At 65.9% G+C, this 57,671-nt stretch carries 51 protein-coding genes and 1 riboswitch (2 of these 52 cut by a window edge); of the genes, 29 read left to right on the forward strand and 22 right to left on the reverse strand.

Annotated elements, in window-relative coordinates:
* The 5 genes from J7J50_RS05375 to J7J50_RS05395 all read left to right on the forward strand — a co-directional run.
* Positions 1-413: the 3' portion of a hypothetical protein gene (locus tag J7J50_RS05375; protein ID WP_215056449.1), read on the forward strand. Its footprint begins 211 nt before the window's first position; 413 of the gene's 624 nt are visible here — the last part of the coding sequence; its start codon lies beyond the left edge, outside the window; the stop codon is at positions 411-413.
* Positions 414-505: 92 nt separating this feature from the next.
* Positions 506-1,714 (forward strand): hypothetical protein, encoded by a 1,209-nt coding sequence (locus J7J50_RS05380; protein WP_215056450.1) that lies wholly within the window; start codon positions 506-508, stop codon positions 1,712-1,714.
* A 339-nt stretch (positions 1,715-2,053) separates the two neighbouring features.
* Positions 2,054-3,394, forward strand: coding sequence for a hypothetical protein (locus J7J50_RS05385; protein WP_251044205.1), 1,341 nt, complete (start codon positions 2,054-2,056; stop codon positions 3,392-3,394).
* A gap of 283 nt (positions 3,395-3,677) precedes the next feature.
* Positions 3,678-4,055: a hypothetical protein gene (locus J7J50_RS05390; protein ID WP_215097467.1), complete on the forward strand. Its 378-nt coding sequence runs from the start codon at positions 3,678-3,680 to the stop codon at positions 4,053-4,055.
* A gap of 256 nt (positions 4,056-4,311) precedes the next feature.
* Positions 4,312-4,971, forward strand: coding sequence for a hypothetical protein (locus J7J50_RS05395; RefSeq protein WP_215056451.1), 660 nt, complete (start codon positions 4,312-4,314; stop codon positions 4,969-4,971).
* Between the two features lie 233 nt (positions 4,972-5,204).
* On the opposite strand, the gene J7J50_RS05400 is transcribed toward J7J50_RS05395, so the two are convergent.
* From J7J50_RS05400 to yhbY, 4 genes are all read right to left on the reverse strand, one after another.
* A complete protein-coding gene (locus J7J50_RS05400; protein WP_215056452.1) occupies positions 5,205-5,798 on the reverse strand; it encodes a hypothetical protein in 594 nt (197 codons plus the stop codon).
* A gap of 156 nt (positions 5,799-5,954) precedes the next feature.
* Positions 5,955-6,524, reverse strand: a complete 570-nt coding sequence (locus tag J7J50_RS05405; protein WP_215056453.1) for a D-Ala-D-Ala carboxypeptidase family metallohydrolase — start codon at positions 6,522-6,524, stop codon at positions 5,955-5,957.
* A 32-nt stretch (positions 6,525-6,556) separates the two neighbouring features.
* Positions 6,557-6,931, reverse strand: coding sequence for an Mth938-like domain-containing protein (locus J7J50_RS05410; RefSeq protein WP_215056454.1), 375 nt, complete (start codon positions 6,929-6,931; stop codon positions 6,557-6,559).
* A gap of 124 nt (positions 6,932-7,055) precedes the next feature.
* Positions 7,056-7,361, reverse strand: coding sequence for a ribosome assembly RNA-binding protein YhbY (gene yhbY, locus J7J50_RS05415; protein WP_057942191.1), 306 nt, complete (start codon positions 7,359-7,361; stop codon positions 7,056-7,058).
* Positions 7,362-7,439: 78 nt separating this feature from the next.
* Between yhbY and rlmE the strand changes: the two genes are divergently transcribed.
* The 18 genes from rlmE (at position 7,440) to J7J50_RS05505 (ending at position 31,558) form a co-directional block, all read left to right on the forward strand.
* Positions 7,440-8,087, forward strand: coding sequence for a 23S rRNA (uridine(2552)-2'-O)-methyltransferase RlmE (gene rlmE, locus J7J50_RS05420; protein ID WP_057942192.1), 648 nt, complete (start codon positions 7,440-7,442; stop codon positions 8,085-8,087).
* Positions 8,088-8,249: 162 nt separating this feature from the next.
* Positions 8,250-10,145, forward strand: coding sequence for an ATP-dependent zinc metalloprotease FtsH (ftsH, locus tag J7J50_RS05425; protein WP_215056455.1), 1,896 nt, complete (start codon positions 8,250-8,252; stop codon positions 10,143-10,145).
* Positions 10,146-10,404: 259 nt separating this feature from the next.
* Positions 10,405-11,304, forward strand: a complete 900-nt coding sequence (gene folP / locus J7J50_RS05430; protein ID WP_215056456.1) for a dihydropteroate synthase — start codon at positions 10,405-10,407, stop codon at positions 11,302-11,304.
* A gap of 1,176 nt (positions 11,305-12,480) precedes the next feature.
* On the forward strand, positions 12,481-13,470 hold the full coding sequence (gene miaA, locus J7J50_RS05435; RefSeq protein WP_215056457.1) for a tRNA (adenosine(37)-N6)-dimethylallyltransferase MiaA: 990 nt from the start codon (positions 12,481-12,483) through the stop codon (positions 13,468-13,470).
* A 192-nt stretch (positions 13,471-13,662) separates the two neighbouring features.
* Positions 13,663-13,935 (forward strand): RNA chaperone Hfq, encoded by a 273-nt coding sequence (gene hfq / locus J7J50_RS05440; RefSeq protein ID WP_057942196.1) that lies wholly within the window; start codon positions 13,663-13,665, stop codon positions 13,933-13,935.
* A 98-nt stretch (positions 13,936-14,033) separates the two neighbouring features.
* Positions 14,034-15,332, forward strand: a complete 1,299-nt coding sequence (gene hflX, locus J7J50_RS05445) for a ribosome rescue GTPase HflX (protein WP_215056458.1) — start codon at positions 14,034-14,036, stop codon at positions 15,330-15,332.
* A 141-nt stretch (positions 15,333-15,473) separates the two neighbouring features.
* Positions 15,474-16,589, forward strand: coding sequence for an FtsH protease activity modulator HflK (hflK, locus tag J7J50_RS05450; protein ID WP_215056459.1), 1,116 nt, complete (start codon positions 15,474-15,476; stop codon positions 16,587-16,589).
* Positions 16,586-17,452 carry a protease modulator HflC gene (locus J7J50_RS05455; RefSeq protein WP_215056460.1) on the forward strand — a complete coding sequence of 289 codons (867 nt, stop codon included), beginning with the start codon at positions 16,586-16,588 and terminating at the stop codon, positions 17,450-17,452. The genes hflK and J7J50_RS05455 overlap by 4 nt, the downstream gene beginning before the upstream one ends.
* Positions 17,453-17,461: 9 nt before the next feature.
* Positions 17,462-17,650 (forward strand): DUF2065 family protein, encoded by a 189-nt coding sequence (locus J7J50_RS05460; RefSeq protein ID WP_215056578.1) that lies wholly within the window; start codon positions 17,462-17,464, stop codon positions 17,648-17,650.
* A 555-nt stretch (positions 17,651-18,205) separates the two neighbouring features.
* Complete coding sequence (locus J7J50_RS05465; protein WP_215056461.1) at positions 18,206-19,906, forward strand: hypothetical protein; 1,701 nt, start codon at positions 18,206-18,208, stop codon at positions 19,904-19,906.
* Between the two features lie 805 nt (positions 19,907-20,711).
* A complete protein-coding gene (locus J7J50_RS05470; protein WP_215056462.1) occupies positions 20,712-22,004 on the forward strand; it encodes an adenylosuccinate synthase in 1,293 nt (430 codons plus the stop codon).
* A gap of 261 nt (positions 22,005-22,265) precedes the next feature.
* Complete coding sequence (locus tag J7J50_RS05475; RefSeq protein ID WP_215056463.1) at positions 22,266-23,108, forward strand: NAD(P)H-dependent oxidoreductase; 843 nt, start codon at positions 22,266-22,268, stop codon at positions 23,106-23,108.
* A 70-nt stretch (positions 23,109-23,178) separates the two neighbouring features.
* The gene (locus tag J7J50_RS25260) at positions 23,179-24,126 is read left to right on the forward strand and encodes a glycoside hydrolase family 75 protein (RefSeq protein WP_215056464.1); all 948 of its coding nucleotides are present in this window, start codon (positions 23,179-23,181) and stop codon (positions 24,124-24,126) included.
* A gap of 499 nt (positions 24,127-24,625) precedes the next feature.
* Entirely contained in the window at positions 24,626-26,533 is a 1,908-nt protein-coding gene (locus J7J50_RS05485; protein WP_215056465.1) for a DUF11 domain-containing protein, read from the forward strand.
* Positions 26,534-26,613: 80 nt separating this feature from the next.
* A complete protein-coding gene (locus J7J50_RS05490) occupies positions 26,614-27,309 on the forward strand; it encodes a tetratricopeptide repeat protein (RefSeq protein WP_215056466.1) in 696 nt (231 codons plus the stop codon).
* 344 nt (positions 27,310-27,653) lie between these two features.
* Positions 27,654-28,313, forward strand: a complete 660-nt coding sequence (locus J7J50_RS05495) for an ankyrin repeat domain-containing protein (protein ID WP_215056467.1) — start codon at positions 27,654-27,656, stop codon at positions 28,311-28,313.
* A 67-nt stretch (positions 28,314-28,380) separates the two neighbouring features.
* Positions 28,381-29,601: an XVIPCD domain-containing protein gene (locus J7J50_RS05500; RefSeq protein ID WP_215056468.1), complete on the forward strand. Its 1,221-nt coding sequence runs from the start codon at positions 28,381-28,383 to the stop codon at positions 29,599-29,601.
* Positions 29,602-29,746: 145 nt separating this feature from the next.
* A complete protein-coding gene (locus tag J7J50_RS05505; RefSeq protein WP_215056469.1) occupies positions 29,747-31,558 on the forward strand; it encodes an ankyrin repeat domain-containing protein in 1,812 nt (603 codons plus the stop codon).
* A 66-nt stretch (positions 31,559-31,624) separates the two neighbouring features.
* Here J7J50_RS05505 and J7J50_RS05510 read toward each other — a convergent pair whose 3' ends face one another.
* Positions 31,625-32,089: a carboxymuconolactone decarboxylase family protein gene (locus J7J50_RS05510; protein WP_215056470.1), complete on the reverse strand. Its 465-nt coding sequence runs from the start codon at positions 32,087-32,089 to the stop codon at positions 31,625-31,627.
* 881 nt (positions 32,090-32,970) lie between these two features.
* Between J7J50_RS05510 and J7J50_RS05515 the strand changes: the two genes are divergently transcribed.
* Both J7J50_RS05515 and J7J50_RS05520 read left to right on the forward strand, forming a co-directional pair.
* Positions 32,971-33,774: a MipA/OmpV family protein gene (locus J7J50_RS05515; RefSeq protein ID WP_215056471.1), complete on the forward strand. Its 804-nt coding sequence runs from the start codon at positions 32,971-32,973 to the stop codon at positions 33,772-33,774.
* Between the two features lie 222 nt (positions 33,775-33,996).
* Positions 33,997-34,734 carry a siderophore-interacting protein gene (locus J7J50_RS05520; RefSeq protein WP_215056472.1) on the forward strand — a complete coding sequence of 246 codons (738 nt, stop codon included), beginning with the start codon at positions 33,997-33,999 and terminating at the stop codon, positions 34,732-34,734.
* Positions 34,735-34,788: 54 nt separating this feature from the next.
* Here the strand turns inward: J7J50_RS05520 and J7J50_RS05525 are convergent, their stop codons facing one another.
* The gene (locus tag J7J50_RS05525) at positions 34,789-36,162 is read right to left on the reverse strand and encodes a DUF2252 family protein (RefSeq protein WP_215056473.1); all 1,374 of its coding nucleotides are present in this window, start codon (positions 36,160-36,162) and stop codon (positions 34,789-34,791) included.
* 185 nt (positions 36,163-36,347) lie between these two features.
* Between J7J50_RS05525 and J7J50_RS05530 the strand changes: the two genes are divergently transcribed.
* Positions 36,348-37,364 (forward strand): M28 family peptidase, encoded by a 1,017-nt coding sequence (locus J7J50_RS05530; RefSeq protein WP_215056474.1) that lies wholly within the window; start codon positions 36,348-36,350, stop codon positions 37,362-37,364.
* A gap of 42 nt (positions 37,365-37,406) precedes the next feature.
* Here the strand turns inward: J7J50_RS05530 and J7J50_RS05535 are convergent, their stop codons facing one another.
* Complete coding sequence (locus tag J7J50_RS05535) at positions 37,407-37,958, reverse strand: hypothetical protein (RefSeq protein WP_215056475.1); 552 nt, start codon at positions 37,956-37,958, stop codon at positions 37,407-37,409.
* 493 nt (positions 37,959-38,451) lie between these two features.
* Here J7J50_RS05535 and J7J50_RS05540 point away from each other — a divergent pair, with 493 nt between their 5' ends.
* Positions 38,452-39,339, forward strand: coding sequence for a methyltransferase domain-containing protein (locus J7J50_RS05540; RefSeq protein WP_215056476.1), 888 nt, complete (start codon positions 38,452-38,454; stop codon positions 39,337-39,339).
* Between the two features lie 557 nt (positions 39,340-39,896).
* Here J7J50_RS05540 and J7J50_RS05545 read toward each other — a convergent pair.
* The 14 genes from J7J50_RS05545 to gcvP all read right to left on the reverse strand — a co-directional run bounded on the left by J7J50_RS05545 (position 39,897) and on the right by gcvP (position 53,524).
* Positions 39,897-40,313 (reverse strand): hypothetical protein, encoded by a 417-nt coding sequence (locus J7J50_RS05545; protein WP_215056477.1) that lies wholly within the window; start codon positions 40,311-40,313, stop codon positions 39,897-39,899.
* Between the two features lie 221 nt (positions 40,314-40,534).
* A complete protein-coding gene (locus J7J50_RS05550) occupies positions 40,535-41,305 on the reverse strand; it encodes a LytTR family DNA-binding domain-containing protein (protein WP_215056579.1) in 771 nt (256 codons plus the stop codon).
* A 19-nt stretch (positions 41,306-41,324) separates the two neighbouring features.
* On the reverse strand, positions 41,325-42,584 hold the full coding sequence (locus J7J50_RS05555; RefSeq protein ID WP_343222436.1) for a histidine kinase: 1,260 nt from the start codon (positions 42,582-42,584) through the stop codon (positions 41,325-41,327).
* A gap of 365 nt (positions 42,585-42,949) precedes the next feature.
* On the reverse strand, positions 42,950-43,498 hold the full coding sequence (locus J7J50_RS05560) for a hypothetical protein (RefSeq protein WP_215056478.1): 549 nt from the start codon (positions 43,496-43,498) through the stop codon (positions 42,950-42,952).
* Positions 43,498-43,806, reverse strand: a complete 309-nt coding sequence (locus J7J50_RS05565; RefSeq protein ID WP_215056479.1) for a hypothetical protein — start codon at positions 43,804-43,806, stop codon at positions 43,498-43,500. The genes J7J50_RS05560 and J7J50_RS05565 overlap by 1 nt, the downstream gene beginning before the upstream one ends.
* 729 nt (positions 43,807-44,535) lie before the next feature.
* Entirely contained in the window at positions 44,536-45,114 is a 579-nt protein-coding gene (locus J7J50_RS05575; protein WP_215056481.1) for a DUF4189 domain-containing protein, read from the reverse strand.
* A gap of 9 nt (positions 45,115-45,123) precedes the next feature.
* Positions 45,124-45,648: a DUF4189 domain-containing protein gene (locus J7J50_RS05580; RefSeq protein ID WP_215056482.1), complete on the reverse strand. Its 525-nt coding sequence runs from the start codon at positions 45,646-45,648 to the stop codon at positions 45,124-45,126.
* A 722-nt stretch (positions 45,649-46,370) separates the two neighbouring features.
* Positions 46,371-46,862, reverse strand: a complete 492-nt coding sequence (locus tag J7J50_RS05590) for a DUF4189 domain-containing protein (RefSeq protein WP_215056483.1) — start codon at positions 46,860-46,862, stop codon at positions 46,371-46,373.
* A 47-nt stretch (positions 46,863-46,909) separates the two neighbouring features.
* Entirely contained in the window at positions 46,910-47,401 is a 492-nt protein-coding gene (locus J7J50_RS05595; protein ID WP_215056484.1) for a DUF4189 domain-containing protein, read from the reverse strand.
* A 10-nt stretch (positions 47,402-47,411) separates the two neighbouring features.
* Positions 47,412-48,605, reverse strand: a complete 1,194-nt coding sequence (locus J7J50_RS05600) for a type IV secretion system protein (protein WP_215056485.1) — start codon at positions 48,603-48,605, stop codon at positions 47,412-47,414.
* A 46-nt stretch (positions 48,606-48,651) separates the two neighbouring features.
* A complete protein-coding gene (locus tag J7J50_RS05605) occupies positions 48,652-49,650 on the reverse strand; it encodes a hypothetical protein (protein ID WP_215056486.1) in 999 nt (332 codons plus the stop codon).
* 404 nt (positions 49,651-50,054) lie between these two features.
* Positions 50,055-50,276, reverse strand: coding sequence for a diguanylate cyclase (locus J7J50_RS24700; RefSeq protein ID WP_343222437.1), 222 nt, complete (start codon positions 50,274-50,276; stop codon positions 50,055-50,057).
* The gene (locus J7J50_RS24705; RefSeq protein WP_251044209.1) at positions 50,273-50,542 is read right to left on the reverse strand and encodes a hypothetical protein; all 270 of its coding nucleotides are present in this window, start codon (positions 50,540-50,542) and stop codon (positions 50,273-50,275) included. Before J7J50_RS24705 ends, J7J50_RS24700 begins: the two co-directional genes overlap by 4 nt.
* Positions 50,543-50,662: 120 nt before the next feature.
* Positions 50,663-53,524 (reverse strand): aminomethyl-transferring glycine dehydrogenase, encoded by a 2,862-nt coding sequence (gcvP, locus tag J7J50_RS05615; protein WP_215056487.1) that lies wholly within the window; start codon positions 53,522-53,524, stop codon positions 50,663-50,665.
* 205 nt (positions 53,525-53,729) lie between these two features.
* Positions 53,730-53,827, reverse strand: a riboswitch (glycine riboswitch).
* 321 nt (positions 53,828-54,148) lie between these two features.
* On the opposite strand from gcvP, the gene J7J50_RS05620 reads away from it, so the two are divergent.
* Entirely contained in the window at positions 54,149-54,604 is a 456-nt protein-coding gene (locus J7J50_RS05620; RefSeq protein WP_215056488.1) for a VOC family protein, read from the forward strand.
* A gap of 50 nt (positions 54,605-54,654) precedes the next feature.
* The gene (locus tag J7J50_RS05625) at positions 54,655-55,869 is read left to right on the forward strand and encodes a multidrug effflux MFS transporter (RefSeq protein ID WP_285222287.1); all 1,215 of its coding nucleotides are present in this window, start codon (positions 54,655-54,657) and stop codon (positions 55,867-55,869) included.
* 195 nt (positions 55,870-56,064) lie between these two features.
* Here J7J50_RS05625 and J7J50_RS05630 read toward each other — a convergent pair whose 3' ends face one another.
* Positions 56,065-57,671, reverse strand: the 3' portion of a protein-coding gene (locus J7J50_RS05630) for a phospholipase C, phosphocholine-specific (protein ID WP_215056490.1). It continues 496 nt past the right edge of the window; only the last 1,607 of its 2,103 coding nucleotides appear in the window; its start codon lies beyond the right edge, outside the window — the gene reads right to left on this strand; its stop codon occupies positions 56,065-56,067.

The following is a 57,671-nucleotide window of genomic DNA, read 5'->3' on the forward strand; positions in this document are numbered from 1 at the left end:
TCGTATTCGGGGTGACCGGGATCTACAGCCTGGACATTCGCGCGGTCGCGGCCATCGTTTTTGGCGTTGTCTGCGTCCTGGTCGCACCGGCCTTTTTGATGTCGAAAGAGGACGTCAGGCTGCGCTCGGATCTGGATGCCGGCATCAAACTGATCGTATCCGGCCGCATCGACCGCATGGGCTCCGAAGAGGGCGACGGCCCCGGTTTCGTTACCGTGCTGAGCGGCGAAACGCCACCGCGGAAGCTCGAGTTTTTCGTGGAAAAGCGTTTGTACCAGTTGGTCAAGCCGGAAGACATCGTGCGTATTGCCTACGTTCCGCTCAGCAAGACGATCCTTCAGCTGAAGGCCGGGCATTGCAGCTACTGCCGGCGCCCGGACCCGACCAAGGGCGCGGCGAATACGGCGGCGTGAGGGGCGCGGCACCGCGTGTCCCGCCCGGACGGCGCGTTAGGATGGAATCTGTCGAAGCTCGCGCGGCTGGCGAAACAGTCTGAAGGATCAGCATGTCGGCACCGCCGGAACAAACGCAGACCCAGCCGCTGAGCCAGGACGAGATCGCTCGCCTGGATGCGCTCAAGTCCGATGGCGCGCTTTCGGGGATAGCGTTCTTCGTGATCACGCTCTTAGTGGTGATGGTGACGTGGGAGCGTTACGGCGTTTTCTGGACGGTGATGGCGTTGCTGGCCGGCCTGGCGATGACCGCGCTGACGGTGCTGGTCAGCTACAGCACGAGTACGAGCCTGCAGGCCGATATCGACGGCGGCATCAAGCGGCTGGTCGCGGCGAAGGTGGTGAAAGTCGTTCATGGCGGCGAGCAGTCGCGCTATCGCATCGAACTGCTGACGCAGGAAACGCCGCCGTGCAAGCTCGAATTCACCCTGCCGGAACGTGAGTTCTTCGAGGTCGAGTACGGCGAGCAAGTCCAGGTCGCCTATGCGCCGGCCAGCAAGACCGTCATCAACGTCGTCGCGGTGGGCTACGAATACACGCTCGGTGCGGAGGATGCGGCCTGGCAGGCCGCAGTGGAGCAAAACGACTCGGCGCAGGCGCGTCTGGAACTGCGCAGGACGCAGCGCGATGCGGCGCGAAAGCTGCGGCAGGCGACGGCGTCCGCGCAACCGGCGGGCGATACCCCTGACGATGTCTGCGAACTTCGCCCGCAAGCAACTGTGAGCATGGACAGCACGCCGCAGCGGGCAGCGCCGCGCATTACCGAGCCGCTCAGCGCGCGCGACCGGGACCGGCTGGCTCCGACGCGAATGGGTGGTTGCCGAATCGTCGCTTTCCTGGGCGTTCTGGGATTGGTTTTCGCGGCGATATGGGCGCTGGCCGGAATGGGCGGCATCGGCGCTGGAGCGAGCGCAGCGACCGCCGCCATTACGGTCGTCGTTCTCGGCTGGGTCGGTTTCATGCTGGCGAATGAAGACGACAAGTTGCAGTCGGATCTCGATGAAGGAATCAAGGTGAGCGTCCGCGGCCGCATCAGCCATATGCGCACCGAGAGTTCCGAAGGCGGCAGCCCCTACAGCTTCATCACGGTGACGACCGATGAATCGCCGCCGCAGACGATCATGTTCGTGGTGGAGAGCCGCTTGTACCATGCGCTGCTGCCGGAAGATGCGGTGCGCATCGTCTACGTCCCGGTGAGCAAGACGATTCTGCATCTGCAAACCGACACCTACCGTTATTCCTTGCGCCAGAAATCGGACTGAGCGCGATCCACGGCGACCCGGGCGCGATGGCGCCGATGTCTGTGCGGTCGTCGGTGGCGATGTCCTGAAATCGCGCCGGCTCAGCGACCCCGATGCCGGACGTTTTGGCGCGATACCTCGAAGACAGGGACGGCCCGCTGCCGCAGATCGAACTCGCCTTCGTCGAGGGCGACTGCGTGGTCACAGCGCTCGGTATCTGTTCGGCGCCTGCCACGCCAGTGACATCTGCAATAGCACGAAACGAACCAATAGCACTGGTGAGCGCCTGGCCGTCGCAACTAGCATCGACATGAAGCCGTGCGGCGTTCGCCGTGCGCCGGTCCACTCGATGAGGCGTGCATGAAGTCAGCGATATGGGCGGGTGTGTTGAGCATGACGCTGTCGTTCGCCCCGTCCACTGCGATTGCCGCCGAAAGCGCGACGAAAACGCCGGACGAATCCGCGATTCCCCCCGAGCGCGCCGTCCAGGTGTTCGCGCTGGCGCGCACATTGTGCGAACGCGACGCCGGCGAGCTGTGGGGCGCATCGTTGTGCGCGCCGATCATGCTGGTGGATCCGAAAACCCGCGCCATCCTCGCCAGCCAGGCGGATGCCGACGGCGCCTTGAAGGTCAGCGGCGCGGTCTTCATCGGCAGCCTGCCGGCCAAGGACAACGCCGCCAATACCGCGACGCACTGGTCGGGCACGCACTGGACTCAGCTGGTCTGGCCGTTGCCCGAGGATGCGGCGCGGCGCTCGGTACTGATCGCGCACGAACTGTTCCACCGCTTGCATCCGCAGTTGCGCATCGCTGCCGTGGAAGGCGGCGACAATACGCATCTGGATACGTTCGAAGGCCGTTACGCGTTGCAACTGGAATGGCGCGCGCTGGCCGCCGCGTTGCTGGCCGATGATAAGCAGGCCCAGCGTCTGGCCATCGACGATGCGCTGGCGTTCCGCGCCGATCGTTATCGGCGTTTCCCCAAGGCCGCGAACGACGAGGCCGCGCTGGAACTCAACGAAGGCCTGGCCGAATACACCGGCGTGATGGTCGGCGAGGCCACGCCGGAACGGCGTCTGCAGGCCGCGCTGCACGATCTGCGCGTGCATGTCGGCGATCCGAGCTTCGTGCGTTCCTTCGCTTACGCCACCGGTCCGGCTTATGGACTGTTGCTGGACCGCCGCGCGCCGGGTTGGCGCGAACGGCTCGCGACGCCTGCGAGTCTGTATTCGCTGCTGTCCGCCACTGCGGGCGCCGACGAGAATGCGGGCACGCAGACCTTGGGCCAGCGTGCCGCGCGTTACGACGGCGCAGCCTTGCGCGAGAGCGAGCAAGTACGCGAACTCGCACGTCAGCGCGCGTTCGCGGACAACCTGCGTCGCTTTGTCGACGGCCCGGTACTGCGCGTGCCATTGCAGCATATGAATATCCAGTTCGATCCGCGCAATCTGCAAGCCTTGGGCGAGCACGGAACGGTCTATCCGGGTCTGCGCATCAGCGACGACTGGGGCACGCTGGAGGTCAGCGAAGGCGCCTTGATGAAACCCGATTGGCGCACGCTGGTTCTCGTGGCGCCGTCGAAGAAGACCCGCGGCAGCGAGGTATCGGGAGCCGGTTGGAAGCTGCGGCTCAAGTCCGGTTGGGGGTTGGCGGCCGGCGAGCGTCCAGGCGATCGGGTGTTGCAGCAAGTCGCGAAATAAGCGATGTCACGGTGCAGGACTTCAGTCTGCGCAACGCATCAGCCCGGTCCTGGTTTGATGAACGCGGTTTCCGGTGCAACGAATTCAGGCGCGGCGATGAGCGGCGACAGGAAGGCGACAGGTGGCGGCTGGATGCACGCAGTTCCGATGCAAGTGTGGAACGAGTCATGACAGGGCGCTGAGATTCGTTTTCCCCGTAAAACGCCGGCTTTGCGCATGGTCGCGGCTTGTCGGCGAAGCGACTGCGCGATCTGATGCGAATGCCGTCGTTGCCAGGGCCGCATTGCGCAAGAAAACCGGGCTTATATCGCAGATCGAAATAATCGTCGGCCGAATCGATCGAATGCATGCCGTATTCGAATACTTGTTCGGTAAATCGCGTGCTAGTGTCCGCGCCGCGGTGCGACTGTGGCTGCTGCGAGCGATGTTCTCGCGCGGCGTGCGCCTGTACCGATGCGGAATGGAACCGCAATGGAGTACGAGCGGGCCAAGGGATCGGCGCATCGACATCACCGGACGAAACCCAACCCTGCCGTTGCGCGACTTCGACGTCGCGCAAGCCGGGCTGCGTTTTTTCAGCAGTTATGTACGCATCGCGATGACGGTATCGCGTCGGTGCACACGGGTTTGTGCGCATCGCGCGAGTCGCGCATGCAAGTAAAAGCGGCGCGCGTACCTAGGGTGATTACTAGGTTCGAAATCGCACTGAACATCGATAAAAGGCTGGAAAAAACCGATGAAAGGTCGATGAAAAAATTCTGATTCGTTGCGACTGATTCGATACAAGTTACGCGCGCAACAAATGATCGTATTCGCGTCGCTTGCGCGCATTGCAGCGCAGTCGCGATGAATGTGATCGGCGCATCGCGCGAATGCGCAAACGGCGCGCAGAACTCGGAAATAAAGCTCGATGGCGCTTGACCGTCGCCCGCATGCAAGTACAGCTTCGATGCATGCGGCACGCAAAGTTTCGTTTCGCCGCCCCGCACACTTCCCCCGCCGCAAGAAGAACGCACATGCTGACCCTGAACCAAGAAGGATGGAGTCTCCCGCTCGGAGATCTCGAACCGATCACCACCTGGAACGCCCGCGCCGACACCAGTCGGCCGCTGAGCGAATTCGAACGCAGCCAGCTTGTCGCCAGGAGCGGCGGCTATTGGATGGTGCTGACGGCGCTGCTGCTCGCCGCCGCCGCCGCGGGCTCGCTGGTGTTGCCGTTCGGCTTCGGCGGCGAAGTGGCCTTCGTGGCCGCCGGCCTGGTGTTCATGCTTTCGCTGAATTTTCCGATTGCGGAAAACCGCGGGCGTTATGCGCGCGACGATATCGAGCTTGGAACCAAGGTGCTCGCCAGCGGCCGCGTCGCATCCATGCGCGTCGCCGGCGGAAAGCTGCGGCCGTACTGCATCCTCACCTTGATCAGCGACAAAGCGTCCGCGAGCACGATCGAGTTCAAGGTGCCGCGCAGTGCATATACCGCGCTGCAGAAAGATCGTCGGGTCAGCGTCTGGTACGTGCCGGCCAGCGGCATCGTGATGGAACTGGGCACGGCGTCTTATCGCTATCGCCTGGGCGACTGAGGTTTTGTCGAGCGATGTGCTCGTAGGGCTGTTAAAGGCTCTGCTTCATAGCGAGCATCCACATTTTTTGCTCGTCATTCCCGCGAACGCGGGAATCCAGCGACTTTCGTGCGAGAACGTTTGAAGTCACTGGATTCCCGCGTTCGCGGGAATGACGGGCAAAAAACGATCTTCGTTGAGTCCACGCACGATCCGCACTCATTGAGCCGCACAGAATGGCTTCAACCCGGTTGCTATTTTCCGGACGAGGCATCTGGCGACGACGAAATGATCCTGCCGTGTCCATCGAGGATGATGTACTCGTAGTTGCCGTTGATCAGATTGAACAGCACGGCTTGGCGCGGCGTGTAGGCGATACGGACGCGGTCGCCTTGCGCGATCGCGTGATAGCACGCCGACGGAACCCGGAAGCTCATGGGTGACTTCGTATCGGGAGCGCTATCGGAGTCGGGATCGACCGCGATGTCGACACTGTAATGAGTCCGCCCGGAATCGCTGTCCTCGCTCGTCCACAGCGCATGCACATAACCGTCGCGCCAGAGCTTGATGCCGCCGGCCAGATCCGCGCGCAGCGCCTGCTGATCGTGATAGATCGACAACGTCATCAGCAACCCGATCAGAAACAGCACGCCGAAGCCGAACAGCGATCCGTAGCCGTGCAGCTCCGGCCAGGCAATCACTATCCCCAGGCCCACCGCGACCGTGGCCAGACCGCCGATCAACGACAACCGGGGCGGCATCGCGGAGACTTGCGAACGCAGATGGTTCAGCTCGCGCGAATCCAGCGGCGCGCTGTCGGTCTCGTCGTGAGTGAGGCGGGTGGTCATGCAAAACCCCTGCTGGGAATCCTCGGCCTTCCGGTGCGTTTCGCGTTTATAGCGCCGGCAGATCGTTCGCGCCACTTTCGCATCGGTCGGCGTGGAAGCCATGCGCTGCCGTTTGAAGGCGTTCGCGATCTTGCGGACGGCGCAGCTCGCGTCGGGCTAGGGGCGCGCGATGCAAAGCGACGTGCGCCGGGTGTAGTCGTGTCCCCAACTGCGGAATCCGGCGGTGTCGATGTGCAGATGGCGGCGATCGTAAAAGCCCAGGCCGAAGCTGCGCGCCGCGCCTTCGCGACGCCAGAACGCGCATAACGACTGGATGTCCGCGTCGCTGGCGAGGTCGAAATCGTATGCGCCGCCGCTCATATGCCGGCTGCGTGAGCTGCCGCCTTCGCAGCGATTCAATCGCGGCTCGCGGTAGGCGGAAGTGAGCTCGGCGCCGTCGAGCAAACCGGCACGGCGCAGATCGCCGATCAAGCGCAAGGTGCGGACGGTATCGGGCCAAGCCGATTTTGGCGGCAATGCGAATTCGGCCGCGCGGCACCACCGCCAGCGTCGCCCGGAGCGCAGCAACTCGCTCATCGGTATCAGGCCGGCGACGCCTTGGGCGCGCAGGTACGCCCGATATTCGTCAACATCGGTGCGCTGGCCGGCGAGCCAGTGTTGATAACGCTCGGCCGGCGAGGGCGCTTGGCAAGCGGCGATCGAGATCGCTAACAGCGCAAACAGCAATCGAGCGCGCCGTATCGGATCGGCGCCGCGACTCACGCCGCGAGCACGAACCCCGCGACCACGCGCCGGCCTTCGCCGGCCAGCACGTTGAAGGTGCGCGCGGCGGCGGCGTTGGTCATCGATTCCAGGCCGACGCCGCGGCGCAGGCAGGCGGCCAGGGTCGCGGCCGGCGGAAACGCCTGGGCGGCGCCGCAGCCGAGCACGATCAGCTCCGGCTCCAGCGCGAACAAGGGTTCCAGGTCTTCGATCGTCAGTGAGCGCACATCGCCCACCGCCCAGTCTTCGACCAGGCGGTTCGGCGCCAACACGAAACTGCGCTCGATCCGGCGATCGTTCACCAGCGCGGCCTGGCCGTCGGCGCCGCGCAGGAAGAATTCGTGGTCGGGACGCTCGAGGGTCAGTTGCATGGGACGGGGACGGGGATGGCGGATCGGGAATCGGGAATCGGGAATCGGGAATCGGGAATCGGGAAAAGCTGGGGCGGGGCGGCTTTTACCGATTCCCGATTCCCAATTCCCGATTCCCGGCCTCTCAGGCCCTGGGCAACACGATCTGCCGCTTGTCCTTGCTCGGCCGGTACAGCACGGCGGTGTGGCCGATGCGCTGGACCAGGGCGGACTCGGTGCGCTGGGCGATCTCAGCGATCAGTGAGTCTCGGACTTCGCGGTCGTCGGCGCCGACCTTCACTTTGATCAGCTCGTGGTGTTCCAGGGCCAGGTCGATTTCGGCGACCAAGGAATCCGTCACCCCCTTACCGCCGACCTGGAGCATCGCTTTGAGGTCGTGGGCCAGTCCGCGCAGGAAGCGGGTCTGGGCGGAGGTCAGCAGGGTCGGCATCGGGTCACACGAACGGAGCGGAAAGGGCGCTCAGGGTATCATGGCGTCCCCAACCCCCACCGGGACGGCCGCCCGCTCATGGCGACCCGCAGCAAATCCAGCCAGCGCTGGCTCAAGGAACACTTCTCCGACCCCTTCGTAAAGAAGGCCAAGGCCGAAGGCTTGCGCTCGCGCGCGGCCTATAAATTAGAGGAACTGGTCGAGCGCGACCGCCTGCTCAAGCCCGGGATGATCGTGGTCGATCTGGGCGCCGCGCCCGGCGGCTGGTCGCAATGGGTCCGCAGCGAGCTGGACCGGATGAACCCGCGCCAGCCCGGACGGGTCATCGCCCTGGACATCCTGGAGATGCCCGGCCTGGCCGGGGTCGATTTCATTCTCGGCGATTTCCGCGAAGACGAGGTCCTGGCCCAGCTGGAAGCCAGCGTGGGCGGGCAGAGCGTGGACCTTGTGCTGTCCGACATGGCCCCCAATATGAGTGGCGTGGATGCGGTCGACCTGCCGCGGGCGATGCACCTTTCGGAGCTGGCGATGGATTTCGCCGACCGGCACCTGAAGGTCGAGGGTACGTTCCTGATCAAGCTGTTCCAGGGCGTGGGCTTCGACGATTACGTGCGCGAACTGCGCCGTCGCTACGCCAAGGTGTCGATCCGCAAGCCGGCGGCTTCGCGCAAGCGGTCGCCGGAGGTGTACGCGCTGGCACAGGGCAAAAAGGCCGCGATGACCTGAGCCTTGGGCTAACGGGTGATTGCACCGGGCGCTGAACCGGCCGAATCTCGGCAAGTGCCCGGCGACGGGTGTGTGACAATCTGGGCGTTACCGCCGGCGCACGAGGCGTCGGAGGACACGAGACCCCCCACACAGCCTGTGGGGTCGCAGGGTAGGAAATACATGAACGATTTGGCCAAGAATCTGCTGCTCTGGGTGATCGTCGCCGTCGTGCTGATGGTGGTGTTCCAGGCGTTCGGTCCGCGCACGCCGGGGACCGAAGTGCTCGCCTACGACCAGTTCATCAACCAGGTTCAGACCGACCGCATCAAGGAGGTCAAGATCTCCGATGATGGTGCGACGATCACGGGCAAGCGCAAGGACGACAGCTCGTTCACCACCTACAGCACGCGCGATCCCTACCTGATCAACGACCTGATCAACCATAAGGTCGTCACCGAGCAGACTCCGCCGTCGAGCAGCCCCTCGCTGATCATGATCCTGATCAACGTGCTGCCGTGGCTGCTGTTCATCGGTATCTGGGTTTATTTCATGCGCCAGATGCAGCAGGGCGGCAGCAAGGGCGCGATGAGCTTCGGCCGCTCGCGGGCCAAGCTGCAGGGCGAGGACCAGGTCAAGGTGACCCTGGCCGACGTCGCCGGCTGCGACGAGGCCAAGGAAGAAGTCGGCGAGCTGGTCGAGTTCCTGCGCGATCCGTCCAAGTTCCAGAAGCTCGGCGGCAAGATTCCGCGCGGCGTGCTGATGGTCGGCCCGCCCGGCACCGGCAAGACCCTGCTGGCCCGCGCCATCGCCGGCGAGGCCAAGGTGCCGTTCTTCTCGATCTCCGGTTCGGACTTCGTGGAAATGTTCGTCGGCGTCGGCGCCAGCCGCGTGCGCGACATGTTCGAGCAGGCCAAGAAGCACGCGCCGTGCATCATCTTCATCGACGAAATCGACGCGGTCGGCCGTCATCGCGGCGCCGGCCTGGGCGGCGGTCACGACGAGCGCGAGCAGACCCTCAACCAGTTGCTGGTCGAGATGGACGGTTTCGAAGGCGGCGAAGGCGTGATCGTGATCGCCGCGACCAACCGCCCCGACGTACTCGATCCGGCGCTGCTGCGTCCGGGCCGTTTCGACCGCCAGGTCGTGGTCGGCCTGCCCGACGTCAAGGGCCGCGAGCAGATCCTGCGCGTGCACATGCGCAAGCTGCCGCTGCATGAAGACGTCGAGCCGATGACCATCGCCCGCGGTACTCCGGGTTTCTCCGGCGCCGATCTGGCCAACTTGTGCAACGAGGCGGCTTTGTTCGCCGCGCGCGAGAACGCCAAGGACGTGCGCATGGAGCACTTCGACAAGGCGCGCGACAAGATCCTGATGGGCGCCGAGCGCCGTTCGATGGCGATGAGCGAGGACGAGAAGAAGCTCACCGCGTATCACGAAGCCGGCCACGCCATCGTCGGCCGCGTCGTGCCCGAGCACGATCCGGTCTACAAGGTCACCATCATTCCGCGCGGCCGCGCCCTGGGCGTGACCATGTACTTGCCCGAAGGCGACAAGTACTCGATGAACCGCGTGGCGATCGAATCGCAGCTGTGCTCGCTGTACGGCGGCCGCGTCGCCGAGGAATTGATCTTCGGCGTGGACAAGGTCACCACCGGCGCGTCCAACGACATCGAGCGCGCGACCAAGATGGCCCGCAACATGGTCACCAAATGGGGCCTGAGCGACGAGATGGGCCCGATCGCCTACGGCGAAGAAGAAGACGAAGTCTTCCTCGGCCGGTCGGTCACCCAGCACAAGAACGTGTCCAACGAGACCGCGCGCCGCATCGACGAAGTCGTGCGCGGGATTCTGGACAAGGCTTACGGCCGCACCTCGCAGATCCTCAAGGACAACCTCGACAAGCTGCACATCATGGCCGATGCCTTGTTGCTGTACGAAACCATCGACGCGACCCAGATCGACGCCATCATGGCCGGCCGCGAGCCGGGCCCGCCGGCGGATTGGGCCAAGTCGGGCAAGGTGTCCAAGGACGACAACCGTCCGGGCGCGATCGGCGGGCCTGCGGCGCAGACTTGATCGGATCGCGCCGCGTAAGCGGACATCGCTGAGAGAACGGGAACGCCGGAGCTTGCTTCGGCGTTTTCTTTTTGGGGTGTCTGGTGTTTGGACGAAAAGCATCGGGGCTGAAGCCCCTCCTACAAAAGACTTCGGGAATGCACGAGGTCTTTTGTAGGAGGGGCTTCAGCCCCGATGCTTTTCGATCAGCCCTCCAGCAAACCCACCCAGTGCCCAAGCGGTTAGCATTCCAATCATCGCCGCCCGCCCGGAACCGCCCATGTTCGACCTCGCCCCGACCCTGGACTGCAACGGCCGCCGCCTGACGCTCGATCGCCCGCGCGTGCTCGGCATCGTCAACGTCACGCCGGATTCCTTCTCCGACGGCGGCGCCCACGACACGCTCGAAGCGGCGGTCGCGCACGGCCTGAGGCTGGCGGAGGAGGGCGCCGACGCGCTCGACATCGGCGGCGAGTCCACCCGCCCCGGCGCCGACGAAGTCCCGCTGGAGGAAGAGCTGCGCCGCACGATTCCGGTGATCGAGCGGCTGGCGCGCGAGACCTCGCTGCCGATCAGCATCGACACCTCCAAGCCCGAAGTCATGCGCGCCGCGGTCGCCGCCGGCGCCGGCCTGATCAACGACGTCTACGCGCTGCGTCGCGAAGGCGCGCTGGATGCCGCGGCCGAACTCGGCGTGCCGGTCGTGCTCATGCACATGCTGGGCGAACCGCGCTCGATGCAACAGCAACCCGAATACGACGATGTCGTCGCGCACGTGCACCGCTTCCTGGCCGAACGCATCTTCGCCGCCGAGATGGCCGGCATCGCCAAGAAGCGCATCGTGGTCGATCCCGGTTTCGGCTTCGGCAAGACCTTGCAGCACAACCTGACCCTGCTGTCGCAGCTGGAACGCTTCACCGAACTCGGTGTGCCCGTGCTCGCGGGACTGTCGCGCAAGCGCAGCATCGGCGAGTTGACCGGGCGTGAGGACGCGCGCGAGCGCGTGCACGGTTCGGTCGCCGCGCATCTGATCGCGGCGCAGCGCGGCGCGATGCTGCTGCGCGTGCACGATGTCGCCGCGACCGTGGATGCGCTCAAGGTCTGGGCCGCGGTGGCGGCGCAGCAGATGCCCAAGCGTGCCGCGTCACCGGCCATGCCGAAGTGGCCTGACGACGAATAAAGGTCGGGTTGCCGGCGATGCCGGGGCGATGGCATGAGCCGCGGTCCGCGACCCGCGCGTATCTCCCGGTACAAGCGACGCGAATCCAAGGCCTTGACGAAATCGCGATCACGCGGCAGCGACTCGTAGCGATGCACGAAAATCGACGCCGGCACGGCGCCTGAAAATTCGCTCCGCATGCCGCGAAATCGCCTTGGCTAAAATTTAGCCGCAATGGCCGGACCCTTGCGGCATAAGGCGTGAAACACGATGCCAATGCGTGTATCCGCAGGTTTGTCCACAGTGTTTGTGGACATAAAAATTCGCCGCGCGAATCCGGCGGCGACGATGCGCCGACACGCTCGAAAGCGCTTGCAATCCACGAACGATTCTGCATCGCGCCGGCGATCGCGCGCATGCGCGCAAACGCGGAAAAGTCAAACAAAATCGTTGGCTAAAATTTGTCCATAGTTGCCCAGGCCCTTGCCACGCAAGGCGCTCAGCGCAAACCGCACATGCCTGTCCGCAGGCTTGTCCACAGGCATTGTGGACAGCGCTCAAGTCCGCGTTGCGCCACAGGCAAGCGCGCTTGCCGCCGCGTCGATCGCGTTGCGCGTTCGATGCGATGCCGATGCGACCGCATCCATAAGCGCTCATCGCGCACCCGCCGAATCGCGATGCGCTGTCAAGCGATTTGTGTGGTCAAAAAATGTCCAAACATATGCGACCCCTTGCAGCGCAAGGCCTGCAGCGCAGACTCCACACCGGTGTCCTCAAGCTTGTCCACAGAGTCTGTGGAAATCGCAATCGACGCGTTCACGCGCGCATCGGCCGCTCGCGAGTCGACACGCCGATCGCGCGATCGAAGTCAAGAAAATAGAGTGGTCAATTTTTCGCCAACCCTCTTGCAATGCTTATGCCGCAACGCTTCGCGCAGGTCGATCCGGAATCTGTCCGCAGGCTTGTCCACAGGCTGTGTGGACAACCGTGACCGAGTGGTCAAAAAACCGACAAACCGCCGCAAGCCGTTGCGGCGCCTGGGCTGCGGGCGCTTATCAACAGGCTTGCCCCAGTGGTTCTCCACACGATCTGTGGGGAACCGGCGACGGGCCAGCGACCGGAGCGCGGGGCAGACCGCGGCTTTCGTCGCGCCCGTGCCTGTGCGAGGCTTCCGGCTCGTTACGCTTCGCCGCCCGCATGACCGCTTCCTCCGACCCGCGCCCACTCGCCATCGCCCTGATGGGGCCGACCGCCTCGGGCAAGACCGCGCTCGCGCTGGACTGGGCGCAGCGCCTGGACGGGGAGATCGTCAGCGTCGATTCGGCCCTGGTCTACCGCGGCCTGGACATCGGCGCGGCCAAGCCCACCGAGGCGGAGCGGGCGCAAGTCCCGCATCACCTGATCGACCTGCGCGATCCCTGGCAGACCTATTCGGCCGCCGAGTTCGCGCTCGATGCGCGCCGGGCCATGGACGAGATCGCCGCGCGCGGGCGGATGCCGATCCTCGCCGGCGGCACCGGCCTGTACTTCCACGCCCTGCTGCACGGGCTGTCGGACATGCCCGAGGCCGATCCTTCCATGCGCGAGCGGATCACCGCCGAAGCCGCGGAGCAGGGCTGGGATGCGATGCACGCGCAGCTGGCGGCGATCGACCCGGAGGCCGCGGCGCGCATCCACGCCACCGACGCCCAGCGCATTCAGCGCGCGCTGGAGGTCTATCGGCTGTCCGGCCGCGGCATCAGCGATTGGCGCCGCGCCTCGGCGCAGGCGCCGCGGCTGCCGTACCGCGTGCTCAAGCTGGTGCTGGCGCCGGCCGATCGCGCGGTGCTGCATGGGCGGATCGAGCGCCGCTTCGAGCAGATGCTGGAGGCCGGCTTCCTCGACGAAGTCCGGCGACTGCGCGAACTGCCCGGCCTGCGGGCGCACCCGCAGCCGCTGCAACTGCCGGCGATCCGCGCGGTCGGCTACCGCCAGGCCTGGGAACATCTGGACGGCGCCTACGCCGCCGCCGAGTTCCGCGACCGCGGGGTTTTCGCCACCCGGCAGTTGGCCAAGCGCCAGTTGACCTGGCTGCGCGGCGAGCTTGACGCGCGCTGGTTCGATCCTTTGCGCGATGCGGCGGAACTCGCATGCGCGCTGAGGCTGTTCGCCGCCGGGCGGCTGCGCGAAGGGACACCCGCCGCATAGAATGGAGCGCGCAAACCCGGAACCGGGTCGCAATGTTTGCTTGCACTTGCGTTAACATCGGGCAGTCGCCCCTGTGGGGACAACAGCCGGCGATACGGAAGCACCCGCCTTCGGGCCTCCCGGGGCACACTGGGAACCCGCCGGAGCGGGGCGCGCCGTCCTAATAACTAGAACATGCTGGGGAACTAGAAGATGTCTAAGGGGCAATCCCTGCAGGATCCTTTCCTGAATGCGCTGCGTCGCGAACGTGTACCGGTCTCGGTGTACCTGGTCAACGGCATCAAGTTGCAGGGCACCATCGAATCTTTCGACCAATTCGTGGTGCTGTTGCGCAACACCGTAAGCCAGATGGTCTACAAGCACGCCATTTCCACCGTGGTCCCCGCGCGCAACGTCCGCGTCGGCCCGGGCGGCGGCTATGTGCAGTCCGCCGACGGCAGCGACAACGGCGAAGAGGCCGAATAAACGCGGGAGCGGGCGGTGGAGAATTGAGAAACCGGCGCGGCGCCTCCATATGAGTTCGTTCTGCCTGTTCCTCACTTCTCCGAGCACCCTCCCGACTGATGTTCGAGCGTTCTAAAAAGGGCGAGCACGCCTTGTTGATCCAGCCTCATGCCGGCGGCGCGCCGGATGAGGACCTGCTGGAAGAGTTCGCCGATCTGGCGCGATCGGCCGGCGCCTCCGTGGCCGCCGTGCTGACCGCGCGCATCGACCGGCCCAACGCGGCCACCCTGATCGGCAGCGGCAAGCTCGACGAGGTCAAGGCCGCGGCCGACGCCAGCGGCGCCGACCTGATCCTGGTCAACCACTCGCTGTCGCCCGGCCAGGAGCGCAACCTCGAGCGCCTGCTGGAGCGCCGCGTGGTCGATCGCACCGGCCTGATCCTGGACATCTTCTCCCAGCGCGCGCAAAGCGCCGAGGGCAAGCTGCAGGTCGAACTGGCCCAGCTCAAGCACATGTCCACCCGCCTGATCCGCGGCTGGACCCACCTGGAACGCCAGCGCGGCGGCTCCATCGGCTTGCGCGGTCCCGGCGAAACCCAGCTGGAAACCGACCGCCGGCTGCTGCAAAAGCGCCTGGAGCAATTGCAAAAACGCTTGGACAAGGTCGAAGTGCAGCGCACCCAGATGCGCCGCGCGCGCATGCGCAGCGAACTGCCGCGCGTGGCCCTGGTGGGTTACACCAACGCCGGCAAATCGACCCTGTTCAACGCCATGACCGGCGCCGATGCCTACGCCGCCGACCAGTTGTTCGCGACCCTGGACCCCACCGTGCGCCGGATCGATCTGTCCGGCGGCGCCGCGGTATTGGCCGACACGGTGGGGTTCGTGCGGGACCTGCCTCATGATCTGGTCGCCGCGTTCCGCTCGACCCTGTCGGAGGCGCGCGAGGCCGACCTGCTGCTGCACGTGATCGACGCCGCCGACCCGCTGCGCGACGAGCGCATCGCCCAGGTCGATGAAGTCCTCAACGAAATCGGCGCCGGCGATCTGCCGCAGGTGCTGGTGTTCAACAAGATCGACCGCCTCGACGGCGTGGCTCCGCGCATCGACCGCCCGGGCGAGGAAAAGAACCGGGTCTGGGTCTCCGCCCGCGACGGCCAGGGCCTCGACCTGCTGCGCAGCGCGCTGGGCGAAGCCCTGCAACTGCGCCACGTGCAGGGCAGCGTGCGCATCGTGCCGCAGGCGGCGAAGCTGCGCGCGCGCCTGCACGAGCTCGGCGCGGTGCGCGCCGAGCAGGCCGACGAGCTCGGCTGGCTGGTCGAGGTGGATCTCGCCGTGGCCGACGCCCAGCGCCTGTTCGTGCAGGCGCACGGCGAGGTTTTGCGGCCCTTGCTTGAGGCCGCCCAGGCCCCCACCTAGAATCGACAGGTTCGCGCGCCATGAATGCGCGCGGATCGCCGCGGCGCCCTTGCGCCGGAGGCCGGCCGCGATCAGTGTCGCGGCCGGCGCAGCAGGCGGGACAGGATGTCCCGTCTGGCGTCCACTTCTTTAGGAGCAGGCATGGCCTGGAACACCCCCGGCAGTGACAATTCCGGCGACAACCGACCGTCGCGGCAACGCAAACCCCCAGGCCGCGGCCTGGACGCGCTGATCGAGCCCCTGCGCGGGCTGTTCGGCAACGGGGGCGGCGGCATCCTGCGCTGGGTCGCGCTGCTGATCGGCCTGTGGCTGCTGTTCAACTGCTTCGTCCTGGTGACCGAGCAGGAACGCGGCGTGGTCCTGCGCTTCGGCAACTTCTCGCGCGTGCTCCAGCCCGGCCCGCACTTCAAGGCGCCGTGGCCGATCGAGAGCGTCACCAAGGTCAACGCCACCCAGAGCAAGGCCTACAGCGAGACCATGCCGGTGCTGACCCGCGACGGCAACATGGTCAATGTCGAGATCAACGTCCAGTACCGGATCGAGTCGCCGTACAAGTACCTGTTCGGTTCGCGCGCGCCCGACGACGTGCTCAAGCAGGCCGCGCAGAGCGCGGTGCGCGAGCAGATCGGCCGTTCCGACCTGGACACCGTGCTCGGCGCGCGCAGCCTGCTGACCACCCAGGTGCGCCAGCGCCTGCAGGGTTCGCTGAAGGACTACGAGACCGGCCTGACCGTGACCGAGCTCAACCTGCCCAACGCGCGCCCGCCGGACGACGTCAAGGACGCTTTCGACGAAGCCCAGCGCGCCAACGCCGACAAGACCACCTCGATCAACCAGGCCCAGGCCTACGCCAAGCAGATCGTGCCCGAAGCGCGCGGCGACGCGCAGCGCATCCGCACCACCGCCGAGGGCTACAAGACCTCGGTCGTGGCGCGCGCGCAAGGCGACGCGACCCGCTTCTCGCTGCTGGTCGATCAGTACAAGAACGCGCCGGACGTCACCCGCAAGCGCTTGTGGCTGGACACCGTGCAGGACGTGCTGAGCCAGAACCGCAAGATCGTCGGCGGCGATTCGCGCCAGATGATCTACGTGCCGATGTCCGATCGCGGCGGCGTGCCGGTCACGCCGGGTCCGGTCAGCGTGCCGCTGGCCCAGCCCGAGCTGCTGAGCCCGGTCACCGCGACCGACTCGCTCTCCACCGTTCCCAACGTCGGCCGTCCGCCGCGTCCGAAGACCCGCGATGAGGTGATGCGATGAGAGTTCCTGCCCTGATTGCAGCGGGCGTGGCCCTGCTGCTGGCCTTGCTGGGATCGGTGTTCGTGGTCAAGGCGGGCCAGAGCGCGATCGTGTTCCGCCTGGGCACCATCGTCAGCGGCGAAGAGCTGGGTCCCGGCCTGCACTTCAAGTGGCCGCTGATCGAATCCGCGCGCGTGTTCGACCGCCGCCTGAAGATCCTCAACTCCGAGCCCGAGCGTTACCTGACCGCGGACAAGCTCGACGTCAGCGTGGATTTCTTCGCGCTGGGCCAGATCGACGACATGCGCAAGTTCTTCCAGGCCACCGGCGGCGACGAAGACGTCGCGGTCGAGCGCGTCGCGCCGATCATCCGCGATTCGCTGCGCAACGAGATCAACTCGCTCAAGCTGCTCGAAGTGGTCAAGGGCGATCGCGAAGCGGTGATCGGCAAGCAACTGGAAACCATCAACAAGGGCGCGGCGACGCTCGGCATCAAGATCAAGGACATCCGCATCAAGCGCATCGACCTGCCGCAGGACAGCAACGTGCTGGCGTCGGTCTACAACCAGATGCGCTCGCAGCGTCTGCAGGTCGCCAGCCAGCTGCGCGCCGAGGGCGTGGAGCAGGCGCAGGCGATCCGCGCCACCGCCGACCGCGACAAGACCGTGATCCTGGCCGAAGCCGAGCGCGACGCCCAGCGTCAACGCGGCGAAGGCGATGCCGAGGCCACCCGCCTGTACGGCGAGGCCGCGTCCAAGGACCCGGCGTTCTTCGCCTTCCAGCGCAGCCTGGAGTCGTATCGCAAGTCCTTCGCCGATGGCCAGAGCGTGATCGTGCTCGACCGCGACGATCCGTTCCTGCAATACCTCAAGTCCGATCGCTGATCGGACGTGATCGGCGAATTGATCCGGGCGCTGTGCTTGGTCGCAGTGCTCGAAGGCCTGTTCCTGTTCGTAGCGCCGGGCGGCTGGAAACGCGCGGCCGAACAGTTGCAGGCGCTGCCCGATAAACAGCTGCGCATCGTCGGCGGGATCGTGGTGGCGGTGGCGGTGATCGCGTTGTGGGTGTTGCGCGCGGTCTGAGCGAAAGCCTGCGGGCGCGTCGCGCGTTCGGCGGGCCGGCTCATGTGCGCGGTTCGGTCGGGCGATTCGGCGCGCCGATTCAGCCGGACGATCCGCTCGCCGTTTCGGCCCATTCATTCCGGCCATCCATTCAGTCGTGGGACTCAGCCGTGTGGTTCGACCGGCCGATTCAGCGCGCGCGCGGCCGCAACCTGCCGCCCCGTGTCCATGCCGGCGCGCACTCGCATGAACCTCCCGCATTCGACAGCGACGATAATCGCGGCGTGACCGTGGTCACTCCACTGCGACGATCGCCCGCGACAATGCGAAAGCGTCCCTTTGCGTCCACAATCGTTCCCGCGTTCGCGCGGTTTCCGGCGCGAACGCGCGCCTGAAACCGACGGTGATACAGCGAGCGCGGCGCCTGCGTGCCGGCCCTGGAATGCATCGCGCACTGTCCGGTTTTCGTCGCGATCGCAGGGCTCCGGATTGGCGCGCCGCCGCGCTTGAACGACGGCGGCGCCGGATGCGGTCGCGACGCAACCTGGCTGTACCATCGACCTTTGGAGTAGTCCCATGAAGGAATCATCGTCATTGCGCCGCAGCGCGCTGGCTCTCGCGTTGTTGTCGTTGAGCGGTTCGGCCTTGGCCGCCAGTTGCGCGTCCGCGCATCCGGACGAGAAGACGCACAAGCTGTATCTGCTGTTTCCGTCCGCGCCGCTGAGCTATCCCTCGTTCGGCTTTTCCGCCGCCTCGGCGACCGATCCGGCGGCGCGGTTCTCCGCCGCCGACCTGGCGGGTTTCAGCGGCTCCACCGGCGCGCTGCGCGCGGCGATCACCGACGCGGTCGCGCAGGATTACTGCGGACTCAACGTGCAGGTGCTGGACACCGCAAGCCTGCCGCCGGCGATCCACGCGCATCGCAATGTCGTCGCGGTGACCACCGCGTCCGACGTCTCCGAGGGTCTGTTCGGCTATGCGCAGAACGTCGATGTCGGCGATCGCGAAGCGATCGATTATTCCTACGTCTGGGCCAAGACGTATCAGGACTGGGCCGGCGGCGCGCTGAGCGGCGCCAACTCGACGCTGCAGCGCTGGGCCAACGCGATCGCCGGCACCGCAGCGCACGAATCCGGACATAACTACGGACTGGGGCACGGCGCGGCGATCGACAAGGCCGATGCGCGCCAGAATCTGATGGCGGCCGGCAGCGGCGTGGACGCGGAAACCCGCGCCGGCGGCGACCGCTATTTCGGCGACAGGGAGTATTCGTGGCTGGCCGCCAATCTCGGCCTGTCGATGCAGACCATGTGGAACTGGGAACTGGTCAATCCCAACGCCACCGCGGCGCACAGTATCGAATTGCGCGTGCTGCATCCCTCGCGCACCGCGCCTTCGCTCGACGGCGCCTACGCCGGTTGCGCCAGCCCCTGGCTCGCGCCGGTGATGACCGGCCCGGTCGGCCCGGCCGAAAGCGCGCAGGGCGGCAGCTACTACCCGTATCTGATCACCTGGAGCGCGCCGAATCCGACCTGGGGCACGGGCGAGTGCGCCGGTGCGACGGGCGCGCCGGGGCAGGCGGCGGGCGGTGCGCGGTTCTATGTCGGCGCTTCGTTCATGGCGAGCAAGTTCGATTTGTCCACGCCCGAATCGTTGCTGTTGCAAAGCGTGGTGCTGCGCGACGGCGCGGGCAAGACGATGGGTTTGAATCCGCGCGTGCACGCCTTCGACTCGGGCAGCTTCGATGAGGCCGGCAACTGGAATATCGGCGTGTCCAACCCGGGAGCGGTGCCGCTGCGCGTGCAGAACCTGCGCATGCGCGAACTGCCGCGGCCGCTGGCGCAGGAGCAGTTGACCGTGCGCGGCCGCCTGCTGGATCTGCACGGGCGCGATGTCCTGGTCTGGCCGGGTGGCGATCACGACTTCGGCGGCGTGGTCACACCGCCTTCGGAAGTCTGGACGGTGCCGGCGGGCAAGGTCGGGGAGGAGCGGCACGACTACGACGTGGTCGATGCGTCCGATTGCGGAGACAGCTTCCTGTCCATCGCCGACGCGATGCGATGCGGCAGCGGCGCGGTGGTCGGTCTGTTCCCGTCCACGGCGGTCTATTTCACCGCCGACAGCACCGACCCGCAGGCGACTTACTGGGACCCGGGCAAGCGCCAGTACCTGCGCGGCGCGCTGACCACGCGCACCTACTACCAGCTCAGCGGCCATCGCCTGGATCGCAACCGCAACGGCATCGACGACTACATCGAGGCGCGCCAGGTCCGGTGACCTCGGCTATGTGAGGCCGCGCCGCGTGGATCGCGGCGCGGCGGCGGCCCGGCGCAAGGCCGGGTTCGCGTTTTATCGCGCTTGCGCGTCGGGCGTCGGCGCGCTCGCGTCGCCGTCGCGCGCCGCCGGAATCGCATCCGGCGGCGGCTCACGCACTCTCTCCGCAGCCGACGCCGATCAAGCCGGCAGCGAGACCCGCATCACCGCCGCGCAGTCGCGGTCGCGAAACCTTCCCAGCCTGTCCCGGGCGCGACCCGGTTTCGCCCTGTCGCGCGGGCCATCGCGGGCCTAGAACGGAACGCGGAAAAACGCGAATACGTGGAGGGACCGCTGGCCACGCGCACCTATTACCCGCTCAGCGGACGGCGCCTGGATCAGAACAAGAACGGCATCGACGACTGCATCGACGCACGCCAGGCGCCCGCGCCGGGCAAGTCAGGAGGTAAGCGTTTGAGATCGCCGGGCGCGTCGGACCGCGCGGCGATGGCGGGCCCGGCGCAAGGCCGGGCCCGCGTTTTACCCGGGGCCAAGAGAGGCCGGATGGCCGCCATGGCCCGCGTCCGCGGCCCCCGAGCATGAACGGATCGGCACAAACACCGCCGATCGTGCGGCTGCGGACCGTTTCGGACCGTTTTTGGGGTGGCCTTGGCCACCCGAAGTCCGGATAATGCACAAAAGCCGGACGGGGCCATCCCCGCCGGCTTTTTTCCGTTCATGGCCCTGTGGCGCGGCATCGGCTGCGACTGGCCCGTGGCGGACCTCGCGGCCAAGGCCGCTTTCACAGCAAGCGCAGGAGTTTGGACTCATGGGTCAGTCAGTCGTCGTTCTCGGTGCCCAGTGGGGCGATGAAGGCAAGGGCAAAATCGTCGATCTGCTGACCGAGCAGATCGGTGCGGTCGTGCGGTTCCAGGGCGGCCACAACGCCGGCCACACCCTGGTGATCGGCGGCAAGAAGACCGTGCTGCATCTGATCCCCTCCGGCATCCTGCGCGAAGGCGCGCTGTGCCTGATCGGCAACGGCGTGGTGCTGAGCCCGGCGGCGCTGCGCAAGGAAATCGGCGAGCTGGAAGCGACCGGCGTGGAAGTGCGTTCGCGTCTGAAGATCAGCCCGGCCACGCCGCTGATCATGCCGTACCACATCGCCCTGGATCAGGCCCGCGAAAAGGCCGCCGGCGGCAAGGCCATCGGCACCACCGGCCGCGGCATCGGCCCGGCCTATGAAGACAAGGTGGCGCGCCGCGGCATCCGCGTCGCCGACCTGCATTACCCGGCCCAGCTCGCCGAGCTGCTGCGCAGCGCGCTGGACTACCACAACTTCGTCCTGACCAAGTACCTGGGCGTGGAAGGCGTGGACTACCAGCAGACCCTGGGCGAAGCGCTGGCCTTCGGCGAATACGTCGAGCCGATGAAGTCCGACGTCGCCGGCATCCTTCACGACCTGCGCAAGCAGGGCAAGCGCGTGTTGTTCGAAGGCGCGCAGGGTTCGCTGCTCGACATCGACCACGGCACCTATCCGTACGTCACCTCGTCCAACACCACCGTCGGCGGCGCGCTCGCCGGCACCGGCGTGGGCGCGGACTCGATCGACTACGTGCTCGGCATCGCCAAGGCCTACGCCACCCGCGTCGGCGGCGGCCCGTTCCCGACCGAACTCGACGACGAAATCGGCCAGGGCATCCGCGATCGCGGCCAGGAATACGGCGCCACCACCGGCCGTCCGCGCCGCTGCGGCTGGATCGACATCGTCGCGCTGAAGCGCGCGGTGGCGATCAACGGCATCACCGGCCTGTGCATCACCAAGCTCGACGTGCTCGACGGCATGAAGACCTTGAAGATCTGCATCGCCTACGAATACCGCGGCAAGCGCACCGAATACGCGCCGCTGGACGCGGCCGGCTGGGACGAGTGCACGCCGGTCTACCTGGAATTCCCGGGCTGGGATGAAAACACCCACGGCATCACCGAGTGGGACAAGCTGCCGCCGGCCGCGCGCGCCTACCTGCGCGCGCTGGAAGAACTCGCCGGCTGCCAGGTGGCGATCGTCTCCACCGGCCCGGACCGCGACCACACCATGGTGTTGCGCGATCCCTGGGCGTAAGCGGCTGCGTTGTCGTTTTATCGAAAAGCCCCGCGAGCGGGGTTTTTCTTTTGCGCGGCCGCGGCCGGCGTTGCGGCGGGTGGCGGCGTGGCCGGGCAGGCGGGCGGGCGGCCCAATGTTCGCGCCGTTGCTGCGGTTACGGTGTTCGTCGATCAAGGTTGGATTGGTTCCTGATGCTCCCCGATGAAGGGTCCGTGGCGAACCCTGCGTAGCGCGATGCGACTGTATCGTTGGGCCCTTCGCATCTTCCTTCCCGCCGCCATGAACTCCGAATCGCCGCACACCGCCATCGACCGCAAACGCGTGCTGATCGTCTACGCCCATCCGGAACCGGCCTCGTTGAACGGCGCGCTCAAGGACGCGATGCGCGAGCATCTGCTCGCGCGCGGGCACGAGGTCGAGGTCAGCGATCTGTATGCGCAGAACTGGAAAGCCAGCGTCGACGGCGACGATTTTCCTTTGCGCGACGCCGCCGCGAAGCTGATCGTTCCCGCCGATTCGCGCCGCGCCTTCGACAGCGACTCGCTGACCGACGACGTGCGCGGCGAGCAGGACAAGCTGCGCTGGGCCGATGCGGTGATCCTGCAGTTTCCGCTGTGGTGGTTCTCGATGCCGGCGATCCTCAAGGGCTGGGTCGATCGCGTCTACGCCTACGGTTTCGCCTACGGCGTGGGCGAACATTCCGACCGGCGCTGGGGCGATCGCTACGGCGAAGGCCGGATGGCCGGCAAGCGCGCGATGCTGTCGGTCACCGCCGGCGGTTGGGAAGAACACTACGGCCCGCGCGGAATCAACGGCCCGATCGACGACATGCTGTTCCCGATCAATCACGGCGTGCTGCATTACCCGGGCTTCGAGGTGATGCCGTCGTTCGTGGTCTACCGGACCGATCGCATGGGCGAGGACCAGTTCGCGGGAATCCGCGAACGGCTGATCCAGCGCCTGGATGGTTTGTGGAGCGATGCGCCGATCGCTTTCCGCCAGCAGAACGCGGGCGATTACGAGGTGCCGTCGATGACGCTCAGGCCCGGGCTGGAACCCGCGGGAACGCAAGGCTTCGCCCTGCACGTGGCCGCCGGTACCGGACTGACCGGTCGCGATTGATACACGCCGCGATGGCCGCTCGCGCCGGCGCCGGGCGTTGTCCTGAGCGGGAAGGCACAAGGAGCGGGCCGTGGTCGCGTATTCATCGTGGTGGGGCAAGCGCGGCTTGCCGCTGGCGTTGTCGCTGGCCGTTTGCACGTTGGCCGCCGCTCCGGCGCGCGGCGCCCAGTGCGGCATGAGCCTGTCGTTTCAGCAAGCCGACGGCAACGCGCACGGCGGCAGCACCGCGGTGTGGGCCGATCCGCAATCGGCGTCGCTGCTGTTCGTGGAAGCGCTCAACGTCAACACCGACGGTACGCGCCGCTCGTATCGCGTGGACGACTTCTGGGGCGAGCGGGTCGCGCTCAACAATCTGTGCAATGCGATGAGCGATGCTTGCGCGGGTTTATCGAACACGCAGTTGCGCGCGCGCCGCATCGCGACCGAGCAGGCCAGCGCCGCCGGCTGGCCCGCGGCGCAATTGCAGGCGACGCGGATTTCCTCTTCGATCATTCCCTTCCGCAACGGCAAGCCGTGTCCGGCGGTCGATGGCTTCCTGGTCTCGGCCACCGCGCTGCATGCGCCGGGCATGACCGATGCCTGCGACATCGGCAACTACGTCGATGCCTTGCTGACGCCGGCGCTGGTGATTCCCAAGGCGCCGTCCGCGTTCGCCGCGCGCGCCAAGATCGGCGATCTGGCGGTGACGATGGTGCCCGGCACGAACCGCGTGGTGTTCGCGGTGGTCGGCGATTCCGGGCCGTCGCGGCAATTGGGCGAGGCGTCGATCGCGTTGAACGGCAAGCTGCTGGGCCGCGAAGGCTTGTCGCAGAACTATCTGGAAGTGCGCGGCAAGCCGCCGTTCGTGGGCCGCGGCTGGACGTTGCCGCGCGCGGCGGTATTGATCTTCCCCGGCACCCGCGACACACAACGGCCGTTCATGACGCCCGAACGCATCGACGCGGCGGCGCGTGTTCGCTTCGAGCAATGGGGCGGGGTGGAGCGGTTGGCGAAGTGCGTGGGCGATTATTCGTCTTGAGTTTGGGGTGTAGGTGTCGGCTTGGGTCGCGCCATTGTGTGGCGTAGAAACATCGGTTCTGGCGTGCTCTCTCCATAGCCGCTGATAGAACCATCTGAGTGCCCGAGGTTCTTGAAGCCCCTCTCCCGCTTGCTGGGTGAGGGCGCGACTCGCAGAAATCCGGCAAGTGCATTCGCGCCTGCGGCGCTCACCCCCTCACCCCGGCCCTCTCCCGCAAGCGGGAGAGGGAGAGGGCACGGTTCTCGGACCGCTACGGCCCTCGCCTCAGACCACGACGGCCCCTCTGTCCCCGGACTCCTACACAATCCTCACGCTTCCTCATCTAAAAAGTGTGCTGTTCGGCACATTTATAGCCGGGCTCAGATGATTCCGGCGGCGTCTGGTCGCCTGCAGGTCGAGGGGCGACCGCCGCGAGCGCGGCGCCGGCCCGGGTCCGCCGACGACGGCGGACGGTACTGCGGTGGCTGCGCGCCTGCCTCACAGGGGGAGTAGGCGACTCATGGTTACAGACAACGCGTGGCGCTCTGCGCGCCGAGGGTATGGGGCCGCGCTGGCCGCATTGATCGCGGCGGCGGTGTTGCCGGCGCAGGCGCAGGTCCAGCGCACCTTCGTCAATCTCGGTTTCGAACAGCCCGACCTGGGCACCGGCGCCTGCGTCGCGTTCCTGGTCGGGCCGCAACAGGTCAGCGGCTGGAACACCACCCATCCCTCCGGCGTCGCCGGCGGTTGCGGGGTGACGCCCAACCCGGCCAGCGGGCCGGTCGTGGAACTGTGGGGCAACAGCTTCAACGCCACGCCCGCGCGCGCCGGCAAGCAGCATGCCGAGCTCAATGCCAGCCAGGCCTCGCGCATCTTCCAGAACATCTGCCTGACCAACAGCGAAGTGATCGGCTGGCGGCTGAGCCATCGCGGCCGCAACTCGGCGACGACGCCGGACGTGATGAGCTTCGGCGTCAACGCATCGGGCAGCACCGCCACCGCGGTGACCAGCGCGATCGCCCAGATCGGCACCACCAACGACGGCACCGACCGCGTCGATACCACTGGCACGCCGTCCTCGGCCAGCCAGGGCACGCTGAGCATCGGCGCCAGCAGCAACGGCTGGCGCGACTACAGCGGCACCTTCACCTTTAGCGGAACCTCGGGCGTGCAGCAGGTCGGATTCGCCGCGGTCAGCAGCAGCGGCGGTATTTCGCTGGGCAATTTCCTCGACGAAATCCAGATCACCCTGCGCCCTTACATCGAATTCGACGCGGCCAACTACAGCACCCGCGAAGGCCAGACGGCGACGTTGCCGCGGCTGCGCGTCATCGGCACCGTGCCGTCCGGCGGCATCGTGGTTCCGGTGCGCATCACCGGCGGCACCGCCGCCCTCGGCAGCGATTTCAGCGTGACCAGCGGCAGCGGCAACATCGTCAACGTCAGCATTCCGGCCGGCAGTTACGACAACACCAGTTTCGACTTGCCGATCAGCGTCATCGACGACGCAGTGATCGAGAACAACGAAACCGTGCAGTTCACCGCGCAGCCCAGCGCCAACGACTACACCCTGACCTCCACCACCAGTTGCGCGAGCGGCAGCGCCGGGCAGACGACGGCGACGCTCACCATCGTGGACAACGATGTCGATCTGCAGGCCGCCAAGCAGGTCGATAACGCCGCGCCGGCGCCCGGCGGCAACGTGCAGTTCACCGTCACCTATCGCAACAACACCGCGCGGCCGACGCTGGGCGACACCAGCGCGCACGACGCGGTGGTGAACCTGTCCGACGCGGTGCCGGCCGGACTTGCCTTCACCTCGTGGACTTGCACGCCGATCGGCGCGGCGACCTGTCCGGCCGCGAGCGGCAGCGGCGCGATCGCCGCCACCGCCACCTTGCCGGCCGGAAACGCCGTGGCCGGCGCGGGGCTCAGGTACACGATCAACGCGACCCTGGGCGCCGGCCAATGCGCGGCCATCGTCAACACCGCGACCATCGCCGCCGGCGCGCCGTTAGCCGAAGGCAGTTCGGCGCAAGCCGGCTTCGTCACCCCCGTGCCCGGCGGCGGCGCCGACAACAGCGCCGCGGCCACGGTCGATGCGGTGTGCGTGTCGTTGTCGCTGAGCAAGAACGACAGCAATACGAGCTATACCCCGGGCGGGCAGGCCGACTACGTCGTGCGCGCCTGCAACGCCAACGGCCCGGATGCGGCCAGCGGCGCGGTCATTCGCGACAACCTGCCCAACGGCGCGCGTCTGCGCGCGCCGTGGTCGTGCGCGCCCGCCAGCGGCGGCGGCACCTGTCCGGCCGGCGGCGGCGCGGTCAACGACAACGCGATCGCGGTCAGCGGCGTGGTGTTGCCGGTGGGCGCCTGTGTGGACATCACCGTGCCGGTGCGCTTCAGCCCGAACCCCGCCGACTACTGACCGGCCTGTCGATGCGCGCCGCGGCTTTCGCGGCGCGGCGGCGGCGCTTAAGCTCGTGCGCGACTGCCAGGGGACCCAACATGAAAGCCGGCGATTTCATCATTCTCCAAGACGACAACGGCGACTGGCGCACGGTGCGCATTGTCGAAACCGACACTTGGCCCGATGGCAGCGAAGTCTTCCATTGCACGAGTTATCGGCCGACCCGCGAACGTCCCCGCGCGGATGCGCTGCACAGGCTGGAGATCGCGGTGCATCACGCGCCGATCGATGCGGCCGATTTCAAGGCGCGCTGGAGCGTGCTGCACTCGCAACCGCTCACCGACGCGGACAGGGCCGGCTTCTTCGAATACCTCAAGCACACCGATTTCCCGCGCTATGTCGAAGCCACCGGCCAGGACCTGAGCGGGCTCATCGCCGAGGCCAACGCGCAATACCGCCAGGGCTGCGCGTTGAGCGAACAGGCCCAGCCGCAACGCGCGATCGAACACTACGAGCGCGCGTTCGATCTGTTCCCGCTGTTCTTCGAGGCGATCGACAACCGCGCTTTCAGCTTCATGGAACTGGGCGACTACGCCGCGGCCCTGAGCGGCTTCGAGCATTCCCTGCGGGTGAATCCGCAAGGCGACGCGGCGACGTTTTCGCGCGGCGAATGCCTGCTCAAGCTCGGCCGCCACGCCGAAGCCGAGGCGGTGTTCCGCGACGGCGCGCAGCGTCCCGGCGAGCATCAGGCGCTGTACCGGCAATTCGAAGAAACCGCGCGCAGTCAGCGTTGATGGGCGGCGCATGGTAAGCAGGTCCGGCACGGATCGGCCGAACGGATCGAGCGCGTAGCGACGCTCCGCCATCACCGGATTCCGCACGCCATTCCCTATCGGCGTCGACGCCGATATTCGCGACATCGCCCCACGCGAATTCGCCCGCCAGCGTGCCGCGCGGCACAAAACTGTGACGCAGTCCCGGCTGCAATGGCACCCAGTTCTTGCTAGGCTCCCCGGGCCACGGTACGTGGCCGTATGTCGCAAGGCGCTACGGCAGGGGTGTACGTGCGCTTCGCAAGACCTCCCGCCTTCAGGCGGGCCTCGGGGAAAGCCCGCAAGGTGCTCAGGAGGAGTCCAGGATGTCGGAAGCAGTGACGCATCAGGTATTCGCAGATCCGCGCGTGGCCGAACTGGCCGACGCCGTCGCCGCGGGCGATCGCGCCGATATCCGCCGCCTGGCCGCGGACGTGGAGCTGTCCGCGCGCGGCGACAGGCAGGTGACCCTGCTCGAATGGGCAGTGTTCAATCAAAGCCTGGACGGGCTGAGCGCGCTGCTGGAACTCGGCGCCGATCCGGCCTGGCCCGGCGTGGACGGCGGCACCGTCGTGCATCTGGCGGCGATGGCGAAAGATCCCGCGTTCCTGGAGGCGTTGCTCGCGCACGGCGCCGATCCGGACACGCGGCATTCGGTGACCGGCGCGACGCCGCTCAGCGCCGCGTTGATGGGCGAAAGGCCGGTGCAGTTCAAGCGCTTGTTGAGCGCGGGCGCCGATCCCAATCACGCCGACCGCATGGGCAATACCGCGCTGCACGTGGCCGGCAAGATCAACCAGCCCGATCACGCGCTGGCGCTGCTCAAGGCCGGCGCCGACGCCACCGCGCGTAACGCTCAGGGCGTGACGTTCCAGCGCTACGCGTTCATGACGCCGCCGAGCCTGCTCAACGCGCGCACCCGCGCCGATCGCGACGCGCTGCATGCGTGGTTGCGCGAGCACGGCATCACGCTGGAACGCGGCTGAGGCAGCGGCGACATCACGCCCGACATCAGGAACTACGGCACACCAAGGAATTCAGGGAGACCGCAGCATGAGCCAGTCAAGCCAACCGCCCGCGAGCGAGCAGCCGCAGTCCTTCGCCGATCAAGTGCGCGGCCAGCAGGCCAAGCCGATCGACAAGACCATCGCCCGGCTGATGGACGATCTCTACGATCAGGGCCCCGGCGCCGACGGTTTCAAACCGTTGAACGCCGAGCAACTGAGCGCGGCCGGCATCGATCCGTCCAGCCTGGAAAACAAGGACTCGGGTTTTCTCGCGCGCATCTACGGCGACGAACACGGCCACTACGTGCTGGCCTATTCGGGCACCGACGAAGGCAAGGACTGGGTGACCAATTTCCGCCAGGGCCTGGGCTTCGAGGATGCGCAGTACAACCAGGCCATCGCGCTCGCGCGCGAAGCCAGCGTGGCCTTCGGCGATGAGGTGGTGATCACCGGCCATTCGCTCGGCGGCGGCCTGGCCGGCGTGGCTTCGATCAGCAGCGGCATTCCGGCGGTGACCTTCAACGCCTCGGGCGTGCACGACAAGACCCTCGAACGCATCGGCATCGACGCCGACGCGGCCAAGCGCGAGGTCGCCGACAACGGCCAGATCCGTCGTTACGCGGTGAAGAACGAAATCCTCACCGATCTGCAGGAGCACAGCATCCCGTTGAAATGGGCGATGCCCGACGCGGTCGGACACAAGATCGAACTGCCCGATCCGGACCCGCAATCGTTCTGGGAGCGCATGGTGCCCGGCAACGGCATCAAGCACGGCGTGCAGATCCACTACATCGAAGCGGTGATCAAGGCGCAGGAAATGGCGATGCCCGGCCCGGAGCAGCACGACGCCGGCCGCGGCCGCGTCGCCGGCGAACCCGGCGTGGTGCTGGCGCCGCAGGCACAGCCTGGGCCCGCGGACCCGGCCCATCCCGGCCACGCGCTCTACGATCAGGCGCTGCGCGGCTTGCGCGGCCTGGAGCCGGGCGCGCTGGATTTCCGCGGCGAGCAAGGCTATCGCAACGCCGCCAGCCACAGCGCGGTGGACGCCCGCGCGCAGGGCATGGAGCGCATCGATCACGTCATCCCCGGCCGCGACGGCGGCGGTTTCTTCCTGGTCCAGGGCGGGCTGGACGATCCCGGCCATCGCCGCGTGTTCCTCGACCAGCAGCGCGCGGTGTCGCAACCGCCGGACAACGCCGCGCTGGCCCAGGCCGCGCCGGCCGAAGCGCCCGCGCACAGCGAGCAACGCCGCGCGATGAGCACCTGAGCCGCATCGCCGGCGGCGGCCCGCGCCGCCGCCGGCTGGTCCGAGTTCACGCTTTGCCGGTTCCGATCCGCGCGCGATGCGGGATGCGGGGCCGTTGCTTCGTCTGCATAAGGAAGTCCATCTCCCGACAGGACGTTCCCGCGTCATGACGCCGATTTCCTCGCCCGACCTGCCGCGCGCGCAGGCCGAGCTGCTCAAGCCCGATTCCAGCAACAGCAACCGCCGCCGCGTCGCCGACGCCCACCTCAAGCGCTATCCGCGCGATCCGGTGGTGTTGTACGCCTACATCGCCAGCCACATGCGCGACACGATCAAGTGGAGCATCGGCAACGACGACCGCACCCGGTATCCGTGGGCGCTGGGCCGCGCGCTGGCGACCGCGTTCGAAGTGCTGGCGCAGCCCGATGCGCAGGCCTCGCCGATCCGTCCGGCGCTGGCGCGCGCGACCAACGTCGCCGCCGCGCTGCTGGCGCTGGAAGACCGCCCCGACGCGGCCGCGCTGGAACAGGCCGGCCTGCGCCTGGACGCGTACAAGGCCCTGGACGCGCAGCCGTTCCAGGACTACGAACGCGAGCAATGGTTTCCCGACAGCCACTACCGTGCCGCGCGCGGGCGCTTGCGCGCGTGGCAGGCGGTGCTGGACAGCGAAACCTGCGCGCAGCCGCAATTCGGTTTCGTCGCGGATTACCTCGAATCGCGCGATCTGCGCTGGGCCTTCGATCCGCTGGTGCTGCGGCCGCAGTTCCAGGCCTGGGCGCGGCGCGAACTGCGCGAACGCCGCGGCCGACGCGCCGGCGGCGCGATCGAATTCGATTGCGTGGACTCCTATCGCAATCACGCCACCGTGCCGGAAAAGCAGATGCCGGCCTTGATCGTCGGCCGCCTGCTCGCGGCCTTGCTCGCCGGCATGCCCAACCCGGTTTCGAACGCGTGGCGGCTGAGCCTGTTCAAGCTGCCCGGCACGGCGATCTATCTGGATGCCTTGTTCGCTGCCGGCCTGGACCCCAACGCGACCATGCGCGACGGCCATCCCTTGCTGCATTACGCGGTGGAGAAGGGCGATACGGTCGCGGTGCAGGCCTACCTCGCCGCCGGCGCCGATCCCTTGCGCGAAGTCGGCAACGACAACGCCCTGGATTACGCCAATTCGGTCGCGGTGAAAAAACTGCTGGAAGACGCCACGCGCCCGCGCGCGGCGCCGGCCGACGTGGCGTTGTCGCAGTCGGGCGCCAAGCGCCTGAACCCGGCCGAAGCGGATTTCTGGGCCGGCCTGTACGGCGACAACGCCGGCGACTTCGACGCCACGCTCTGCGAACTGCAGCGCGCGCCGCCGGAGAGTTGGAACGACGCGCTCGGCGGCGCGCTGTCCCAGCGCGCGCCGTGGCATCACCTGCTGCTGGCGCGTAGTCTGGCGCTGACCGGCGTGCGTCAGCCGCCGTGCGGAACGCCGGGCCGCGAACCGATGTGGGTCTGCGGCGATCTGCACATCAACGGCCCCTTGGAACTGAGCCATCCGCTGGTGGTGACCGGCGATCTGACCGTCGATGGGCCGATCCTGGACTGCGACGAAAGCCTGCTGGTGGTGGCCGGCTCGCTCAAGGCGCGCGCCTTGATCACCGAAGGCGCGCTGCTGGTCGGCGGCGATTGCGAACTGGGCGAATTCCTGTGGGGCGATTACAACGATCAGCAGCTGATCGTGCGCGGCGCCTTGTCGGTGCCGTTGCTGGTGTTGAGCGACCACGTCGCCCGCATCGGCGACGAGGACCGGGTCGGCTATCGGCTCGACGATCCGGATCAGGCCGGATTGTCGGCCTGGTTCGTGCGCCAGGCCTTCGAGAACGAATGGTTGTCGCGCGATCGCATCGCGCGCTTGTTCAAGTCCGGCCAGCCGGTGCTGCGCGCGCGCAACGCGCCGACACCGGTGTTCGCCAGCGCGCTGTCGTGCTCGCGCCTGTGATCGCGCCTGCATGGGGGCGCGTGCGCGCGGCGCGTCATCAGCGCCGCGCACGTGCTGGGTTGCCGCTCACGCCTTCCAGGAACCCACCGGCTGCTTCACCGCGACGTTGAGCCGGTTCCAGACATTGATGTTGGCGATCGCCACCACCAGCGCCGACAGCGCGGCTTCGTCGTAATGGCGCGCGGCTTCGTCCCAGATATCGTCGGAGACCGACTCGGGGCGATCGCTGATCCGGGTCAGCGCTTCGGTGAGCGCCAGCGCCGCGCGCTCGGCGTCGTCGAAGTAGGGCGCTTCGCGCCAGGCCGCGACCGCGAACAGGCGCTCGTCGGTTTCGCCTGCCTTCTTGCCGGCCTTGGCGTGCATGTCCACGCACGCGCCGCAGCCGTTGATCTGGCTGGCGCGCAGTTCGATCAAAATCAGCGTGGCATCGGGCACGCCCTTGCGCTCGACCGACGCCTTCAGCGCCCACAGCGCCTTCATCGTTTCGGGCAGCACCACGGCGGGGTGGTTCATGCGGGCTTGGAGGGTCATGGGTGGATCTCCTGTCTGGGTGAGGGGTGTCGGATCGGGTATTCACAGGTCTGACGAAGCAGGCGGCGCGAACGTGACATCGGCTGAGTGAATATTTACGCCGCGTTCGCATCGGCCTTACACGGGTCTGACGAAGCAGGCGGCGCGAACGTGACATCGGCTGGGTGAATATTTCCGCCGCGCTCGCATCGGCCTTACACCGGGTCTGACGAAGCAGGTAGCGCGAACGTGACATGCCCCCCGCAAAGAAAACGGCCGTGCATCGAGCACGGCCGTTCTCGTTTGATGCGTACAGTCCGCCTTCGCTTTTGCTCGTCATTCCCGCGAACGCGGGAATCCAGAGACTTCAGCGTCATCTTTCCAGTCCGTCATTCCCGCGGACGCGGGAATCCAGGGCCTTTCGTGCGAGAACGTTTGAAGTCTCTGGATGTTCGGCTCCGCCGAAGTAAAGCGGAGCCCGCCTTCGCGGGAATGACGGACTGGGGGTGACGCTGAAGTTTCTGGATGTTCGGCTCCGTCGAAGTAAGCGGAGCCCGCATTCGCTTTTTGCTCGTCATTCCCGCGAACGCGGGAATCCAGGGCCTTTCGTGCGAGAACCTTTGAAGTCGCTGGATTCCCGCCTTCGCGGGAATGACGGACTGGGGGGTGAGCCGAGCGCCGCGTGCGCCGGTCGCATCGATACGCCCCCGTGTAGTCGCACGCCATCGCGCCTCGACATGGCGGTTTCCATAACGGCCGCTAAACCCAAACGGCCTTTCTTGTTTTATATCTCCAGAAGGCGCCCGGGTTTAAAGAACTCTTAAACCGCGCCCGCTAGCGTCGCGTGGTGCGAAGGCCGCGTCGCGTTCCTCGCGCTCCCCACTCCCCGACAGGATTATTCCATGCGCATCGTTCGCCTCGTATCGCCGTTGCTGTTGTTGCTTCCCTTCGCAGTGTCGGCCCAGGTACGCCAGGAGGGCGAGGAACGCGCCGACGTCGCACCTTCCAACTGGAGCCTCGGCGTCGCCGGCGCCATCCGCACCGAGCTGTATGCCGGCGAGGGCAATCACACCCGCGCCATTCCGTTCTTCGGCTACGAAGGCGAGCGCTTCTATTTCCGCGGCATCAGCGCCGGCTACCACCTGGTCAAGAGCGACAGCTTCGTTCTCGACGGCTTCGTGTCGGGCCGCCTGGACGCGATGGACGCGGACGATTTCGGCCGCCGCGAACTGGCCCGCCGCGGCATCAACCGCGATCTGCTCGAAGACCGCGACGACAGCGTCGATGCCGGCGTTTCGGCGAGCTGGCGCGGCACCGCCGGCGAAATCCAGGTCGAGCTGAAGGCCGACATCGCCGATGTCAGCGGCGGTTACGAGGCCGATGTCAGCTATCGCTATCCGATGCAGGCCGGCGGCTGGCTGTTCACGCCCAGCGTCGGCGTGAGCGCGCTGTCGAAGGATCTGGCCAATTACTACTACGGCACCCTGGACAAGGAAGTCGTGCGCGGCGTGGTCAGCTACCGCCCGGGCAGCGTGACCATTCCCCACATCGGCGTGACCGTGGCCAAGCCCTTCGCCGAGAAGTGGCGCTTCATCGCCAACGTGAGCTATCAGGTGCTGCCGGACGAGATCAGCGACAGCCCGCTGGTGGCGGAGAACACCGACGGCGTCGGCCAGGCATTCTTCGGTATTTCGCGCAGCTTCTGAGCGGTGTGCTTCGGGCATTGCCTGAGTTGAGCGAAGCAAGGCTGCGGTTCTCGCCCGCTGACGGGCGAGGGCCGGGGCGAATTCGTAACCGGTGTATGTCATCGAGCGACCGCCTTCGCCCGTCAGCGGGTGAAGGCGCCCGAAGAGCCTGCTCCGCGCGAGCGCGGGACGGTTGAAGAGGCTCTTCGCAATCCATTGCGATCGAATCAGGAGTCCGAACTCATGCATCAATCCGCGCTACCCGCACCACAGGCGCCCGGCGCCGGACTGTTTGAACGCGCGTTTACCCGCCTGATGATGCGGCCGGTGCAGATCACCTCGGTACAGGCGCCCGACCCGGATTTCCGCCTGATCGCGATGCAGGGCGAGGCGCTCAAACGCAGCGCCTGGTCGCCGGGCGACAAGGTCCAGCTCAAGCTCGACGGCGGATTGCGGACGCGTACATTCACCCCGATCGAACTCGATCCGGCCAGCGGCCGCATGCGCATCCTGGCCTACTGCCACGGCGGCGGTCCCGCCTCGGATTGGGCGCGCGGCGTGGCCGAGGGCGAAGTGCGGCAGGTCTTCGGCCCGCGCGGCTCGCTGAATCTGCAGAACCTGGCGTCGTGCACGGTGGTGTTCGGCGATGAGACCTCGTTCGCGCTGGCGGCGGCGTTGCAGCGCGACGAACCCGGCCTGCGGTGCGTGTTCGAAGTCGCCTCGCCGGCGCGATCGCAGCGGGTCCTGGACCTGCTGGGCATCGGCCGGGCGCGCCTGATCGAACGCCGCGCCGACGATACGCATCTGGATCAGACCCTCGATGCGATCCAGCGCAGCGCCGAGATCCGCACCAGCTTCGTTCTGACCGGCCGCGCCCCGGCCGTCCAGCGCATCGGCCGCGCGCTCAAGGCCCAGGGCCTGGGCGGCGGCGCCTTGCGGATCAAGCCGTACTGGGCGCCGGGACGCACCGGGCTGGATTGAACGCCTGCCTCACCGCAAGTATTCGCGATCGCGCGACCGCTGCCGCCGCGTGCTTCAGTACAACGGCGTGCCCGCCTCGTAGGCCTCGACGAAGGCCCGCCAATCCAGCTGAGTCTGCGCGGCGTAGTCGAACGCGAACGCGCGCAGTTCCGACTTCAGCCCGCTCTTGCTGGTCGCCGCTTCCGTGACCTGCTTGTCGATGCTGTAGCTGACCACCGACACGTCGTAGTCCTGATCGGCCAAGGCATGCGCGCTGGCCAATGCCTGGCCCAGATACGTCGCCGCGGTATCGAGCTTGCCGGCGCTGTCGAGCTTGCTGACGTCGAAGTCTTCCTGGAACGGCGACTTCTCATGCACGTAATACGGCTGGCCGGCGATGCTGGCATAGCCGATCAACACGTCGGCATCGAGGGTCTGCGCCTTGGCGGTGCGCGCCACGCGCTGGCCCTGATGATCGCCGTAAGCGGTGGCGGGCATGCGGCCGGGCGCGGCGATCGCGACCACGCTCGCGGCCTGCTGCTTGAACTCCAGGATCACATCGTCCGCGGTCGCAGAGGTCGGCCCTTCGATCAGCACGTAATAGCGCAGCTTGCCCAGGCTGCCGACGCCGGAGCCGAGCTTCTGGCGCACGTCCTTCACGGTGTAGTAGCTGCTGGCATAGCGCTTGGACGCGGCGATGGTGCCGACGTAGGCGGCCATCGAGCCGCTCACCGCGCTGTAGCCGGCGGCCGGCAGCGCGACCAGGTTGGACAGGTTCTGGAAGCGGCGCGCGCTGCCGCTGAGCGCGGTGTATTTCGACAACAGACTCGACCGGCTCTTGCCGTCGGCCTTGGCGATGGTGTCGTCCACCACGCCGGTGGTGTTGTCCTTGGTCAGGCGCAGGCTCGCTTCGCCGTCGCTGCCCTTGAACGCGGACATCTGATCCAGATACGCGCCGACCAGGGTGTCGATGGCCGCGCCGATGTCGCTGTCGCTCAGGCCGTTGTCGCGGCCGGCCAGGACCATGCTGGCGGCGAGCCGGCGCAGATCCCACACGTACTGGCCCAGATAACCTTCGTCGTAGTCGGCGGCTCGGAACACGGCCTTGCCGCTGGCGTCGCGCGCAGCGTCGAAGTTGCCCAGGTGGGTATCGCCGCCGAGCCAGGTGTAGCCGGTCTGCGCGCTGGTATAGGCCGAGGCCGGGCGGGTCAGCATGTCCTGATAGAACAGATGATCGGCGCCGCGATAGAAGTCGTAGGCGCTGCCAGCCATCGTCGCCAGCTTGGTGTCCAGCTCGTTGCTCGCGGTGGCGGCGTAGGGATGGTTGTAGTCGCGGATCTGCGCGACCACCCAGCTCTTGCGCGCGCTGGCGGCGCCGGCATCGGGAGCGTTGGCGCAGGCAGCGAGGGCCAGGGCGAGAGCGAGCAAGGGAGCGCTGCGAGGCGGCATGCGGGCGATTCCGGACGGAAGAGGGACGCGCACCGGCCCACGGAAGGTTCCAATGCGCCGCGACAGTCGACCACGCGCCCATGTCAGCGGCATGAATCCCGGCGTGGGCCGCGATGGCGCTACGACGCGAACTGCGGTTTGATGGAGCGCCGGAGCGGTTCCGGCGACGGCAAGGAGGCTGGACCGTGCGACGCCTGCGACATCTGCTGTACCTGCTGCTGATCCTCGCCGCGCTCGCCGCCCTGGCGCTGGCCCTGGTCGTGCAGCCCTTCGTCGCGCCGCGGCCCTCGCATCCGCCGGCCGCCGATCCGCAACGGCTGCGCGCCGACGTCAGGCATCTGTCGGTGGACCTGTATCCGCGCAGCTACGATCAGTTCGACAACATCGAACTCGCCGCGCGCTACATCCACGAACAATTGCGGCTTAGCGGCGCGCAGGTGAGCTATCAGGACGTGGTGGTGGAAGGCGTCACTTACCGCAACGTCATCGCGCGTTTCGGCCCGCAAACCGGGGCGCTGCGGGTGATCGGCGCGCATTACGATTCCTTCGCCGATGTCGGCCGCGACAGCGACGATGCGCGCGGCTATTCGCCCAAGACCCACACCCCCGGCGCGGACGACAACGCCAGCGGCGTCGCCGGGCTGCTGGAACTCGCGCGCCTGCTGGGCCGCGGCCCGCAGACGCGGCCGATCGAACTGGTGGCCTATACCCTGGAAGAGCCGCCGCATTTTCGCAGCGAACACATGGGCAGCGCCTGGCATGCGCGCGCGCTGCGCGAGGCCGGCCGCGAGGTCGATTTCATGCTGTCGCTGGAAATGATCGGCCGCTTCAGCGACCGTCCCGGCAGCCAGCGCTATCCCGTGCGCGGTATGCACCGCTTGTATTCCGACCGCGGCGATTTCGTCGTCGTCACCGGCCGCATGAGCGACTTCGGCGCGACCCGCCGGATCAAGGCGGCGATGGCCGTCGCCGGCGACCTGCCGGTGTATTCGATCAACGCGCCGCCGCTGCTGGTGCAGGGCGTGGATTTCTCCGATCACCTCAGCTACTGGCACGAAGGCTACCCGGCGCTGATGATCAGCGACACCGCGTTCCTGCGCAGCGACACCTACCATCAGGCCAGCGACACCTACGACAAGCTCGACTACGCGCGCATGGCGAAGGTGGTGCAGGCGGTGTATGCGGTGACTCAGCAGCCGTGAGCGGCGAGGCGGCGGGTTTTCCGCACCGCCTCGCTCGCGGCATCAATCGATGCGATAAACCCGCGCCTTCGGCGTGTCCTCATCGACCTGCAGGAACCAGCGGCCGGCGACGCCGGGGATGACCACGATCTCGGGTTTGATCATCGGCTTGGGCAGTTTCATGGCGCCCTTGAGCACCTTCCACTGCTGGCCGTTCTCCAGCTCGAACACCGTGCCCGGCTCCCAGCCGGCGACGTCGTGCTTGAGGCGGCTCTTGATCGGCTCGTCGTTGAGGCCGATGAACTGGCCCGCGCCGGGGCGGTGAGCGGGCGGCGCGCCGGCGCCGACGGCGGGACCGGCGGCCTGCGGCGCACCCGCGCCGATCGCCGGACCGGGCGCCGGCGCCGCGGCTTCGGCCACGGCCGGCGCGGTCTTGTCGTCGGCTTCGCGCAGCATGCGGTTGAGCGTCGCCAACTGCTCGGCCGACAGGCCGACTTCGCGCAATTGCTCCGGCGTCAGGCGTTGTTCGATCTCGACATACGGCGGTTTGGCCACGGCCAACGGCGACAGCAACGCCAGCGCCAGCAATACGGAAACGAGTTTGAACAAACGCATGGGGGAATGGCCTGTGAAGAGAACCGGCGACCGGACAGGTCCGCAGCGGAGACTGCCGTCGTGGGATGACGGCAATTTATGGCTGTTGCGTGACAATTCGAAGACAAGGGGCCGGCCGGGCCGGTCCGATCGCTGCCGCAGCCGCGGCGAGGCGGCGGTCCGATGCCGCCGTGCGCGACGAGGATCAGCGCGGCGGTGCGGCGTTGCGGCGCCGACCACGGCCGAGTGCATGCCAGAGGCGGCGAGCGTCGGCGGTGCATGCATGGTATCGAGCCGGAGATTCGGCCAATAGCGACCGACCGCCGCCGACCGCGAGAGCGCTGACGGTGGCGGCCGCAGCGCTTACTCTGTCGCCACTCGCCGCCCGCTTGCGCAAGCCGCGCGGTTTCAACCTCGGATGCGAAATGGGCGGAAGCGGCAACACACAGCGGATCGCCGCGACGGCGCGGCATCGCGACGGCGGCCGAGGCCGTTCCGAGCCGGAGGCGGCGGCATGAGCGAGGCCTTGTCCGCCTTGATCGAACACTTGCGCGTCGACCTCGCGCTGGACCGGCCCGAGCGTCTGCGCGAGCGCGTGGACGCGCTCGACCGGATGGAGCGGCTGAGCCTGTACCTGTCCGATACGCCCGACACGCGGGCGCTGAGCGCAGACGTCGCCGCCCAGCAAGCGCGTCTGGACGCCGTCAACGAACGGCTCTATCGGAACCTGCGCGACGCCATCCGCCGCGGCGACGGCGCCGAGTGCCTGCGCGAATGGATGCCGCGCGCCGAACACGCCGACACGGACACCCGCATCGCGCAAGGCGAGGGCTACGATCATCTCGACGCGCTGCTCGGCGGCATCCTGCAATTGCACGAGCCCGCCGACGACGTCGCCGCGCCGGCGCCGGAGATGGTGTTCTACCAGCCGACTCCGGCCCGGCACATTTTCGATCTGATCCGGCGCCTTGCTCCGGGCGCGGACGACGTGCTGCTGGATGTCGGCTCGGGCCTCGGTCACATTCCCTTGCTGGTCGGTGCCTGCACGTCCGCGCGCTGCGTCGGCGTCGAACTGGAGCCGGCCTATGTCGCCAGCGCGCGCGCCGCTGCCGCCGACTTGCGTCTGAGCCGGGTGAGTTTTATCCAGGCCGACGCGCGCGCGGCCGATCTGTCGCAGGCGACGGTGTTCTATCTGTACACGCCGTTCACCGGCGGCGTTCTGGGCGAGATGCTCGAACGCATTCGCGAGCAGGCGCAGTGGCGCGACATCCGCCTATGCAGCCTCGGGCCGTGCACACAGGTGCTGGCGGCGCAACATTGGTTGCGATCGATCGACGCGGAATTGCGCAGCGATCGCATCGCCGTGTTCGTGCCGCGCCGGAACGGCGATCCCGCAGCCTGATCGCGCGCTCGCATCGGCGGCGCGCACCGGAGAAGCCAGCGCCGCGGCGGTCAGCAACGCCACCGCGATCCAGCAGGCGATTTCGTGCAGCGAACGCCGTCGCCGCTTCAACCGCTCCGGATCGCGTCCGGCCAGCTTGAGCCGATACAGGTGGTCGAGCCGGCTGGTATCGCGGACCGGCACCCGCCGGCGTGAATCGGCTTCGTCGATCGTTTGTCCCGGCAGTACCCGACTCGCACCGCGCAGGCGGTAGTCGTCTTGTTCAAACAGTTCCATGTTCCCCTCCCGCCGTGCGGCCGATCGGTCCTTGCATGACCTAGACAACGCGGGGGATACGGCGGGGCGGACAGTTCAATTTTGCAACGTGCGGGGTTTCGGCTGGGGCGTGGGATTGAGCGTGGATCGGCTAACTAAGTCTCCCCATTTCTCTCCCTCTCCCGCTAGCGGGAGAGGGCCGGGGTGAGGGGATGAGCGCCGCAGGCGCGAATGCTCTTGCTGGATTTCTGCGGCTGCTCGCACCCTCACCCCAACCCCTCTCCCGCGAGCGGGAGAGGGGCTCAATCAGCGCTCCTTTGTTCAGGTGGTTGCTCACCCGCGCCCTGTCGCGCCAACGCCTTGCAATCCACCCCAACCGTATCGCCCTTATCGCTGACGCACAGCGTGAACCCCGGCGCGATGTCGATGATTTCGCGCGTGGCGCCGGCCGCCAGATCGAACCGTTCGAACGCCGTCTCGGTGCAATGCGAGGCTGGTGCCGGCTTGGCCTTGGCGGCGCCGGCGCATTGGCTCCGGAACAAAGAGTAATGGCAGGTGCCGCTGCGACTGGCTCGGCATTCGAACTTGGCGATCTGTTCGCTGATGCGCACCTGGCTGTCGATGATATCCACGCCGTTGTCGTTGCTGCGATGGACGATCGTGGTTCCGCCCACGTCGCACCCGAGCAGGGCGCACAAGTAGTACAGCAAGGCCATCATGTTACGCATGTCCAACTCCCTGGTCTGCTTTGAATGAATCGTGGCGCCGTGCAGGCCGCATGGTTCGAGCGGGCCCGGAAACGCGTCGCGTCGCCGCGCCGAGGTCCCCGAGCCATTGCCGCGCGCAGCGATCTGCGCAGACGCGTCCGCAGACGCGACGTGGCCGAGGCGGGATTTGTGACCGGGACGGACGGGCGCGCGCGCGGCCGGCGTCCGGGGGCTTACATCGTCTTGAACAAGGCCATGAACGGTTGGCTCACCGTCAGGGTTTCGGGCCGGTTGCGCAGGCGCACCGTGCCCTTGCCGCTGTCGTCGCGGACGATGCCGGCGATGGCCTTGAGGTTGACGATGGTGGAGCGGTGAATCTGCTTGAAGCGGCTGCCGTCGAGCACATCCAGCAATTCGCGGATCGGCTTGCGCAGCAGCGCTTCGCCGTCGGCGGTGACGACGGTGGTGTATTTGTTGTCGGCGCGGAAATAGGCGACGTCGTCGATCAGGATCAGGCGGGTTTCGCGGCCGGCGCTGGCGGTGATCCAGGTCAATGCCGGCTTGTCGTCGCGCGCGGATTGTTTGGCGGCCAGGCGCTGGGCGAGTTCGGTCAGCGCATCGCGCTCGCTCTGGTCGCGATTGCGGCGCGCCTGCAGGCGCTGCACGGTGACCGCGAGCCGCTCGGGCGTGACCGGCTTGAGCAGATAATCGATGGCGCCGTGTTCGAACGCATCGATCGCATGCTGGTCGTAGGCGGTGACGAACACGATCTGGGTCTGCGGGCTGACATCGGCCGCCGCCGCGGCGACATCCAGGCCGGTCAGGCCGGGCATGCGGATGTCGAGAAAAGCGACATCGGGACAATGCTCGGCGAGCGCTTCCAGCGCTTCGGCGCCGTCCTCGCACTGCGCGACGATGCGCAACTGCGGCCAGCCCACCTGCAGCGTTTCGACCAGCGCCCGGCGCAGCAGGGTTTCGTCTTCGGCGACCAGCGCGGTCAGCACCGGCGCAGTGTTGGCGGAATCAGACACTTTGCGTCTCCGTAACCGGTTGCGCTGGCACGACGATGGTGGCGGCGACGCCGTTGGGGAAGTTGGCCACGATCGACAACTGCGCCTGCGCTCCGTAGACCAGTTGCAAGCGTTCGCGCACGTTGCGCAAGCCGATGCCGGTGCCGGAGTTGAGCACGTTGAATCCCAGGCCGTCGTCGGCGACGGTGATGGCGATCGAATCCTCGTTGCGGCGCGCCAGTATCCACACGGTGCCGCCGCCGGGCTTGGGTTCCAGGCCGTGCTTGATCGCGTTCTCGACCAGGGTCTGCAGCATCATCGGCGGCAGCGCGATGGTGCGCAGTTCGTCGGCGACGTCCAGTTGCAGCTCCAGGCGCGGGCCCATGCGCAGCTTGAGGATTTCCAGGTAAGCGCGCGAACGGTCGAGTTCGTCGCCCAGGGTGGACAGCGCGTCCTCGGTGCGCGGCAGCGAGCGGCGCAGGAATTCGATCAGGTGCCCCAGCATTTCGTCGGCCAGCGGCGGATCGTTGCGGGTCAGGTACTGCGCGCTGGCCAGGGTGTTGTAGAGAAAGTGCGGCTCGACCTGGGCGTGCAGCAGGCTGAGCTTGGCCACGGCGAGCTCTTTCTCGGTCGAGGTGCGCGCCGCGTCGGCGCGTTCGTTGCGGCGGCGCTCGGCGATGCGGCGGTTGATCGCGCGCACGATCGCCTCGGCGTTTTCCAGGTTGGCGCCGTGATCCACGCGGAACCAGTCGCTCCACCCGCCCGATTCGGGCTCGCAGATCAGGGTGATGCGGCTGATCTCGCCATCGGGGGTGACGGTGGCGAGAATCTGGTTGCGGGTCGTGCTCATCCACCAGTTGTAGAGGTTGGCCGTGCCGGGCGTGCTGTTCGATCCGGCCTCGGCGCTGTCGACCTTGGCCCGCACCTGCAGGCTGTCGCGCGCGCTTTCGACGTTCAGCGTGCGCGGCAGCTCGCGGATCGCCGCGTCGAGCAGGTGGAAGGTTTCCTCGTCGTCCAGCGGCACGTCGATCTGGCGGCGCTGGCGATTGCCGATGGCGTTGGCGTCGATCCGTCCGCTGATCAGGCGCACCCGGCGCAGGTGCGAGAACGCGGTGATCACCACGATGATGGTCACCACGGTCGCGATCAGGAACAGCGGCCCGGTGTCCTGGTGCTGGAGCACCGGCATGGCCTGGGCGAGTAGCGCCAGCATCACGAACAGGCCGAACCATGCGGCGGCGAGACGTGCGACGAAGAACAGGCTGCGAATCACGTGAGGGTCCGGGAGGCGTGTGGCTTGCTACGCAGCATAGTGATCCCCCGCGCCAGGGGAAGCGGGGGCGCGACGAAGTCGGGCCGGGCGCGATGAAACCGGGATGCGGGGGAGCGAAACCGGGGCGTAAGGCGCCTGTCGGTGGGGCGCGGGCGCTGGAGCTGCTCGTTTTAGCCTGGCTGAGCCCGATGGCGCGGGCGGTGCCGGGTCCGCCGAGTGCGCCCTGGCCCTGCCGGACGCAAGTCGCGCCGCGACCGCGCCGGCTCAGCCGCCGTTGCCGGCGAGGGTTTCATCCGGCGCTAGACCCCGGGAGTGTCCGGCTTGCGGCGGGGGTACTGCGAATTCATCGCTACCGCGACGCAACCTCACATCGTAACGACCCGGGTCCGGGCGACACCGCGCGTGCATTGTTCCAACTCGCGCAGAATTCGCCGGTGTGCGAACCCGCCAACGAACAACCGCATCGCAGTCCACGCCAATACAAAGCCGTAGATCGGCAGCAGTTCAGGGACGCGGTAGGTCAGAGTAATAGGCTGTATCAACAACAAGACGATGAAAGGAAGAACCCAGCCCGAGATGAGAACGCGTTGCTGGTAGCGGCTGCGTTGGCGCAATTCGTCCAGTTCGGGAATCCTGGCGGTATTCCATCGGTCGAGAATGTAGCGGCGCACCGAGCGCGCGAAGCGCGTTTCCAGATACGCCGCGCGGAAATAGGCGATAGCCGAGAACAGCGTGCATAGGCCGCCGACATAGGTCAGCGGCAACATCCGGACTTTAAACGCGATGACGGCCAGGCAGATGGTGAGCAGCAGGCATAGCAAACCGATTCTGGCGGCCTGAAGCATCGTCTGAGCACAGACCTCCAACTCGGGAAGCTCGGGTGTCTGCATCTTTGTACGGGTGCCGGAGCCCATCAGGAGCCTTTGGCCCGATCGCTCGGTTTGTACGGCGCTCCACCGCCCGCCGGGCGGAAACCAGCCGGACAGATGTACATATACGTTGGAACCCAATACAAATTCGGATATTGCCGCGTCGCTGTCCAGGCGCCGGTACGCGGGTTCGTGGCGATCCAGCCGTCCTCGGGCATGCCGAACGTGCAGAACAAGAAGGGATTGTTGTTGTAGGGAACTTGGGTGTAGACGCCGGGAGGAATTTTGTGTGCGAAGGCCGGCAGCAAGCAGGCCGCAACGGAAAGAGAGAGGAATGCGATAGCGGATTTCATAGCGTCGTCTCCGGGACGGATGGTGATGCGCCGATGTCTTGAGCGTTTACCGGATTCACTTGGGGAGCCGCATCCGGGATAAACAGGTTGCAATGCATGGTGAAGGCACTGCTGCCTACCGGACTTGCTCTGGGTAGCTGCAATTGGAGAATAGAACCTCGCAGTTGCTGTCTCCGGATTGCTTGCACTTCTCTAACCCGAGCTGGGTTGCTTTCTCTGTCGACGCGGCGCCGTGTACTGCGGAGCTGCGCTCGCTCCAGACAATGACTGCGCATTGGTTGTAGTAGGTGAACTTCACTTTGCATCGCGCGATGCCCTTGTTTCGGCAGTCCTTGAGTGCGGCTCTTTCGGCTTGTCCTTTGCGTTTCATGGCGGAAGCAGAACCGATACCGGCAGCGACATTGGACTATCTACGGCGATAGCGCCCCAGCGATCCGCCCAGATTTCTCGGGATGTCGAGTACGAGTGAGCACTGGGCCCTGTGCCGGGCGCCGGAGCGCATCCTTGCCACCCGATGCCTTGCTGTGGGACCGTTCCGGGCAGGCACGCAACTGCGCTGGCTATCGGGAAAATTGCCAAGATTAAAATCATCCATAAAGAGCGCATGTCACGATTCCTATTGACGTGGCTCATCCGGCCTTCTTATCTCGTCTTTCTGTGGGCGACAGTGTCTATCCGGTTTTCTGCATGAGTGCCCGCTGCGCCTTGGAAGCAGATCGTCGTGGCGCGTCATCGGGCAGGGGAGTAGGGCCTATCGGATCTGCTTTGGGGACTGCAGTCAGAGAAATACACCTCGCAGTTGGTGTCTTTTGCTTTGTTGCATTTCTCCATGCCGATCTGAGTTGCCTTCTCTATTGTCGGGGCGCCAGTGGCATTGAATCCGTGATCTCTCCAAACAAGGACCGCGCATTGACTGTAGTAAGTCAGCTTAATCGCGCACCGGGTTCCGCCTTTTTTCTTGCATGCAGTGAGCGCCGCCTTTTCGGCTTGCCCTTTTCGCCTCATATCGGAAGCCGAGCCGATGCCGACACCATTGTCTATATCGTCCACTGCTATTGCGCCCCAACGATCCTCCCAGACTGGTTCGGAATTGCCGGGCTGTGAGGCGTTTCCTGACATGCCAGGCATTGGTACGCACATCTGCCAGCCGGCACCTTGCTGCAGCCACTCACCTGGAGCGCAGGCAATCGCGCCGCAAACCGGAAAAGCGGCTAACGCGAACATCATCCCCAAAGGGCGCATGTTGAGTATCCTGCGACCGAAAGCGCGCGCGATCAGATAAATGTTGGACGATTTCAGGCTCTTCATCACGTCGGTTTATTTGATTCGCTGGGGAAGGCTGCAGCCGGAATAAACTATTTCGCAATTGGTGTCATTGGCGCGATTGCATTTTTCCAGGCTGCGTTGTTTAGCTAATTCTTCTGATGGTGCGCCACTGGTGTTGATGGTTCGATCTCCCCACATCAGAACAGCGCATTGGTTGTAGTATGCGATCATGATTTCGCATTGCTTTCCGCCTTTTTCTCGACAAGATTTTAGTGCCGATTTTTCAGTCTGTCCCTTACGCTTCATTCCTGTTACAGCGGAGAAGCCAACGCTTCCGGTAGGAATTGTGTCTACCGCGATTGCGCCCCAACGATCGGCCCAAACCTCTTGTGGTTGTGAGCGCGAAGACGGACCCGAAGCTGTACCTGGGGCAGGGGCGCACCCCTGCCAGCCCACGCCTTGTTGTGGGACTGTTCCGGGAGGGCAAGCAATTGCACTGCCGACTGGTAAAGATGCGAGTAACAATATCTTCCGCAAGAAGCTCATGTCACGACTCCTATCGTCGAGGATCGTCAATCACTCTGATCCTTCAGCAAAACTGCAGTCGGAGAAATAGACATGGCAGTTGGAGTCGCCGGCATCCAAGCATTTCTTCAATCCCTGCTGCTCAGCTTCCTCCTTCGAATTGGCTGCAGTGGTATTGAATCATTGGCTTCCCCAAATAAGAGATGCGCATTGATTGGAGTATGTGATCCTGACGCTACATCGAGTGCCGCCTTTATCTTTACATGCGAGTAGAGCGGATTTTTCAGCTTGATCTTCCTTCTTCATTCCGGAGGCTGATCCGATTCCTACGCCGCCGTTCGTAAGGTCGACTGCAATTGTTCCCCATCGATTGGACCAAGATCGCCTAGCCGAAGGTGCGCGGTTGGAGGTGCCGGGGCTGGGGGCGCATCCCTGTCAGCCAATGCCCCGTTGCGGAACAGTGCCTGGAGGGCAAGAGAAACATGGCTGCGATAAAACAATCAGTAAGGTCGATAATTTTAAGAGTGCCGTTTCCATCCGATCCTCCTATCCGAGCTGTTTCTTCTTAATCAGTTCGGCTTGTTGCTCAATGTGCGTCATCAGTCTGGACGCATGGGTCGGTGCGGGTGCTGTTACTTGTTCTGGGCCTTTTGCATGTTGGACACTTAAATTCCTGCTAGAAGTCTGTGGATGCTGGATGGCTTGCCCCGGCATCTCCGGCTTGCTGGGCGACGAATCCGCCCCCAACGCCGAGTAATGCATGAAGCTGAGGTCTATCGGATTCGTTCTGGGAAGCTGCAATCAGAAAAGTACACTTCGCAGTTGGTGTCTTTCGCTTGGAAGCATCTATCCATGCCTATTTGAATCGCTTGTTCCTTGCTTGGGGCGCTATTGATGCTCGAACTATGATCGCCCCATACAAGAGCGGCGCATTGGCTGTAATAAGCCAGCTTCACTTTGCATCGCGCGATGCCCTTGTTCTGGCAGTCCTTGAGCGCGGCTCTTTCGGCTTGCCCCTTGCGTTTCATGCCGGAAGCCGAGCCAATACCGGCAGCGACATTGGATTTGTCTACGGCGATAGCGCCCCAGCGATCTGCCCAGACGGGGGTAGACGTTACTGGCTGCTGATTGTTTCCGGACATGCCGGGCATGGGTACGCACATCTCCCAGCCGGCACCTTGCTGTAACCACTCGCCTGGAGCGCAGGCGATTGCACTGCAAGCCGGAAAAGCGGCTAACGCGAAGGTCATCCACAAAGAGCGCATTTCGATTGTCCTATAAGCGAAAATACGCACGATCAGACGAATAACGTTTATTGGATTCGTTCTGGGAAGCTGCAGTCAGAAAAGTACACCTCGCAATGGGTGTCTTTTGCTTGATTGCATTTTTCCACGCCTATTTGTGCTGCTTTCTCTATTGTGGGAGCGCCGTTGATAGTGAATCCATGATCTCCCCAGACAAGAGCGGCGCACTGACTGTAGTAAGCCAGCTTGACTTCGCATCTAGCGCCGCCCTTTTTCTTGCAAGCTGTGAGCGCCGCCTTTTCGGCTTGCCCTTTTCGTTTCATGCCGGAAGCGGAGCCGATGCCAACGCCATTGGCTGTATCGTCTACCGCTACTGCACCCCAACGGTCCTCCCAAATTTCCTTGGGCGCAGAATGCGAGGAGGTACTTGGTCCGGTGCCTGGTACAGGGGCACATCCCTGCCAGCCAACGCCTTGCTGAGGGACTGTTCCGGGAGGGCAAGCAAATACACTGCCGACTGGTAAAGCTGCGAGTAACAGCATGTCCCGTAAAAAATGCATATTACGACTCCTACAGGCGATGGTCGTTGGGTTGCTTGGTCTCATTTTTTTGTGAAGCAATGGCATTCACCCTGTCGTTGGCGTGTGTGTTGGCCCGTTCATTGTTGGGCCTGCTTGTCCCGCCATATGGGGTACCTGGATTGCCTGAATTCGTATATTTATTTTGGCCAGATCCTCGTTGACCCTCAGAGCTTCCGGGCATTTCCGGCCTATAACCGCTTTGCCCCGGCGTCTCCGGCTTACTGGGCGACGAATCCGCCCCAAACGCCGAGTAATGCATGAAGCTGCCCACCGCGCCTTGGAAGAAGTTGGCGGCCATCGGCGGAATCGACACGATCAACACGGTCAGGAAAATTCCCAGCCCGCCTTGCTGCAAGGCCATGGTATTGACGCCGGCCGAGGCGCTGTCGCCCGCCGCCATCATCACCAGATACTGCGCCGCGAAGTTGCCCGCCACTCCGGCGACGATCTTCATCGACACCGTCACCGTGAAGCTCAGCACCGCCATCGAGAACATCGTGCCGACGCCGTACTGCAGCCAGCGCGGGAACATCGCCTTGGTCTGCTCGAACATCAGGCTGAGAATGAACAGCGGCCCCAGGCCGACGAACAAGGCCATGGCGAACTTGTACATGACCAGCAGTGCGCCGCCGACTACCGCCGGGCCGGCGACGCCGATGCCGGTGAGCAGCAGCGCGCGGTCCTTGTCTTCCTTGATGCCGGGGTTGTCCAGCGCGGGCAGCGCGTCGATGGCGGCCATCGCCAATTGCATCTTGCTCAGGCCGCGGTCGATGGTGTCGGCCGGGTCCTGATCCTTACCGGTCACCGCCTTGGTGATCGCGCGCGGCAGGTCGGAGCCCAGCGTGTCGTAGATGTTGGTGCTGCCGACCATCAGGGTGGTGGCGGCGATGATGATCATCACGTTTCGCAACGAACTGACCAGCAGCCCCATCATCGGATCGCGCGACTGGCCGGTGAGAATGCGGTAGCCCTGGGTGGCTATCCACAGCGTCATCAGGATCGCCGACATACTGGCGACCCACATGGTCATTTCGTGAACCATGGTCTCGCGAAACGCGAGAATCTCGTTGTCCAGAAAATCGAAGATGATGCGGAAGAAGACCCATTGGCCGAGGCTTTCAAACTGCGCATGAAAGCTGGGCAATAGTTCGGGCAGGCGGCTAAGTAGCGATTGACTCGACATGTGCTGCGTCCAGGTTGGCTATGCGGGTAACGAAGTGTCGAGAAACTCAGCGCCAGCCAGACTCTCGCCGTGGGCTCTTGAGAGACTCCAGCGTGGCTTTCATGAGCAAGATGCCGGCCAGGCCCGCGGCGGCTTTGCCGCCGCCCGACACGCCGCCACCGCCAGCACCAGCGCTTCCACCGTCCTTGCCGCGCAACACCTCATGGCTGAGCATGTCGCGCACGGAGCGCAGATACGTCAGGCGTGCGCTGTAGGCATCCATGTAGGCGCTGCGCTGTTGCTGGTCCACTTCCATGCGCGAAAGCAGGGCCAGAAGTTTGTTGTTGTTGTCTTGCAGCTTGCCTTGATCTTCGCCGCCGAGATTGGAGCGCTCGTTCTCGATTTCCTTCAGGCGCTTCTGCCGCTCGAGAGCCAGTTTGTACATGGCCATCGAGTACTTGTACTGGGCGAGTTCGGTCTTGGCGATGTCCTGGCACAACTGCCATTGCTGCTGCGCCGCCCCGCTGGTGGCGCCGGGGTTGGGGCACCGGTCTTCCACGGTCTTGTCGACCTGACTGCTGGGGGTCTGCTCGTTCAGTTTCTCCTCGGGCTCTTTCGCGTCGTCGCCGCTGTTTTTCGCACTGCCGAGCTTGGTCAGCTTCTTGAGGTTGCCATTGACCGTACCGTCGTCGCCGATTCGTTTTTCGATTTCCTCGAGATGGTCATTGGCGTGCTGATCGTGAACCTCCCAGGCGCTCTGGGCGGCAGCGGGGCCGCAGATCAATGCGCCGGCAAGGGCGGGGACGAGCAGTTTCGCGATCATGGTGGATTTCCCCTGGGGTTGAATCTGATGCACGTCTGGCTTGGCCAGGAACCCAGCGGCCTGGCCGTTGCGATCGTTTGCGCGCACCAGAGCAAACGGCGGTGATGAGCGATGCAATGCCAAGACCTGAATGCGGCGCAGGCGAGTAAGCAAGCGAGCAGGCGTGGCGACAGTCGGCGAAATCGCCGAGTGCGTTGCGAACAAGCGAATCCGGAACCTCGAATAAAGCGAAATGTCCAGCATGCAGAACTTCCTGTTCTATTGGGGTTCCCGATAGCCGCACTGCGGAGTGGTGCGGCGTGAATGGCGCGAGACTGCACGGTGTTGCCAAGGTTGCATCGTGGCGCGATCACACATGAGGAAAATGCTATTGATTTTCTTCTTGGGGCGATAGGCGCGGGCGGCGTGATTTTTTATGCGGATACATACGCGCAGAATGCGTATGTATTGGCAACAGTGTGCCGGCGTGTGAATTTTTTCTGCGAAGCCGAAATCGCATCCGGCCGGGTTTTATACGCAGAAAGGCAGTGTTGTCCCGAAGTTGGCGAGATTCAGCGCCGCGCGCTTTTTGTTGGCGCGCGCAAGCGCACCAGGATCATGCAGCCTGGTGCGTTTATGTATTCGCTTGTATTGCGCGTATCGCGACGTCAGTCGCGCGCGGCTTTCTTCGAACGCTTCATCCGATACATCGCCTGATCGGCCTTCTCCAGCAGCACGCCCAGGTCTTCGCCATCGTCGGGATAGACCGCGCAACCGATGTTGGCATCCAGAGTGATCGGACGATCCTCGAATTCGAACCGCAGCGACTGCGCGATCCGCTGCATCTGCGCGGCGACGCCCTCGGCGTGTTCGACCCGCGGCAGGATCACCGCGAACTCGTCGCCGCCGATGCGCGCGACCGTGTCGCCACCTTGAGCACGCCGACCACCGAGTCGTGATGCTTGAGTGGAACCACGATCATCGAGCGCAGGCCGACCGCGCGACAGGCGTCGAGGCCCACGATGTCGGCAGGTTCCGCTACTTCGATACCAGACTGGGGCCGGTCACCGGTGCTGCGAACGCCAATGCCCATGATGAAATACAGCACGCCATCGACCTTATCGAGCGCGATCAGTCGTGTGCGGGGCGGGGCCACTGACCGAATTCGACGGGCGGTCCGCGCGCGCGGCCGCGGGCTTGCGCCCACACAGAGCCGACCAAAAAAACAGGCCCCGCACGAGCGGGGCCTGTTCTGTTCGGTCGGCTGCCGGGCGGCTTACGCCTCGGCTTCCTCTTCCCTGTACGCATCGATCGGAATGCACGCGCACATGACGTTCTTGTCGCCGTAGACGTTGTCCACGCGCGACACCGGCGGCCAGTATTTCTGCAGCTTCAGCGACGGCAGCGGGAATGCGGCCAGTTCGCGCGGGTAGGCGTGGGCCCATTCGCTCGCGGTGACCTGCGTGGCGGTGTGCGGCGCGTGCTTGAGCGGGTTGTCCTCGCGGTCCAGGCGGCCGTCTTCGACCGCGCGGATTTCGTCGCGGATCTGGATCATCGCGTCGATGAAACGGTCCAGTTCGTGCTGCGATTCGCTCTCGGTCGGCTCGACCATCAAGGTGCCGGCGACCGGGAAGCTCAGGGTCGGGGCGTGGAAGCCGAAGTCGATCAGGCGCTTGGCGACGTCCTCGGCGCTGATGCCGGTGGCGTCCTTGATCGGGCGCAGGTCGAGGATGCACTCGTGCGCGACCAGTCCGTTGCGGCCGGTGTAGAGCGTTTCGTAATGCGGCGCCAGGCGCGTGGCGATGTAGTTGGCGTTGAGCAGCGCGACCTGGGTGGCCTTGCGCAGTCCCGCGGTGCCCATCAGGGTGATGTACATCCACGAGATCGGCAGGATGCTGGCCGAGCCGAAGCTCGCCGCGCTGACCATGCCGACCACGCCTTCGCCGTCCACCGTCTTGGGCAGGAACGGCGCGAGGTGCGACTTCACCGCGCACGGGCCGACGCCGGGGCCGCCGCCGCCGTGCGGGATGCAGAAGGTCTTGTGCAGGTTGAGGTGCGACACGTCCGAGCCCCACTTGCCGGGCTTGGCCACGCCGACCAGGGCGTTCATGTTGGCGCCGTCGGTGTACACCTGGCCGCCGTGCTTGTGGATGATCTCGCAGATCTCGACCACCTCTTCCTCGAACACGCCGTGCGTGGACGGGTAGGTCATCATGATCGCGGCCAGGCGGTCGCTGTACTTCTCGGCGTTGCGGCGGATGTCTTCGACATCGACGTTGCCGTTGCTGTCGGTCTTGGTCACCACCACGGTCATGCCGCACATCTGCGCCGAGGCCGGGTTGGTGCCGTGCGCCGAATCCGGGATCAGGCAGATGTCGCGATGGCCTTCGCCGCGCGAGCGGTGATAGGCGCGGATCGCCAGCAGGCCGGCGTATTCGCCCTGCGCGCCGGAGTTGGGCTGCAGGCTGACCGCGTCGTAGCCGGTGCATTCGACCAGCATCGCTTCCAGCTCATCGATCAGCTGCTTGTAGCCGGTGGTCTGCTCGGCCGGGGCGAGCGGATGGATGTTGCCGAATTCCGGCCAGGTCACCGGGATCATCTCGGCGGTGGCGTTGAGCTTCATCGTGCACGAACCCAGCGGGATCATCGTGCGATCCATCGCCAGATCCTTGTCGGCCAGCGAGCGCATGTAGCGCAGCAGCTCGTGTTCGCTGTGATGGGTGTTGAACACCGGGTGCTGCAGGAACGCGGACTTGCGCACCAGCGCGGACGGGATCGCGTCAACGGTGGCGGCATCGAGCGCGTCGATGTCGAGCGTAGCGCCGAACAGACCGGCCAGCGCGGTGAGATCGTCGCGATTGACGGTTTCGTCCAGGCTCAGGCCGACGCTGCCCGCGTCGATCGGGCGCAGGTTGATCGAGGCGGCGCTGGCCTTGGCGTGGATCGCCTTGGCATCGACGCCGCTGATGTGCAGGGTGTCGAAGAAACCGTCCGCGACCTTGACGCCGGCCTTGCGCAGCGCGGCGGCGAGGATCGCGGCCTGGCGGTGGATGCGGCGGGCGATGCGGGTCAGGCCGTCGGGGCCGTGGTAGACCGCGTACATGCTGGCCATGACCGCCAGCAGCACCTGCGCGGTGCAGATGTTGGAGGTGGCCTTCTCTCGGCGGATGTGCTGCTCGCGGGTCTGCAGGGTCAGGCGGTAGGCCGGCTTGCCGTCGGTGTCCACCGACACGCCGATCAGGCGGCCCGGCATCGAGCGCTTGTACGCGTCGCGGCAGGCCATGAAGCCGGCGTGCGGGCCGCCGAAGCCGAACGGCACGCCGAAGCGCTGGGTGTTGCCGACCACGATGTCGGCGCCGAATTCGCCCGGCGCCTTGAGCAGGGTCAGCGCGAGCAGATCGCTGGCGACCGCGACGATGCCGCCGCGCGCGTGCACCGCGTCGGACACGGCCTGGTAGTCGTGCACGCCGCCGAAGGTGTCCGGGTACTGCAGCAGCACGCCGTAGGCATCGACCTTGAGCGCGTCGGCGTCGTCGCCGACATGCAGCTTGATGTCGAGCGGCTCGGCGCGCGTGCGCAGCACTTCCAGGGTCTGCGGATGGATATTCTTCGAGACGAAGAAGGTGTCGGACTTCGACTTGGCCGAGCGCTTGGCCAGGGTCATCGCTTCGGCCGCGGCGGTGCCTTCGTCCAGCAGCGAGGCGTTGGCGATCTCCATCCCGGTCAGGTCGGCGATCATGGTCTGGAAGTTGATCAGCGCTTCCATGCGGCCTTGCGAGATTTCCGCCTGGTACGGCGTGTAGGCCGTGTACCACGCCGGGTTCTCCAGGATGTTGCGCAGGATGACGTTCGGGGTGTGGGTGCCGTAGTAGCCGCGGCCGATGAAGCTGCGGAACACCTGGTTCTGGGTGGCGATGGCGCGGATCTTGGCCAGCGCTTCGACTTCGCTGATCGCCGCCGGCAGGGCCAGCGGTTGGGTCGATTTGATCGAACCGGGGACGATGGCGTCGGTCAGCGCTTCGAGCGAGTCGTAGCCGACCTTGCCCAGCATGTGGCCGATCTCGGCGTCGTTGGGGCCGATGTGGCGCTCGATGAAAGCGTCGTGGTGCTCGAGATCGCGCAGGGATACGTTCGTCATGGGCAGGGGGCGTCCTAAGGCAACGTGCGGTGCCGCACGCGAGGCGCCCCTCTGTCCTTTTGCCTGAGAGTTTGGAAGCGTGCTGCGGTCAGGCAGCCGGGGGAGGGGAGGGCCGTGGGGCCGCACCTGTCCGCGCTCGCTTCGTGCCCCTTCGGCGCCGGTTCCGTCCGGTTCTTGCTCGGGCGGTCGGTCTCTCCAGAGTTTTGTACACGCGGCGGTATGGGGCCTGAGCGATTACGGGCGTTGCGCCTTCGGCAGCGGGCTCTGGCTTGAGGGCCGGGCCGCTTCTCCCACCGGGTGTTTCAAGACCGGGATTATAGCGGTTGATGGGGCGTGAGGGGACGGGGTGGGGCTGTTCAGGTGATGGGGTTGGGGCGGCTACGGTTGGGCTGCGGGGGCTTGATGCGGCCCCGCCAAGTCGGCGAGCGGCCCACCGCAAGCCCGTCATTCCCGCGAACGCGGGAATGACGGCTTTTGTAGCGGCGCGGACTCGGCCGCGAATTGCGTTGAGCCTTGTGCCTGCAACCGTCCGACAGCCGACACATAGAAACAACTTCGCAACCCGATCGCGCACGCCCGCGGCGTTATGCTGTCGGCCCTCCTCAGCCCGCAACGGATGCCCGCATGAGCGCCCGGCCTTTCCAGTTATTGCAACTCGACCACGTGGTGCTGCGCGTGCGCGACACCGCGGCGATGGTCGCCTTCTATTGCGATGTCCTGGGCTGCAGCGTCGAGCGGCGCCAGGACGCGATCGGCCTGGTGCAGTTGCGCGCCGGTTCCTCGCTGATCGATCTGGTCGATGTCGAAGGCAAGATCGGCCGCATGGGCGGCGCCGCGCCCGGCGAGCAAGCGCGCAACATGGATCATCTGTGCCTGCGCGCCGAACCCTTCGACCGCGACGCCATCGTCGAACATCTGCAGGCCCACGGCGTGCGCATCGGCGAATTCGGCTCGCGCTACGGCGCCGAGGGCGAAGGCCCGTCGCAGTATCTGTTCGATCCGGAAGGCAATCTGGTCGAACTCAAGGGTCCGCCGGACCAAGTGCCGATCGACACTCACGCCCCCAACGCAGCAACCTGATGAGCCCCGACGCCGGAACCCCCGTGAAAACCTCGTTGTCGCTGCGCCGGCTGGCTTTGCTGCTCGGCGGCCTGGCCATGTTCGGGCCGTTCTCGATCGACACCATCTTCCCGGCGTTCGCGGTGATGGGCGCGGAGTTGAACGCCGACAAGCTGCAGATGCAGCAGACCATCAGCGTCTATCTGGCCGCGTATGCGCTGATGAGCATCGTGCATGGGCCGCTGTCGGATGCGATCGGGCGGCGCAAGGTGATCATCGGCGGGTTGACGGTGTTCACCCTGGCTTCGGCGGCTTGCGCCTTGTCCACCGATCTGCCCACTTTGCTTTTTTGTCGCGCGATCCAAGGGCTGTCGGCCGGTGTTGGCCTCATCGTCGGCCGCGCGGTGATCCGCGACCTGCTGCACGGCGACGATGCGCAGCGGTTGATGAGCCAGGTGATGATGATCTTCGGCATCGCTCCGGCGATCGCGCCGATCATTGGCGAATGGATCCTGGGCCGGGCGCATTGGCCGGCGATCTTCTGGTTCCTGGTCGCCTTCTCGGTGCTGCTGCTGGCCTCGGTGATCTTTCTTCTGCCGGAAACCCATCCGCCGCAGGCGCGGCTGGCGCTCAAGCCCAAGCGTCTGCTGCGCGACTATGTCGCGATCTTCCTCAATCCGCGGTTCCAGCGCCTGACCGCGGTCGGCGCCTTCAATTTCGGCGCGCTGTTCCTCTACATCGCCTCGGCGCCGGCGTTCGTGTACGACCTGCTGAAGGTGGAGTCGCTGGCGTGGTTCTTCGTGCCGACCATCGGCGGCATGGTGCTGGGTTCGTTCGTATCCGGGCGCGCGGCCGGCAAGATCAGCGGCGACCGTCTGGTCAACTTCGGCTTCGGTTTCTGCGCGCTCGCGCTGGCGATCAACCTGGGCTACAACCTGTGGACCGATACGCCGCAGGTGCCGTGGGCGGTGGTGCCGATGTGCATCGGCGCGTTCGGCATCGCCCTGGTGTTTCCAATCGTGACGCTGTCGATCCTGGACATGTATCCGCATCAGCGCGGCTCGGCCTCGTCGCTGCAGGCCTTCGCCGGATTGGTGGTCAATGCGCTGATGGCCGGGGCGATCTCGCCTTTGCTCAGCGACAGCGCGCTGCATCTGGCGATCGCCGCTTCGGTGTTGACTGCGCTGGCCTGGGGGTTCTGGCGTTGGGAGGCGTGGGTGTCGAAGACCGCTTGCGCGCGTATTCCGGAAGACGCGGTGGTGGTGGAGCCGCAGGATTCGATTTGAGCGGCGCTCGGACACGGAGCGAGTGAATTCGCCCCCTTTGAAAAAGGGGGCGGCGCGCTGCGTTGTACGAAGGGCTAGGTGGATCGGCCGCGCGGGGGATTTGCTTTGCTTGATCGAAGAGCAAAAGCGAATCCCCCCTAGCCCCCCTTTTTCAAAGGGGGGAACTGCTTCGGGCTTTCGATCGGGCCTCGCCGATCAGATCAACCCCGGATCGGTAATGCCATGCTCACCGGTCTCCAGGCGCCCCGCCACCCGGCGGTAATACTCCGGATCGTTCGCATCGGTCAGCACGAAGTCGTACCACTGCTGGCTTTCGTCCAGCTTGATCGCGCGATAACGCAACGCGCCGGCGCCCAGCCGCTCCAGGCGCGATTCGTACAAGCCGTATTGATCCGCGATGTCCAACCGCAGCGGCTTGCGATGTGGGTTGCGCAACGCCAGGATCAGCTTGCGACGGCGCAGGCGCAGGTCGGGCACGGTGGTCACGCTTGGGTTGACGCCGTGCAAGGAACCGCGGAATTCACGGTAGAAACCGTTCGGCGCGAACACCTTCAAGGCGTAGGCGCGGGCGCCGTCGGTCTTCAGCGACCACTCGCCGTGCAGCGACTTGCCCGGCTCGACCGTGTAGCGGCGCGGAATCGCATTGGGATCGAGCAGGTCGTAAACATGGAACACCACCGCGACCCGGCCGCTGTTGGCGAAGCTCAGGCGCAGGCGGCGGTTGTCGCGGTCCACGCGCTCGCCGACCTGCAAGTCGTACGGCAACGCGCGCGAAGGCTTGATTCCGCGTTCCTGCTGCGGCGCGCCGGACACCGCCGGCGGCTTCGGCGCGGGCAGGCGGCTTTGTTCGGCGACGATGCGATCGGCGTCGCTGGTGTCGGGCAGGCTCGGGATCGGCTCGTGGTTGGGATCGAAGAAATTGAACGCGGTGGTCAGGTCGCCGCAAACCGCGCGGCGCCAGGCGCTGATGTTGGGCTCGACCACGCCGAAGCGTTTTTCCAGGAAGCGGATCACCGAGGTGTGGTCGAACACCTGCGAGTTGATCCAGCCGCCGCGGCTCCACGGCGAGATCACGTACATCGGCACGCGCGGGCCCAGGCCGTAGGGGCGGTTGTAGTAGATCGCCGGGTCGCTGGAGGTGCCGTGCGAGGGGCCGCTGCGCGCGGTGTGGTGCTCGCCGCGCAGATCGACCGTGGAGCCGCCGATCTGCGCGTTGTTCGCGTCCAGCGCCGGCGGCGCCGGCGGCGGCACGTGGTCGAAGAAGCCGTCGTTCTCGTCGAAGTTGACGATCAGCACCGTGCTCGCCCACACGTCCGGATCGGCGGTGAGCGCGTCGAGCACGCGCGCGGTGTAGTCCGCGCCCCAGATCGGCGCCGACGGGCCGGGATGCTCGGAATACTTCGCCGGCGCGACCAGCCACGACACCTGCGGCAACTGGCCGCTGCGCACGTCCGCGGCCAGGTCTTCCAAGGTCCAGGTTTTAAGGGCTTTTTCCGCCAGGCCCGAGCCCGGCAGCGCGGCGCGGAACTGGCGGAAACCTTCCAGCGGGTTGTCGGAGAAGTTGTCGTCCATGTCCTGGTACAACTTCCAGCTCACCCCGGCCTGTTCCAGGCGCTCGGGATAGGTAGTCCAGAAATAGCCTTCGCTGGCCGGGCCGGAATCGTCGAAGGTGTTGACGATGGCCGGGCCGCCGCGGTCGGCGGCCGGGTTGTTGGTGCCGGTCCACAGGAACAGGCGATTGGGATTGGTGCCGGTCTGCTGCGAGCAGTGGTAGGCGTCGCACAGGGTGAAGGCGTTGGCGA

Source organism: Lysobacter sp. ISL-50, assembly GCF_018612875.1.
In the GTDB taxonomy this organism is placed as follows: domain Bacteria; phylum Pseudomonadota; class Gammaproteobacteria; order Xanthomonadales; family Xanthomonadaceae; genus Lysobacter.

Coding starts and splice junctions, on each gene's coding strand:
- hflX (WP_215056458.1), top strand. CDS start 14,034: ATGTTCGAGCGTTCTAAAAAGGGCGAGCACGCCTTGTTGATCCAGCCT.
- J7J50_RS05470 (WP_215056462.1), top strand. CDS start 20,712: ATGGGTCAGTCAGTCGTCGTTCTCGGTGCCCAGTGGGGCGATGAAGGC.
- ftsH (WP_215056455.1), top strand. CDS start 8,250: ATGAACGATTTGGCCAAGAATCTGCTGCTCTGGGTGATCGTCGCCGTC.
- J7J50_RS05385 (WP_251044205.1), top strand. CDS start 2,054: ATGAAGTCAGCGATATGGGCGGGTGTGTTGAGCATGACGCTGTCGTTC.
- J7J50_RS05400 (WP_215056452.1), bottom strand. CDS start 5,798: ATGACCACCCGCCTCACTCACGACGAGACCGACAGCGCGCCGCTGGAT.
- hfq (WP_057942196.1), top strand. CDS start 13,663: ATGTCTAAGGGGCAATCCCTGCAGGATCCTTTCCTGAATGCGCTGCGT.
- J7J50_RS05490 (WP_215056466.1), top strand. CDS start 26,614: ATGAAAGCCGGCGATTTCATCATTCTCCAAGACGACAACGGCGACTGG.
- J7J50_RS05455 (WP_215056460.1), top strand. CDS start 16,586: ATGAGAGTTCCTGCCCTGATTGCAGCGGGCGTGGCCCTGCTGCTGGCC.
- J7J50_RS05500 (WP_215056468.1), top strand. CDS start 28,381: ATGAGCCAGTCAAGCCAACCGCCCGCGAGCGAGCAGCCGCAGTCCTTC.
- folP (WP_215056456.1), top strand. CDS start 10,405: ATGTTCGACCTCGCCCCGACCCTGGACTGCAACGGCCGCCGCCTGACG.
- J7J50_RS05525 (WP_215056473.1), bottom strand. CDS start 36,162: ATGCCGCCTCGCAGCGCTCCCTTGCTCGCTCTCGCCCTGGCCCTCGCT.
- J7J50_RS05380 (WP_215056450.1), top strand. CDS start 506: ATGTCGGCACCGCCGGAACAAACGCAGACCCAGCCGCTGAGCCAGGAC.
- J7J50_RS05605 (WP_215056486.1), bottom strand. CDS start 49,650: ATGCTGGACATTTCGCTTTATTCGAGGTTCCGGATTCGCTTGTTCGCA.
- J7J50_RS05575 (WP_215056481.1), bottom strand. CDS start 45,114: ATGAAGAGCCTGAAATCGTCCAACATTTATCTGATCGCGCGCGCTTTC.
- rlmE (WP_057942192.1), top strand. CDS start 7,440: ATGGCGACCCGCAGCAAATCCAGCCAGCGCTGGCTCAAGGAACACTTC.
- J7J50_RS05560 (WP_215056478.1), bottom strand. CDS start 43,498: ATGGGCTCCGGCACCCGTACAAAGATGCAGACACCCGAGCTTCCCGAG.
- miaA (WP_215056457.1), top strand. CDS start 12,481: ATGACCGCTTCCTCCGACCCGCGCCCACTCGCCATCGCCCTGATGGGG.
- J7J50_RS05620 (WP_215056488.1), top strand. CDS start 54,149: ATGAGCGCCCGGCCTTTCCAGTTATTGCAACTCGACCACGTGGTGCTG.
- yhbY (WP_057942191.1), bottom strand. CDS start 7,361: ATGCCGACCCTGCTGACCTCCGCCCAGACCCGCTTCCTGCGCGGACTG.
- J7J50_RS05495 (WP_215056467.1), top strand. CDS start 27,654: ATGTCGGAAGCAGTGACGCATCAGGTATTCGCAGATCCGCGCGTGGCC.
- J7J50_RS05600 (WP_215056485.1), bottom strand. CDS start 48,605: ATGTCGAGTCAATCGCTACTTAGCCGCCTGCCCGAACTATTGCCCAGC.
- J7J50_RS05590 (WP_215056483.1), bottom strand. CDS start 46,862: ATGCGCTCTTTGTGGATGACCTTCGCGTTAGCCGCTTTTCCGGCTTGC.
- J7J50_RS05520 (WP_215056472.1), top strand. CDS start 33,997: ATGCATCAATCCGCGCTACCCGCACCACAGGCGCCCGGCGCCGGACTG.
- J7J50_RS05535 (WP_215056475.1), bottom strand. CDS start 37,958: ATGCGTTTGTTCAAACTCGTTTCCGTATTGCTGGCGCTGGCGTTGCTG.
- gcvP (WP_215056487.1), bottom strand. CDS start 53,524: ATGACGAACGTATCCCTGCGCGATCTCGAGCACCACGACGCTTTCATC.
- J7J50_RS05410 (WP_215056454.1), bottom strand. CDS start 6,931: ATGCAACTGACCCTCGAGCGTCCCGACCACGAATTCTTCCTGCGCGGC.
- J7J50_RS05540 (WP_215056476.1), top strand. CDS start 38,452: ATGAGCGAGGCCTTGTCCGCCTTGATCGAACACTTGCGCGTCGACCTC.
- J7J50_RS05505 (WP_215056469.1), top strand. CDS start 29,747: ATGACGCCGATTTCCTCGCCCGACCTGCCGCGCGCGCAGGCCGAGCTG.
- hflK (WP_215056459.1), top strand. CDS start 15,474: ATGGCCTGGAACACCCCCGGCAGTGACAATTCCGGCGACAACCGACCG.
- J7J50_RS05465 (WP_215056461.1), top strand. CDS start 18,206: ATGAAGGAATCATCGTCATTGCGCCGCAGCGCGCTGGCTCTCGCGTTG.
- J7J50_RS05565 (WP_215056479.1), bottom strand. CDS start 43,806: ATGAAATCCGCTATCGCATTCCTCTCTCTTTCCGTTGCGGCCTGCTTG.
- J7J50_RS05475 (WP_215056463.1), top strand. CDS start 22,266: ATGAACTCCGAATCGCCGCACACCGCCATCGACCGCAAACGCGTGCTG.
- J7J50_RS05595 (WP_215056484.1), bottom strand. CDS start 47,401: ATGCATTTTTTACGGGACATGCTGTTACTCGCAGCTTTACCAGTCGGC.
- J7J50_RS05510 (WP_215056470.1), bottom strand. CDS start 32,089: ATGACCCTCCAAGCCCGCATGAACCACCCCGCCGTGGTGCTGCCCGAA.
- J7J50_RS05485 (WP_215056465.1), top strand. CDS start 24,626: ATGGTTACAGACAACGCGTGGCGCTCTGCGCGCCGAGGGTATGGGGCC.
- J7J50_RS05545 (WP_215056477.1), bottom strand. CDS start 40,313: ATGATGGCCTTGCTGTACTACTTGTGCGCCCTGCTCGGGTGCGACGTG.
- J7J50_RS05515 (WP_215056471.1), top strand. CDS start 32,971: ATGCGCATCGTTCGCCTCGTATCGCCGTTGCTGTTGTTGCTTCCCTTC.